General features: G+C 71.4%; 57 protein-coding genes, 2 pseudogenes and 1 riboswitch (2 of these 60 running past the window's edge). Of the genes and pseudogenes, 25 read left to right on the top strand and 34 right to left on the bottom strand.

The genetic code is table 11. The features are described from left to right. Nucleotides 1–1,163: the 5' portion of an MFS transporter gene (locus ACZ32T_RS29365; protein ID WP_467271252.1), read on the bottom strand. The gene continues 148 nt to the left of window position 1, outside the view; only the first 1,163 of its 1,311 coding nucleotides appear in the window; the start codon lies at nucleotides 1,161–1,163; the stop codon falls past the left edge of the window. A gap of 67 nt (nucleotides 1,164–1,230) precedes the next feature. After that, nucleotides 1,231–2,265 carry a DUF8017 domain-containing protein gene (locus tag ACZ32T_RS29360; RefSeq protein ID WP_467271250.1) on the bottom strand — a complete coding sequence of 345 codons (1,035 nt, stop codon included), beginning with the start codon at nucleotides 2,263–2,265 and terminating at the stop codon, nucleotides 1,231–1,233. A gap of 108 nt (nucleotides 2,266–2,373) precedes the next feature. Between ACZ32T_RS29360 and ACZ32T_RS29355 the strand changes: the two genes are divergently transcribed. Together ACZ32T_RS29355 and ACZ32T_RS29350 are read left to right on the top strand one after the other, a co-directional pair. Continuing rightward, complete coding sequence (locus ACZ32T_RS29355) at nucleotides 2,374–2,811, top strand: DUF4442 domain-containing protein (protein ID WP_356715122.1); 438 nt, start codon at nucleotides 2,374–2,376, stop codon at nucleotides 2,809–2,811. 131 nt (nucleotides 2,812–2,942) lie between these two features. Continuing rightward, a complete protein-coding gene (locus ACZ32T_RS29350) occupies nucleotides 2,943–3,590 on the top strand; it encodes a DedA family protein (protein ID WP_467271248.1) in 648 nt (215 codons plus the stop codon). A gap of 46 nt (nucleotides 3,591–3,636) precedes the next feature. Here ACZ32T_RS29350 and ACZ32T_RS29345 read toward each other — a convergent pair whose 3' ends face one another. Continuing rightward, entirely contained in the window at nucleotides 3,637–4,170 is a 534-nt protein-coding gene (locus tag ACZ32T_RS29345; protein ID WP_467271246.1) for a gamma carbonic anhydrase family protein, read from the bottom strand. A gap of 147 nt (nucleotides 4,171–4,317) precedes the next feature. On the opposite strand from ACZ32T_RS29345, the gene ACZ32T_RS29340 reads away from it, so the two are divergent. Then, complete coding sequence (locus ACZ32T_RS29340) at nucleotides 4,318–5,070, top strand: acyltransferase (protein ID WP_467271244.1); 753 nt, start codon at nucleotides 4,318–4,320, stop codon at nucleotides 5,068–5,070. A gap of 35 nt (nucleotides 5,071–5,105) precedes the next feature. Here ACZ32T_RS29340 and ACZ32T_RS29335 read toward each other — a convergent pair whose 3' ends face one another. After that, nucleotides 5,106–5,972, bottom strand: coding sequence for an EamA family transporter (locus tag ACZ32T_RS29335; RefSeq protein ID WP_467369953.1), 867 nt, complete (start codon nucleotides 5,970–5,972; stop codon nucleotides 5,106–5,108). Nucleotides 5,973–6,065: 93 nt separating this feature from the next. Here ACZ32T_RS29335 and ACZ32T_RS29330 point away from each other — a divergent pair, with 93 nt between their 5' ends. Together ACZ32T_RS29330 and ACZ32T_RS29325 are read left to right on the top strand one after the other, a co-directional pair. Continuing rightward, nucleotides 6,066–6,650 (top strand): helix-turn-helix domain-containing protein, encoded by a 585-nt coding sequence (locus ACZ32T_RS29330; RefSeq protein ID WP_467271240.1) that lies wholly within the window; start codon nucleotides 6,066–6,068, stop codon nucleotides 6,648–6,650. Between the two features lie 31 nt (nucleotides 6,651–6,681). Further along, on the top strand, nucleotides 6,682–7,236 hold the full coding sequence (locus tag ACZ32T_RS29325) for a YbaK/EbsC family protein (protein WP_467271238.1): 555 nt from the start codon (nucleotides 6,682–6,684) through the stop codon (nucleotides 7,234–7,236). Nucleotides 7,237–7,417: 181 nt separating this feature from the next. On the opposite strand, the gene ACZ32T_RS29320 is transcribed toward ACZ32T_RS29325, so the two are convergent. Then, nucleotides 7,418–8,227 carry an AAC(3) family N-acetyltransferase gene (locus ACZ32T_RS29320; RefSeq protein WP_467369951.1) on the bottom strand — a complete coding sequence of 270 codons (810 nt, stop codon included), beginning with the start codon at nucleotides 8,225–8,227 and terminating at the stop codon, nucleotides 7,418–7,420. A 105-nt stretch (nucleotides 8,228–8,332) separates the two neighbouring features. Continuing rightward, nucleotides 8,333–8,749 carry a CoA-binding protein gene (locus tag ACZ32T_RS29315; protein ID WP_467271234.1) on the bottom strand — a complete coding sequence of 139 codons (417 nt, stop codon included), beginning with the start codon at nucleotides 8,747–8,749 and terminating at the stop codon, nucleotides 8,333–8,335. Nucleotides 8,750–8,831: 82 nt separating this feature from the next. On the opposite strand from ACZ32T_RS29315, the gene ACZ32T_RS29310 reads away from it, so the two are divergent. From ACZ32T_RS29310 to ACZ32T_RS29300, 3 genes are all read left to right on the top strand, one after another. Beyond that, nucleotides 8,832–9,467, top strand: coding sequence for a YigZ family protein (locus ACZ32T_RS29310; RefSeq protein WP_467369949.1), 636 nt, complete (start codon nucleotides 8,832–8,834; stop codon nucleotides 9,465–9,467). A gap of 132 nt (nucleotides 9,468–9,599) precedes the next feature. Further along, nucleotides 9,600–10,766 carry an exonuclease SbcCD subunit D gene (locus ACZ32T_RS29305; RefSeq protein WP_467369947.1) on the top strand — a complete coding sequence of 389 codons (1,167 nt, stop codon included), beginning with the start codon at nucleotides 9,600–9,602 and terminating at the stop codon, nucleotides 10,764–10,766. Continuing rightward, nucleotides 10,763–13,816 (top strand): AAA family ATPase, encoded by a 3,054-nt coding sequence (locus ACZ32T_RS29300; RefSeq protein ID WP_467369945.1) that lies wholly within the window; start codon nucleotides 10,763–10,765, stop codon nucleotides 13,814–13,816. Before ACZ32T_RS29305 ends, ACZ32T_RS29300 begins: the two co-directional genes overlap by 4 nt. Here the strand turns inward: ACZ32T_RS29300 and ACZ32T_RS29295 are convergent. The 4 genes and pseudogenes from ACZ32T_RS29295 to ACZ32T_RS29280 all read right to left on the bottom strand — a co-directional run. Further along, nucleotides 13,806–13,928 (bottom strand): annotated as a pseudogene (locus ACZ32T_RS29295) (Lrp/AsnC family transcriptional regulator); the annotation flags it as partial. The gene ACZ32T_RS29300 and the pseudogene ACZ32T_RS29295 sit on opposite strands and share 11 nt — an antisense overlap. 67 nt (nucleotides 13,929–13,995) lie before the next feature. Further along, the gene (locus ACZ32T_RS29290) at nucleotides 13,996–14,865 is read right to left on the bottom strand and encodes an ATP-grasp domain-containing protein (RefSeq protein ID WP_467271224.1); all 870 of its coding nucleotides are present in this window, start codon (nucleotides 14,863–14,865) and stop codon (nucleotides 13,996–13,998) included. An 83-nt stretch (nucleotides 14,866–14,948) separates the two neighbouring features. After that, nucleotides 14,949–16,637: a DUF885 domain-containing protein gene (locus ACZ32T_RS29285; RefSeq protein WP_467369943.1), complete on the bottom strand. Its 1,689-nt coding sequence runs from the start codon at nucleotides 16,635–16,637 to the stop codon at nucleotides 14,949–14,951. 56 nt (nucleotides 16,638–16,693) lie between these two features. Beyond that, the gene (locus tag ACZ32T_RS29280; protein ID WP_467271220.1) at nucleotides 16,694–17,176 is read right to left on the bottom strand and encodes an Lrp/AsnC family transcriptional regulator; all 483 of its coding nucleotides are present in this window, start codon (nucleotides 17,174–17,176) and stop codon (nucleotides 16,694–16,696) included. A 59-nt stretch (nucleotides 17,177–17,235) separates the two neighbouring features. Between ACZ32T_RS29280 and ACZ32T_RS29275 the strand changes: the two genes are divergently transcribed. Further along, entirely contained in the window at nucleotides 17,236–18,456 is a 1,221-nt protein-coding gene (locus tag ACZ32T_RS29275; protein WP_467369940.1) for a trans-sulfuration enzyme family protein, read from the top strand. Here ACZ32T_RS29275 and ACZ32T_RS29270 read toward each other — a convergent pair. From ACZ32T_RS29270 to pdxR, 3 genes are all read right to left on the bottom strand, one after another. After that, a complete protein-coding gene (locus ACZ32T_RS29270) occupies nucleotides 18,386–19,789 on the bottom strand; it encodes a GNAT family N-acetyltransferase (protein ID WP_467271216.1) in 1,404 nt (467 codons plus the stop codon). The two genes, ACZ32T_RS29275 and ACZ32T_RS29270, sit on opposite strands and share 71 nt — an antisense overlap. Before the next feature lie 153 nt (nucleotides 19,790–19,942). Continuing rightward, nucleotides 19,943–21,523, bottom strand: coding sequence for an alkaline phosphatase D family protein (locus ACZ32T_RS29265; protein ID WP_467369938.1), 1,581 nt, complete (start codon nucleotides 21,521–21,523; stop codon nucleotides 19,943–19,945). A 116-nt stretch (nucleotides 21,524–21,639) separates the two neighbouring features. Further along, nucleotides 21,640–23,166, bottom strand: a complete 1,527-nt coding sequence (gene pdxR / locus ACZ32T_RS29260) for a MocR-like pyridoxine biosynthesis transcription factor PdxR (RefSeq protein WP_467369936.1) — start codon at nucleotides 23,164–23,166, stop codon at nucleotides 21,640–21,642. Between the two features lie 47 nt (nucleotides 23,167–23,213). On the opposite strand from pdxR, the pseudogene ACZ32T_RS29255 reads away from it, so the two are divergent. Next, nucleotides 23,214–24,014, top strand: a pseudogene (locus ACZ32T_RS29255) (DMT family transporter); the annotation flags it as partial. A gap of 63 nt (nucleotides 24,015–24,077) precedes the next feature. Here the strand turns inward: ACZ32T_RS29255 and ACZ32T_RS29250 are convergent. After that, nucleotides 24,078–24,941, bottom strand: coding sequence for an alpha/beta fold hydrolase (locus ACZ32T_RS29250; RefSeq protein WP_467369934.1), 864 nt, complete (start codon nucleotides 24,939–24,941; stop codon nucleotides 24,078–24,080). 171 nt (nucleotides 24,942–25,112) lie between these two features. Here ACZ32T_RS29250 and ACZ32T_RS29245 point away from each other — a divergent pair, with 171 nt between their 5' ends. Beyond that, the gene (locus tag ACZ32T_RS29245) at nucleotides 25,113–25,997 is read left to right on the top strand and encodes an RNA polymerase sigma-70 factor (protein WP_467369932.1); all 885 of its coding nucleotides are present in this window, start codon (nucleotides 25,113–25,115) and stop codon (nucleotides 25,995–25,997) included. Nucleotides 25,998–26,273: 276 nt separating this feature from the next. Then, nucleotides 26,274–27,041: a GntR family transcriptional regulator gene (locus ACZ32T_RS29240; protein WP_467271338.1), complete on the top strand. Its 768-nt coding sequence runs from the start codon at nucleotides 26,274–26,276 to the stop codon at nucleotides 27,039–27,041. A 171-nt stretch (nucleotides 27,042–27,212) separates the two neighbouring features. Here the strand turns inward: ACZ32T_RS29240 and ACZ32T_RS29235 are convergent, their stop codons facing one another. The 3 genes from ACZ32T_RS29235 to ACZ32T_RS29225 form a co-directional block, all read right to left on the bottom strand. Further along, nucleotides 27,213–28,370 (bottom strand): ROK family transcriptional regulator, encoded by a 1,158-nt coding sequence (locus ACZ32T_RS29235; RefSeq protein ID WP_467271206.1) that lies wholly within the window; start codon nucleotides 28,368–28,370, stop codon nucleotides 27,213–27,215. Nucleotides 28,371–28,542: 172 nt separating this feature from the next. After that, nucleotides 28,543–29,193 carry a response regulator transcription factor gene (locus tag ACZ32T_RS29230; protein ID WP_467369930.1) on the bottom strand — a complete coding sequence of 217 codons (651 nt, stop codon included), beginning with the start codon at nucleotides 29,191–29,193 and terminating at the stop codon, nucleotides 28,543–28,545. Nucleotides 29,194–29,197: 4 nt separating this feature from the next. Next, nucleotides 29,198–30,370 (bottom strand): sensor histidine kinase, encoded by a 1,173-nt coding sequence (locus ACZ32T_RS29225; protein WP_467369928.1) that lies wholly within the window; start codon nucleotides 30,368–30,370, stop codon nucleotides 29,198–29,200. Between the two features lie 108 nt (nucleotides 30,371–30,478). Between ACZ32T_RS29225 and ACZ32T_RS29220 the strand changes: the two genes are divergently transcribed. The 3 genes from ACZ32T_RS29220 (at nucleotide 30,479) to ACZ32T_RS29210 (ending at nucleotide 32,732) form a co-directional block, all read left to right on the top strand. Next, nucleotides 30,479–31,420 (top strand): ABC transporter ATP-binding protein, encoded by a 942-nt coding sequence (locus ACZ32T_RS29220; protein ID WP_467369926.1) that lies wholly within the window; start codon nucleotides 30,479–30,481, stop codon nucleotides 31,418–31,420. A gap of 5 nt (nucleotides 31,421–31,425) precedes the next feature. Further along, a complete protein-coding gene (locus ACZ32T_RS29215) occupies nucleotides 31,426–32,166 on the top strand; it encodes an ABC transporter permease (protein ID WP_467369924.1) in 741 nt (246 codons plus the stop codon). Between the two features lie 128 nt (nucleotides 32,167–32,294). Continuing rightward, nucleotides 32,295–32,732 (top strand): hypothetical protein, encoded by a 438-nt coding sequence (locus ACZ32T_RS29210; RefSeq protein WP_467271196.1) that lies wholly within the window; start codon nucleotides 32,295–32,297, stop codon nucleotides 32,730–32,732. A gap of 128 nt (nucleotides 32,733–32,860) precedes the next feature. On the opposite strand, the gene mug is transcribed toward ACZ32T_RS29210, so the two are convergent. The 6 genes from mug to ACZ32T_RS29180 form a co-directional block, all read right to left on the bottom strand. Further along, the gene (mug, locus tag ACZ32T_RS29205) at nucleotides 32,861–33,409 is read right to left on the bottom strand and encodes a G/U mismatch-specific DNA glycosylase (RefSeq protein WP_467369922.1); all 549 of its coding nucleotides are present in this window, start codon (nucleotides 33,407–33,409) and stop codon (nucleotides 32,861–32,863) included. An 18-nt stretch (nucleotides 33,410–33,427) separates the two neighbouring features. After that, on the bottom strand, nucleotides 33,428–34,870 hold the full coding sequence (gene purB / locus ACZ32T_RS29200) for an adenylosuccinate lyase (RefSeq protein WP_467271192.1): 1,443 nt from the start codon (nucleotides 34,868–34,870) through the stop codon (nucleotides 33,428–33,430). 151 nt (nucleotides 34,871–35,021) lie between these two features. Beyond that, nucleotides 35,022–35,858 carry an SGNH/GDSL hydrolase family protein gene (locus ACZ32T_RS29195; protein ID WP_467369920.1) on the bottom strand — a complete coding sequence of 279 codons (837 nt, stop codon included), beginning with the start codon at nucleotides 35,856–35,858 and terminating at the stop codon, nucleotides 35,022–35,024. A 124-nt stretch (nucleotides 35,859–35,982) separates the two neighbouring features. After that, complete coding sequence (locus ACZ32T_RS29190) at nucleotides 35,983–37,002, bottom strand: hemolysin family protein (RefSeq protein WP_467271187.1); 1,020 nt, start codon at nucleotides 37,000–37,002, stop codon at nucleotides 35,983–35,985. After that, nucleotides 36,999–38,336 (bottom strand): hemolysin family protein, encoded by a 1,338-nt coding sequence (locus ACZ32T_RS29185; protein ID WP_467271185.1) that lies wholly within the window; start codon nucleotides 38,334–38,336, stop codon nucleotides 36,999–37,001. The genes ACZ32T_RS29190 and ACZ32T_RS29185 overlap by 4 nt, the downstream gene beginning before the upstream one ends. Before the next feature lie 209 nt (nucleotides 38,337–38,545). Continuing rightward, the gene (locus tag ACZ32T_RS29180) at nucleotides 38,546–38,965 is read right to left on the bottom strand and encodes a GNAT family N-acetyltransferase (RefSeq protein ID WP_467369918.1); all 420 of its coding nucleotides are present in this window, start codon (nucleotides 38,963–38,965) and stop codon (nucleotides 38,546–38,548) included. A 121-nt stretch (nucleotides 38,966–39,086) separates the two neighbouring features. On the opposite strand from ACZ32T_RS29180, the gene ACZ32T_RS29175 reads away from it, so the two are divergent. Together ACZ32T_RS29175 and ACZ32T_RS29170 are read left to right on the top strand one after the other, a co-directional pair. Then, nucleotides 39,087–39,314, top strand: coding sequence for an antitoxin (locus tag ACZ32T_RS29175; RefSeq protein ID WP_356715004.1), 228 nt, complete (start codon nucleotides 39,087–39,089; stop codon nucleotides 39,312–39,314). Then, entirely contained in the window at nucleotides 39,311–39,682 is a 372-nt protein-coding gene (locus tag ACZ32T_RS29170; RefSeq protein ID WP_362927781.1) for a fic family toxin-antitoxin system, toxin component, read from the top strand. The genes ACZ32T_RS29175 and ACZ32T_RS29170 overlap by 4 nt, the downstream gene beginning before the upstream one ends. 59 nt (nucleotides 39,683–39,741) lie before the next feature. Here the strand turns inward: ACZ32T_RS29170 and ACZ32T_RS29165 are convergent, their stop codons facing one another. The 4 genes from ACZ32T_RS29165 to bioB form a co-directional block, all read right to left on the bottom strand. After that, nucleotides 39,742–40,422 carry a class I SAM-dependent methyltransferase gene (locus ACZ32T_RS29165; protein ID WP_467369916.1) on the bottom strand — a complete coding sequence of 227 codons (681 nt, stop codon included), beginning with the start codon at nucleotides 40,420–40,422 and terminating at the stop codon, nucleotides 39,742–39,744. A gap of 67 nt (nucleotides 40,423–40,489) precedes the next feature. Further along, nucleotides 40,490–41,179, bottom strand: a complete 690-nt coding sequence (bioD, locus tag ACZ32T_RS29160; RefSeq protein ID WP_467271177.1) for a dethiobiotin synthase — start codon at nucleotides 41,177–41,179, stop codon at nucleotides 40,490–40,492. Between the two features lies 1 nt (nucleotide 41,180). Beyond that, nucleotides 41,181–42,485 carry an adenosylmethionine--8-amino-7-oxononanoate transaminase gene (locus ACZ32T_RS29155; RefSeq protein ID WP_467369914.1) on the bottom strand — a complete coding sequence of 435 codons (1,305 nt, stop codon included), beginning with the start codon at nucleotides 42,483–42,485 and terminating at the stop codon, nucleotides 41,181–41,183. Next, nucleotides 42,478–43,641: a biotin synthase BioB gene (bioB, locus tag ACZ32T_RS29150; RefSeq protein ID WP_467370025.1), complete on the bottom strand. Its 1,164-nt coding sequence runs from the start codon at nucleotides 43,639–43,641 to the stop codon at nucleotides 42,478–42,480. The genes ACZ32T_RS29155 and bioB overlap by 8 nt, the downstream gene beginning before the upstream one ends. A 144-nt stretch (nucleotides 43,642–43,785) precedes the next feature. Here bioB and ACZ32T_RS29145 point away from each other — a divergent pair, with 144 nt between their 5' ends. Then, the gene (locus ACZ32T_RS29145; protein ID WP_467369912.1) at nucleotides 43,786–44,934 is read left to right on the top strand and encodes an 8-amino-7-oxononanoate synthase; all 1,149 of its coding nucleotides are present in this window, start codon (nucleotides 43,786–43,788) and stop codon (nucleotides 44,932–44,934) included. On the opposite strand, the gene ACZ32T_RS29140 is transcribed toward ACZ32T_RS29145, so the two are convergent. Both ACZ32T_RS29140 and ACZ32T_RS29135 read right to left on the bottom strand, forming a co-directional pair. Next, on the bottom strand, nucleotides 44,927–45,061 hold the full coding sequence (locus ACZ32T_RS29140; RefSeq protein WP_467369910.1) for a DUF397 domain-containing protein: 135 nt from the start codon (nucleotides 45,059–45,061) through the stop codon (nucleotides 44,927–44,929). The two genes, ACZ32T_RS29145 and ACZ32T_RS29140, sit on opposite strands and share 8 nt — an antisense overlap. Nucleotides 45,062–45,069: 8 nt before the next feature. Then, nucleotides 45,070–46,023 (bottom strand): helix-turn-helix domain-containing protein, encoded by a 954-nt coding sequence (locus tag ACZ32T_RS29135; protein ID WP_467369908.1) that lies wholly within the window; start codon nucleotides 46,021–46,023, stop codon nucleotides 45,070–45,072. Between the two features lie 232 nt (nucleotides 46,024–46,255). Here ACZ32T_RS29135 and ACZ32T_RS29130 point away from each other — a divergent pair, with 232 nt between their 5' ends. After that, the gene (locus ACZ32T_RS29130; protein ID WP_467369906.1) at nucleotides 46,256–46,687 is read left to right on the top strand and encodes an ATP-binding protein; all 432 of its coding nucleotides are present in this window, start codon (nucleotides 46,256–46,258) and stop codon (nucleotides 46,685–46,687) included. Nucleotides 46,688–46,791: 104 nt separating this feature from the next. On the opposite strand, the gene ACZ32T_RS29125 is transcribed toward ACZ32T_RS29130, so the two are convergent. Continuing rightward, nucleotides 46,792–47,706, bottom strand: coding sequence for a LysR family transcriptional regulator (locus ACZ32T_RS29125; protein ID WP_467369904.1), 915 nt, complete (start codon nucleotides 47,704–47,706; stop codon nucleotides 46,792–46,794). A gap of 72 nt (nucleotides 47,707–47,778) precedes the next feature. On the opposite strand from ACZ32T_RS29125, the gene ACZ32T_RS29120 reads away from it, so the two are divergent. Further along, nucleotides 47,779–48,420, top strand: coding sequence for a LysE family translocator (locus ACZ32T_RS29120; RefSeq protein WP_467271162.1), 642 nt, complete (start codon nucleotides 47,779–47,781; stop codon nucleotides 48,418–48,420). An 18-nt stretch (nucleotides 48,421–48,438) separates the two neighbouring features. On the opposite strand, the gene ACZ32T_RS29115 is transcribed toward ACZ32T_RS29120, so the two are convergent. From ACZ32T_RS29115 to ACZ32T_RS29105, 3 genes are all read right to left on the bottom strand, one after another. Beyond that, the gene (locus tag ACZ32T_RS29115) at nucleotides 48,439–48,909 is read right to left on the bottom strand and encodes a C40 family peptidase (RefSeq protein WP_467369902.1); all 471 of its coding nucleotides are present in this window, start codon (nucleotides 48,907–48,909) and stop codon (nucleotides 48,439–48,441) included. 3 nt (nucleotides 48,910–48,912) lie between these two features. Beyond that, a riboswitch (cyclic di-AMP (ydaO/yuaA leader) is annotated at nucleotides 48,913–49,085 on the bottom strand. 364 nt (nucleotides 49,086–49,449) lie between these two features. Next, complete coding sequence (locus ACZ32T_RS29110) at nucleotides 49,450–49,758, bottom strand: hypothetical protein (RefSeq protein ID WP_467271158.1); 309 nt, start codon at nucleotides 49,756–49,758, stop codon at nucleotides 49,450–49,452. Between the two features lie 7 nt (nucleotides 49,759–49,765). Next, nucleotides 49,766–50,401: an ATP-dependent Clp protease proteolytic subunit gene (locus ACZ32T_RS29105; protein ID WP_467369899.1), complete on the bottom strand. Its 636-nt coding sequence runs from the start codon at nucleotides 50,399–50,401 to the stop codon at nucleotides 49,766–49,768. Nucleotides 50,402–50,480: 79 nt separating this feature from the next. On the opposite strand from ACZ32T_RS29105, the gene ACZ32T_RS29100 reads away from it, so the two are divergent. Next, on the top strand, nucleotides 50,481–50,780 hold the full coding sequence (locus ACZ32T_RS29100) for a type II toxin-antitoxin system Phd/YefM family antitoxin (RefSeq protein ID WP_467271155.1): 300 nt from the start codon (nucleotides 50,481–50,483) through the stop codon (nucleotides 50,778–50,780). Between the two features lie 93 nt (nucleotides 50,781–50,873). Here ACZ32T_RS29100 and ACZ32T_RS29095 read toward each other — a convergent pair whose 3' ends face one another. Beyond that, a complete protein-coding gene (locus ACZ32T_RS29095; protein ID WP_467271153.1) occupies nucleotides 50,874–51,869 on the bottom strand; it encodes an ABC-2 transporter permease in 996 nt (331 codons plus the stop codon). 110 nt (nucleotides 51,870–51,979) lie between these two features. On the opposite strand from ACZ32T_RS29095, the gene ACZ32T_RS29090 reads away from it, so the two are divergent. From ACZ32T_RS29090 to ACZ32T_RS29075, 4 genes are all read left to right on the top strand, one after another. After that, on the top strand, nucleotides 51,980–52,600 hold the full coding sequence (locus ACZ32T_RS29090) for a TetR/AcrR family transcriptional regulator (RefSeq protein ID WP_467271151.1): 621 nt from the start codon (nucleotides 51,980–51,982) through the stop codon (nucleotides 52,598–52,600). Nucleotides 52,601–52,739: 139 nt separating this feature from the next. Continuing rightward, nucleotides 52,740–53,042, top strand: a complete 303-nt coding sequence (locus tag ACZ32T_RS29085) for an urease subunit gamma (RefSeq protein WP_467369897.1) — start codon at nucleotides 52,740–52,742, stop codon at nucleotides 53,040–53,042. Nucleotides 53,043–53,056: 14 nt separating this feature from the next. Next, entirely contained in the window at nucleotides 53,057–53,368 is a 312-nt protein-coding gene (locus ACZ32T_RS29080; RefSeq protein ID WP_467369896.1) for an urease subunit beta, read from the top strand. After that, on the top strand, nucleotides 53,361–53,546 hold the start of the coding sequence (locus ACZ32T_RS29075; protein ID WP_467369894.1) for an urease subunit alpha. 1,536 nt of this gene lie beyond the right edge of the window; 186 of the gene's 1,722 nt are visible here — the first part of the coding sequence; the start codon lies at nucleotides 53,361–53,363; its stop codon lies beyond the right edge, outside the window. The genes ACZ32T_RS29080 and ACZ32T_RS29075 overlap by 8 nt, the downstream gene beginning before the upstream one ends.

Genomic DNA, 53,546 nt, shown 5'->3' with positions numbered 1-53,546 from the left:
GCGCAGCCCCAGAGTGCCTCGCTGCGCCCGACGAGCGTCTCCACCGGGCCGGCCGCGGCGGTGGCCAGCGGCACCATCGCCACCGAGCCGAACCAGTCGTACGCGGCGACCCGGGACAGCTTCTCCTCCGGGATCTCCTGGTGCAGGGCCGTCATCCAGGAGACCCCGAACACCTCGATGGCGACCCCGGTCGCGAACATCACCGCGCAGAGGCCCGCCACCGGCAGCGGGATCGCGAGCGACGCGGACGGCAGGGCCAGCGGGAACACGCAGAGCGTCCCGGCCAGCAGCAGCCGCCTGGGTTTCCACCGCATCATCAGCAGGGCCCCGCCCAGCGTGCCGACCCCGAACGCCGCGAGGGCGAACCCCCAGGGGCGGGCACCGCCGAGCTCGTCCCGCGCCACGAGCGGTCCGTACACCGCCTCGGCGGCCCCGACGACGGCCACGACCACGGAGAACTGCAGCACGACCGCCCAGAGCCAGGGACGCCCGACGACCTCCCGCCAGCCGTCCCGGAGATCGGCGAGCAGCCCGCCGCCGGGTGCGCGCGCGGGGATGTGGCTCACATCCAGGAAGGCCCGCAGGACGCCGGCGAGGGCGAACGCGGCGGCGTCGACCGCCAGCACCCAGCCCGGGTCCATGGCAGCGATCATGGCCCCGCCGAGTGCCGCGCCACCGATGGCGGCGCCGTGCATCGACATCCGGAAGAAGGCGAAGGCGCGGGCCGCCCCTTCACCGCTGACGCTGGACATCAGCATGCCCTCGGCCGCCGGACCGAAGAAGGCCTGCCCGGTACCGCAGAGCGCCGTCAGCAGCATCATGTGCCACAGTTCGGCGCCGCCGGTCAGCACCAGCCAGGCGAAGACCGCCTGCGAGACACAGTTGAGCGTGTTCGCGGCCACCATCACCCGGTGACGCGGCAACCGGTCCGCCACCGCGCCGCCGATCAGCAGGAAGAGCACCAGTGGCGCCGTACGCGCGGCTGCGACCAGGCCGACGTCGCCCCCGTCGCCGCCCGACTCCAGAACCGCGAACGCCGCCGCGATCAGAGCGCCGTTGGTACCCAGGCTCGTGATGATCGCGGCGGCGGTCAGCAGACCGAAATTGCGGCCTTCCGGCAGGGAGCGGAGGGCGGGTGAGGGGGAGGGGGCGGCGGAAGTCACCAAGGGACTATCCCCGCCCAGGCCCCCTCCCGCCAAATGGACCGTCCCGGCGGTGGGCGCCGGAGACTCAGGACGCGGTCTCCGCGCCCTCCGCCAGACGCACCGTGCTGAGGATCTTCTGGATGGTGGTGTCGGGGAGTTCGTCGTCGATCCCCGCGTTCGCGTAGAGGATCCAGGACGAATACTCGTCCTTGGCGTTCTTGAAGGTGAACGCGATCGACTTGCCGTCGGTGTCGCACTTGTTCTTGTTGGCCAGACCCGTGGCCGTGGCCGTGACGACGCTGCCCGAGAGGCCGGACTTGGTCGTGTACGGCTTGGGCTCGGCGGTCTTCACCTTGTCCTTCGGGTCCTCCTGCGCATAGGCGGCCCAGACCCAGTTGGCGGCCTCGTTCGTGGCCGCCTCATCCGTGTTCTTGGCGCCCTGCCCGCCCTTGGTGCCGACACCGGCCAGGCTGGTGTCGTCCTTCGTGCCGTCCTTGTCCGGGTCGTCGGTGCACCACTTGGTCTTGTAGTGCGCGGGCGCGGAGAAGCCGACCGCCGGAGGACCCGTGGGGTTCTTCGCGTCCTCGAAGCCCGAGATCACACCGGTACCCGAGACCTCCCAGTCGCCCGGCACGTCGAACTGTGTGCCCCACTTGGGGTTGGTCACGACTTTCCAGCCCGGAACCGTGGGCGCCGCGTCCTCGCCGCCCCGCGGGTTGGCCGCGGGGGAGGACGACGCGGACTCGGACGCCTTCGCCGACGGCGACGAGGACGCCTTGCCTCCGGCCACGTCCGAGCCGCCCTTGTCGTCGTCCTTGTTCATCACGACGACACCGGTGACGACCGCCGCGACGACGACCGCGGTGGCCGCGACCACGGCGACGATCGTCGTCTTCTTCTTGTCGTCCGGCCGGGGCCCGCCCGGCCCGCCCGGTACGGCGTACTGCGGCACCGTGGGCTGCTGGTACGGGTTGGGCTGCGGATAGCCCGGCTGCCCCTGCTGTTGGTATCCCGGCTGCTGATAGGGATTCGGCTGTTGGTACCCCGGCTGCTGGTACGGGTTCTGATTCTGGTCCTGCGGGTTCTGCTCGCCCCCGGGCGGCTGCTGTCCTGGCCACATGGCCAGTAACCATAGAGGGGTGGGGGGCCCTCTGCCACGGGCGGCCCTGTGAGGGGATGGTCAAAGAGTGCTACCCGCTAGTAACATCACGTCATGAGCACAGAAGAGATGACGGTCGGCGACATTCTGTCCGCGAGCGTCCCGATGGTCCGGACCCTCGGCATCACGTACCTCGAGACGACCGCGGAGCGCGCTGTCCTCTCGCTCCCCGACCGGGCCGATTACCACAACCACCTCGGCGGACCCCACGCCGGAGCGATGTTCACGCTCGCCGAGTCGGCGAGCGGCGCGATCGTCGTCGCCGCGTTCGGCGACCAGATGGCCCGTGCCGTCCCGCTGCCCGTCACCACGGAGATGGCCTTCAAGAAGGTGGCCATGGGTGAACTCACCGCGACGGCGGTGCTGGGCCGCCCGGCGGCCGAGGTCGTCGCGGAACTCGATGAGGGGAAGCGCCCGGAGTTTCCCGTGAGCGTCGAGATACGTCGCGCCGACGGCGCCGTCACCAGTGAGATGAGCGTGGTCTGGACCCTGCGTCCGAACCGCTGACCGCCCCCCGGCCTCCCGCGCGTCCCGGCCGGGGGCGGTGGGGGCCGCTCCGGCCGTCCGGCCCGGTAGGCTGCCCGCCGTGCACCACCCGTGGTGCACGGCCGCAGATCTCTCACGGGAAGGACCCCGCGTTGCACGTCCAGGAGTGGCTCGAGACCGTCCCCGCGGTCAGCATTTACCTCCTGGTGGGGGTCGTCATCGGACTCGAGAGTCTGGGTATCCCACTGCCCGGCGAGATCATCCTCGTGAGCTCGGCGCTCCTCGCCTCCCAGCACGGCGACATCGACCCCGTGGTGCTCGGCGCCTGTGCGTCCGCCGGAGCGATCATCGGTGACTCCATCGGATATGCCATCGGCCGCAAGGGGGGCCGCCCCCTGCTCGCCTGGCTCGGCGGAAAGTTTCCCAAGCACTTCGGGGCGCCACAGATCGCCATGGCGGAGCGCTCGTTCGAGAAGTGGGGCATGTGGGCGGTCTTCTTCGGCCGCTTCGTCGCACTGCTGCGGATCTTCGCGGGGCCGCTGGCCGGTGTCCTGCACATGCCGTACTGGAAGTTCCTCCTCGCCAACGTGCTCGGCGGGATCGTCTGGGCCGGCGGCACCACCGCCGTCATCTACTCGGTGGGAGTCGTCGCGGAGGCGTGGCTCAAGCGCTTCTCGTGGCTGGGGCTGCTGGCCGCCGTGCTGATCGGCCTGGTCTCGATGCTGGTGCTGAAGAACCGTGCCAAGAAGGCCGCGGAGCAGGCCGGCCACCCGGTGCCGGACGCGGTCCCGGCCGACTGAGCCCGCGCGGCCCTCGCGGGGCCCGCCGTGGTGGGCCCCGCGGCCGTCAGTCCTCCTGGTGCGCCGCGCGGTGGGCCTTCGCCAGCTCCACGTAACCCGCCGCGTTGAAGGCGATGCCCTCGCGTTCCTCGGCGGTCAGCTCCCGCTTGACCTTCGCGGGCACGCCGGCGACGAGGGACCCCGGGGGCACCCGCATCCCCTGCGGCACGAGTGCCTGTGCGGCGATCAGGGAACCCGCCCCGATGTGCGCGCCGTTGAGCACGGTGGCGCCCATACCGACCAGGACGTCGTCCTCGATGACACAGCCGTGCAGTACGGCGTTGTGACCCACGGAGACCCTGGCGCCCACCGTCAGCGGGAAACCGGGGTCCGTGTGCACGCTGCAGTTGTCCTGGATGTTGCTGTCGGGGCCCAGGGAGACCGGGCCGGCGTCGGCGCGCAGCACCGCGTGGTACCAGACGCTGGACCCCGCGGCCATCGACACGTCGCCGATCACGACGGAGGTGGGGGCGAGGAAGGCGTCCGGATCGATGTCCGGGTCCTTGCCGCCGATACCGGTGACCAATGCCTGCACTGCCATCGCCTGCTCCTCCGGTGAGGTGTGGTGCGCTCGGGCCCCTTGTTCCGCACGAACCGTAATGGACGGCCCCGGCGCGCCGGACAGGTGGGGTGAACATCACAGCCCGTCGCGAGGGCCCGCTCCGCCCGGGCGGACTACCGTGAGCGCGTGCCGAAGAACCGGAACTCGCTCTCCTCCCTGGCCCTCCGGCGGCGTGGCCTGGCGTCCCGCGCCGTCCATCGCGTCTGGGCCTGGGTGCAGGAGACCGGAGCGGTCACCGCGCAGCACCCCGGGCGGCTCCGGTTCCGCCGTATCGGTACGGGAACCCGGCTCGCCTTCCCTCAGGGCACCGTCTTCGGGGAGCCATGGATCGAACTGGGCGACCACTGCATCATCGGTGAACAGGTGACGCTCACGGCCGGCCTGATGCCCGATCTGGATCTGGGGGCCGAGACCGTCCTGACCCTGGGCGACGGTGTGGTGCTCGGCCGCGGCAGTCATGTCATCGCCGACACCAGTGTCTCGATCGGCTCGGACACCTACTGCGGTCCGTACGTCTACATCACCTCCACCAACCACAGTTACGACGATCCCGACGAGCCGGTCGGCAAGCAGTGGCCGCGCATGGAGCCGGTCGATATCGGGCCGGGCTGCTGGATCGGCACCGGGGCGGTGATCCTCCCGGGGGCCAGGCTCGGCCGCAACGTGGTGGTCGCGGCAGGAGCCGTCGTACGCGGAGAGGTACCCGACAACGCGGTGGTGGCCGGGGCGCCCGCCCGGGTGGTGCGGAGCTGGGATCCGGAGAAGGGCTGGCAGCCGCCGCTGCGTACTCCCGCGCCGGTGCCGATCCCCGACGGGGTCACGCCCGAGCAACTGGCCGCTGTGGCGTTGCTGCTGGAGGACGCGACCGAGGGCGCCTGACGCCTGCGGGTCCACCCGTCCGTTCCCAGAAGCCGTCAGCCCGTCGCCAGCAGGAGTGTTCCGAGCAGGGCCAGGCCCGCACCCGCCGCCTGTACCCCGCGCAGTCGCTCGCCCAGCACGCCTCGCGCCGCCAGCGCCGTCACCACGGGATACAACGAGGCCAGGACGGCGGCGACGGTGACCGGACCGTGCTGCGCGGCGACCGAGTACGTACCGTTGGCCGCGACATCGGCGAGCCCGACGAAGGCCAGCGCGGGGAGCGCGGCCCGGACGGTGGCCGCCCCGCCGTCCTCGGGCAGTGCGCGGCCGCCCCGGCGCACGGAGACGTACAGCGCCGTTCCGCCGACCGCGATGTTCGTGAGCCGCTGGACGAAGAGGGCGAGGAAGAGGCCGGTCAGCGTGGTGGACGCCTCCGCGATCAGGGCCATCACCGCTCCGAAGCCGAAAGCGGCCACCAGGGTCAGTGCGACCGCCTGGCGCCGCACCGGCGCGCCGCGCAGCTGCGGCCCGCCGGCCATGACGATCCCCGCGACGGCGACCGCCACCCCGGCGTACTGCAGCAGTCCGGGCCGCTCGCCGACCAGCAGCCCCACTCCGACCGGGACCGCCACCCCCAGGGAGCCGAGCGGGGAGACCACGCCCATCGGGCCCAGCGCGAGGGCCTTGTAGAAGCTCAGCATCGCGACCGGACCGACGGCCCCCGCCGCGACAGCGAACCAGAGGCGGCCCCCGGCCTCGCTCCAGCCCCCGGTCGCGATCACGACGGCCCCGAGGACGACGGCGGCGATGCACTGGGACACGACCACCACGGTGAGGGCGGGTGTCCGCCGGGTCAGCAGGCCGCCGCCGAAATCGGCCAGCCCCCACAGCAGGCTCGTGGCCAGAGCGAACAGTGCTGTCATGAAGAGCCTCGCAGTACAGTCTGGTGGCCGGGTGGGGACACCACACGGTAGTGCAGTATCTTCGACTATGTCATCCAGAATATTGGACGGAATGTGTCTGACCTCGATCAGCTGACGCAGTCGCTCGCCCGTAACCTCAAGCGCTGGCGGGGCGAGCGCGGATTCACCCTGGACGCTCTCGCGGCACGGGCGGGGGTCAGCCGCGGCATGATCATCCAGATCGAGCAGGCCCGTACGAACCCGAGCGTCGGCACCACCGTCAAACTGGCCGACGCACTGGGCGTCAGCATCACGACCCTGCTCGACTACGAGCAGGGCTCCCAGGTGCGGCTGGTGCCGGAGGCCCAGGCGGTACGCATGTGGTCGACGGAGGCGGGCAGCTCGACCACGCTTCTGGTGGGCACGGAGGCCAGGGGGCCGATCGAGCTCTGGTCCTGGCATCTGATGCCCGGTGACAGCAGCGCCTCCGACCCGCACCCCGAGGGGACGGTGGAGCTCCTGCACGTCACGGCGGGTGAACTGACGCTGATCGTCGACGGCGAGGCCCACGTGGTGCCCGCCGGCACCTCCGCGACGTTCGAGGCGCACGTGCCGCACAGTTACCGCAACGACGGCTCCGAGCCCGCCGACCTGACCATGGCGGTCTCGATCCCGCCGGTCCGCCGAGAGGGCAAGTAAGCGGCTCGCAGGGGCTGTTAGCGTGAGCGGCATGCGCTCTCTCCTGGACATCTTCGGCGATGCCGCCCCCGCCGCCGACCGGCTGGACCTGCTCACCCCTCCCGTCGCGGCAGCGGTGGCGGCCGGCTGGGGCGGCATCCCCGCCGAGTCGGTCCTCCACGTCGACACCGACCCGGAGATCGCCGATACGGCCGTCTTCACCGAGCACTACGGCGCGGAGCTGCTCGACGCGTCCGCGAACTGCGTGGTGGTGGCGGGCAAGCGGGGTGGAGACACGACCCTCGCCGCGTGCGTGGTGTTGTCGCGCGCCCGGGTCGATGTGAACGGGGTGGTGCGCAAGCACCTCGGGGCCCGTAAGGCGTCCTTCGCTCCGATGGACGTGGCCGTCGGCGAGACCGGCATGGAGTACGGAGGGATCACCCCGATCGGCCTCCCGGTGGCCTGGCCCCTCCTGGTCGACCCCGCCGTGGCGGACGAGGAATGGGTGCTGATCGGCAGCGGCAGCCGCCGCGGCAAGCTGATCGTCCCGGGCAAGTCCCTGGCCGCACTGCCCGGAGCGGTTCTACTGGAGGGCCTCGGCGTCTGAGGGGGCGGCAGCCGACGGAGACTCTCGGCAGCCGGCGGGACTCCGGACAGCCGGTGGGACTCCCCGTAACCGGTGGGACTCCCGGCAACCGGTGGGACTCCCGGCAACCGGTGGGACTCCCGACAACCGACGGGACTCCCGACAGTCGGCAGGGACTGTCGACAGCAGCCGAAGGGAACGCTCAGCGACCGTCGCGCCGACGGTCCCCGAGCCATTCCGCAGCGAAGTCCACAGCCGCGCGCACGGGAAACAGGTGACTCCGCGCGGCCCCCACCCTGCCCTTGCGGACCACTCCGGCCCGTGCACGGACGAAGTCCGCACCGAGTGCGGCGAAGTCGCTGTCGTCCAGGGCGATGTCCTCGTACTCCCACCAGCGGCGTCCGCCCCCCGACGCCACCACACAGCGGTAGAGGCGGCGGGGCGGGGCGGGGCGGCGGTACTCCGCGAGGTGGAAGGCGGTGCAGCTGGCGAAGCCCGTCCCCAGCAGCAGGACCTGTGCGTCCGCCTCGTACAGCCGGGCGAGGGGGGAGTCCTCGCCCAGGTGGCAGTCCCGACGGTGGGCCGACAGCAGCTTCTCCGCCGCCGGGCCGAGCGCGGCGAACGAGGTCTGCGGGTGGGTGCTGCGCAGCGCGCCGGGAGCCAGCCGCACCCACTCGGCGAGCGCGCCCATGGCGGGTGCCGGAGATGTCGCCGGGTCGAACGCGGGCATCGACGCGCGCACCTCGGCGCGGGCCTCGTCGCTCAGGCCGCGGACCCGATCCAGGTAGGAGCGCGAGGTATCGGAATTCTCCGGCGTGAAGGCAGGAACGACCAGCGTCCCCTCCGGGCCCAGAGTCCGGCACAGCGCATCGGCCATCCCCCTCGCGTCACCGCCCGCGGAGCGCATCGAAGCGTGCACGAGCAGGACGCCGCCCCGCCGCACACCGAGCTCGTACAGCTGGGTGGCGACGCGTTCACCGCCGAGGAGGAGACGCTGTGTCACGGCACACATTCTCCCCGCCGGTGGCCTTCCCCGACACCACGCCTCCGGACGGCGGGCGTGCCGCGGGTGCCGGGGCCCGGGTGCTCTCGTGGTGGAGGCGGGCCCGGGCCGACGTCAGCGGCCGGCGTCCAGGCGGGGTATCTCGATGGCCGGGCAGCGGTCCATCACCATGGAGAGACCGGCGGCGCGCGTGCGCCCGTACGCCTCCTCGTCGATCACTCCGAGCTGGAACCAGACCGCCTTCGCCCCCACCGCCACCGCCTCGTCGGCGACACCGCCCGCCAGGTCGCTGTTCACGAAGACATCCACCACGTCGACCGGGAAAGGTATGTCCGCCAGCGAGGCGTACCCCTGTTCGCCGTGGACCGGCTCCGCCTTGGGGTGGACGGGCACCACCCTCTTGCCGAAGCGCTTGAGGACCTCGGCCACCCCGTACGCCGCGCGGGAGCGGTTGGTGGACAGACCGACCACCGCCCATGTGTCGCCCGTGTCCTGGAGAATCCTGCGAACCGTCTCATCGTCTGCGTACATGCCCTGACAACGGACGGTCCCGCCGGACCATTCCCCACGGGAGGGTGAAAGCGCGGGACGGTCCGGCGCATAGGGTGGACCGATGCAGGAGCAGTACCGGACAGTCGCCCGCGCGGGCGTGCACGAGACCGAGGTCAGCCGATCGCGCTTCCTCTGCGCGCTCGCCCCCGCCGCCACCGAGCAGGAGGCGCAGGAGTTCGTCGCGCGCGTCCGCAAGGAGCACCCCACCGCCAACCACAACTGCTTCGCCTACGTCATCGGCGCCGACGCCTCCGTGCAGAAGGCCGGTGACGACGGGGAGCCCGGCGGAACGGCGGGCGTCCCCATGCTGCAGATGCTCATGCGCCGTGAGGTGCGGTACGCCGTCGCGGTGGTCACCCGTTACTTCGGCGGCGTCAAGCTCGGAGCCGGCGGACTGATCCGGGCGTACGGAGGAGCCGTCGGCGAGGCGCTCGACGCGCTGGGCACGACCACCCGCCGCCGGTTCCGCCTCGCCACCGTCACCGTCGACCACCAGCGGGCGGGCAAGCTGGAGAACGATCTGCGGGCCACCGGAGTGGACGTCCGCGACGTGACCTACACGGAGGCCGTGACCATCGCCGTCGGGGTGCCGGACGCCGACGTCGACGGCTTCAGGGCCTGGCTGGCGGACGCCACGGCAGGCTCCGCGACGCTCGAACTGGGCGGCGAGGCGTACGGGGATGTCCCAGGCGGATGAGGGGTCCGGGGCCGCGCGGCATTAGCGTGGTCGGGCCGGCCGCGGAAAACCGCGGCGGGTGGCGTGCGGACCGGTCCGGTCCCGGGGGCGGAGGAAGTGGAACATGCGGGTCGGAGCAGCCGGAGTGAAGGCATGAGGATTCTGCACACCTCGGACTGGCATCTGGGGCGGTCCTTCCACCGCGTCTCCATGCTCGAGGCCCAGGCCGCCTACCTCGACCACCTCGTCGGGACGGTGCGCGAGCAGGCCGTCGACGTGGTCGTCGTGGCGGGCGACGTCTACGACAGGGCCGTGCCGCCGCTCCCGGCGGTCGAGCTCTTCGACGAGGCACTGCACCGGCTCGCCACCGCCGGCGTCCCGACCGTCATGATCTCCGGCAACCACGACTCGGCCCGCAGACTCGGCGTCGGTGCCGGGCTGATCGCACGGGCCGGGATCCATCTGCGCACCGACCCCGCCGACTGCGCCACCCCGGTCGTGCTGCGCGACACGAACGGCGACGTGGCGTTCTACGGCCTCCCCTATCTGGAACCGGCTCTTGTCAAGGACAGCCTCGGTGCCTCGAAGGCGGGGCACGAAGCAGTCCTGACCGCGGCCATGGACCGGGTGCGGGCCGATCTCGCCGCCCGGCCTGACGACACCCGGTCCGTCGTGCTGGCCCACGCCTTCGTGGCGGGCGGCGAACCCAGCGACAGCGAACGCGACATCACCGTCGGCGGTGTCGCCGCCGTCCCCGCAGGAGTCTTCGACGGCGTCGACTACGTCGCACTCGGCCACCTGCACGGCTGCCAGACGGTCACGGAACGCGTGCGCTACTCCGGATCACCCCTCGCGTACTCCTTCTCCGAGCACACACACCGCAAGACGATGTGGCTGATCGATCTGGGCCCCGGCGGGGACCTGACCGCCGAACGCGTCGACTGCCCGGAGCCGCGCCCCCTGGCCCGGCTCCGCGGACGCCTCGGCACACTGCTCGAGGACCCGGCCCTCGAACGGCACCAGGACTCCTGGGTGGAGGCCACGCTCACGGACCCGTCGCGGCCGGACGAGCCGATGGCCCGCCTGACGGAGCGCTTCCCGCACACCCTCAGCCTGGTCTTCGACCCCGAGCGTTCCCCGCAGGACCCCCACGCGTCGTACGCCCAGCGGCTGCGGGGACGTGACGACCAGCAGGTGGCGGAGGACTTCGTGGCACATGTACGCGGCGGAAGCGGACCCAGCGCACAGGAACGGAAGGTGCTGCGTGCCGTCTTCGACGACGTACGGGTGACCGACGGAGTGGACGAGGTGTCCCGTTGAGGCTGCACAGGCTCACCCTGACCGCGTTCGGACCCTTCGGCGCCCCTCAGGAAGTCGACTTCGACGCACTGTCCTCGGCCGGCATCTTCCTGCTGCACGGTCCCACCGGCGCGGGCAAGACGTCCGTCCTCGACGCCGTCTGCTACGGCCTGTACGGCGCGGTGCCCGGTGCCCGGCAGAGCCCCGGCACCTCGCTGCGCAGTGACCACGCGCCGGTGGACCTGACGACCGAGGTGTGCCTGGAGCTGACCGTCGGAGGGCGCCGCCTGGAGATCACCAGACGGCCCGCCCAGCCCCGCCCCAAGAAGAGGGGCGGCGGCTTCACGACCGAGAAGGCACAGAGCTGGCTGCGCGAGTACGACCCGGAACGCGGATGGAAGGCTCTCAGCCGCTCCCACCAGGAGATCGGCGAGGAGATCGGCGGCCTCGTCGGGATGAGCCGGGACCAGTTCTGTCAGGTGGTGCTCCTGCCGCAGGGCGACTTCGCCCGGTTCCTGCGGGCCGACGCCGAAGCCCGAGGAAAGCTGCTCGGCCGGCTCTTCGACACCCGCCGCTTCGCCGCCGTCGAGGAGCGCCTGGCCGAACTGCGACGCGCGGCCGAAGCCCGGGTCAAGGCGGGGGACGAGCAGATCCTCGCGCTGGCCCAGCGCATCGCCCAGGCGGCCGGCCCGGCGGGGGACGAGGCGGCGCCGCCGGACGCGCGGCCGGGCGAGCCCGGTCTCGCCGAAGGGGTCCTGCGATGGGCCGCCGTCGCGCGCGGCGGAGCCGCTGAGCGGGCCGATATCGCCAGGTGCGCCCTGGATGCGGCCGAGGGCAGGGCCGCAGCCGCGCGCAGCGCACTCGAATCCGAGCGTGAACTCGCCCGGCTCCAGCAGCGCTACGAGGAGACCCGGCGCCGTGCCGCGGGGCTGGAGGACCGCCGGGCGGAACGCGACCGCTGCCACGAACAGCTGGCCCGTGCACGCAAGGCCGACCTGGTCGCGCCGGCGCTCGACCTGCGCGACGAGGCGGAGCGGGCCCATCGCACGGCTGTCGAGGCCCGCGAGCGGTCCCGCGCGGGGCTGCCTCCCGCACTATCCGAAGCGGGCTTCGAGCAGCTGGCGGGCACGGAACGCGGACTGCGGGCCGAGCTGGGCGCACTCGACTCCGCACGCCGGGCCGAACGGCGCAGCCGGGAGATCGACACCGAACGCTCCCGCCTGGAGCGGCAGTCCCGCTCCGACGACGAACTGGTCCAGGAGGCGGCACAGTGGCTGGCAGGCTGGGACGCCACTCACCGGAGCCTCAGGGAACGCGTCGAGACGGCGCAGGAGGCCGCGACCCGCGCGGAACAGCTGGCCGGCCGCCTCGAACCCGCCCGCAGGAGGCTGGAGGCGGCACGCCGCCGTGACGCCCTCGGCCTCCGCGAGGAAACCGCGGCGGCGGCCCTGACCGCGGCCCGCGAACGTGCTGTTGACGCGCACGAGAAGTGGCTGACGCTGCGGGAGCAGCGGTTGCGGGGCATCGCCGCGGAACTGGCGGGTCAGCTCGTCGACGGCGTCGCCTGTACGGTGTGCGGCTCGGCGGAGCACCCCGAGCCGGCCCGTGCGGAGGCCGGCCACGTGGACCGTGCAACGGAGGAGGCGGCGCTCGCCGCCCACCAGCGGGCGGACCGGGACCGTGCCGAGGCGGAGAACGAGCTGGGGGTGGTGCGCGAACGACTGGCCGCTGCCCGGGCGGAGGCGGCGGACCCGGAGGACGTGGACGGGGTCACAGGGCCTGCCGTCCGATCAGAGGCCTCCGTGGCCGGACTGCGGGCCGTCGTCGACCGCCTGACCCAGGAGCACGCGGAGGCGCACCGCCTGGCCGCCGGGACGCACGCGGCCAGGGAAGCGCTCGCCGTCGCCGAGCGTGAGCAGCTCGGCCGCCTCGACGACCGGCAGCAGGCCGAGCGGCGTGGCGCGGCACGTACCTCGCAGCGGGAGGCCCTCGACCGTGAACAGTCCGCTCTGGAAGCCGAGTTGGTGAAAGCTCGGGGTGACTGCGGTTCCGTGGCCGAACATGCGGGGCTCCTGGAGCGCCGTGCCGGGCTGGTGGCCGACGCCGCCGAGGCGCTCCGTGCGGAGCAGGACGCGGCGGAGCGGCTCAAGGAGGCCGACGGCAGACTCGCCGACGCCGCCTTCAAGGCCGGCTTCGCCACCCCGGAGGCCGCCGCCGCGAAGATCCTGGGCGACACCGCCCAGCGGGAGTTGCAGCATCGCATCGACGCCTGGCAGACGGAGGCCGCCACGGTCGCCGACCGACTGGCGGAGGAGGACGCCCGGGCCGCCGCCGGCCGGCCGGCCGCAGACCCGGACGCGGCTCAGGAGGCGTACGACCGGTCCGCGAGGATGCTGCGGGACAGCGCCGCCGTGCACGCCGCCGCCGAGGAGCGCGGCGCGGAGCTCGCCCGGCTCTCCCGCCGCGCGGAGGAAGAGGTCCGCGCGGCGGGCCCACTGCGCCAGGAGCACGAGAGGGTGGCCCGCCTCGCCGGTCTGACCGCGGGCACCTCCGCGGACAACGAACGCAAGATGCGGCTGGAGGCGTACGTGCTGGCGGCCCGCCTCGAACAGGTGGCCGCCGCGGCGACGGCCCGCCTCCAGCGGATGTCGGCCGGCCGCTACACGCTGGTCCACTCCGACGAGCGCAGCGGGGGCCGCAGGGCGGGGCTCGGACTGCACGTCGTCGATTCCTGGACGGGCCGGGAGCGCGACACGGCCACGCTGTCCGGCGGGGAGACCTTCTTCGCCTCGCTCGCCCTGGCGCTCGGCCTCGCCGACGTGGTGACGGACGAGGCGGGCGGAGTGCGCCTGGACACGCTCTTCATCGACGAGGGCTTCGGCAGTCTGGACGACCAGACACTGGACGAGGTGCTCGACGTCCTGGACTCGCTGCGCGAACGCGACCGCAGTGTCGGCATCGTCAGCCATGTCGCCGACCTGCGCCGTCGCATCCCCGCCCAGCTCGAGGTGGTGAAGGAGCGGCACGGCTCGGCGGTGGTCCACCAGGCGGCCGGAGCGCTCAGCGGCTGATCGCCCGACGGGGGAGGGGCGAGGAGTGGACGACGCTGGTCGTCACGGAGCCGAGGGCGCCGATCCTCCCCGTGACCTCCTCCAGATGACGCATCGACCGCGCGGTCGCCTTGGGGCCGGAGCGGCGCACCGCCGACCCCCTCACCGCGCCTGCGGGTGCTGAGCGGGTCAGGGCGTTCTCACGTGCCGAGAAGTGCGGCGAACACGCCCGCACCGTCGTCCCCGGCGGGCAGGCCGCTGACCTGACCGTCACCGACCTCCACCACCCGCCACGCACCGTCCTCCCGCAGCGCCATGTCGGTGGTCACCCACCGGCAGCCGAGAACACGCACGGCCTCGCCGACGGCGTCGAGGGCGGGCGCGGGGAGCAGGCCCGGAGTGTCCGGATGAGCCGTCACCCGCACCGCCTCGCCGTCCACCCACCACACCCGCGCCTCCCCGCCCGGCACGAACCTTTCGTACGCACGCAGCACCACACCGCCGGCCAGGAAGTCCCCCTGCAGTTCGACGAACCGGCCGACGACGCGGGCCAGTCGTTCCTCGTCCCCCAGATCCGGGACGAAGCACGCCTCGTCCCACTCGTGCTTACGGGACTTCACGAAGTCCTTGACGATTCCCGGGCCGGAACCGAGACCCCGGGCGAGGCCCGCCCACACGGACGGCTCCGGCAGCGCCTCACCGGCGGCCAGGGCACGCCAGACGCTGAGCGGGGTGAGCTCGGTGAACACCTCGTACCAGCCGGGGAGTTCATGGGCGGCGCGGTAGGCGGAGGCGTCGGTGAGCAGCGAGCAGCCACGGGCGGCGAGCGCGTGCTCCAGCTCCGCGTAGCGGGCGGGCGGAATCATCCAGCCCCGGTACCAGTACGGACCCGAGTCCCGCGGCACCCGGCCGACGGCGCTCTCCGGGTCCCCGGCGAGCAGCGCGTCGTGGTCGACCAGGGTGGTCCGCGCACCGGCGCGGACCGCCGCGGCCGCCTCCTGGGCGAAAGTCGGATCGGAGTGCCGCGGCCGCAGAGGGTCGCGGCAGAACAGGAAACCGGGCGCAGACATGGGACATCGTCCTTCGGGCTGTCGGTGGGGAAAAGGGGCGTGCGGGGACCGGTGGCGCGCACCGGGCCCCCGCACCGCCGGGATCAGAGCCTGGACAGCTCCTCCACGAGGTCGTCCAGGCCGAGCGACCCCTGCGACAGGGCCGCCATGTGCCAGGCCTTGAGATCGAACGCGTCGCCGTGAGCCTTACGCGCGTTCTCCCGGCCCAGCAGCCAGGCGCGCTCGCCCAGCTTGTAGCCGATGGCCTGCCCCGGCATGGAGAGGTAGCGGGTCAGCTCGCTCTCCACGAAGTCGGCGGGCCGGCCGCTGTGGCTGCCGAAGAACTCCTCGGCCAGAGCCGGTGTCCACCGCTCACCGGGGTGGAACGGGGAGTCGCCGGGGATCTCCAGCTCCAGATGCATGCCGATGTCCACGATCACCCGGCAGGCGCGCATCATCTGCGCGTCCAGATAGCCGAGGCGGCGCTCTGCGTCGGGGAGGAAGCCCAGTTCGTCCATGAGCCGCTCGGCGTACAGTGCCCAGCCCTCGGCGTTGGCGCTGACCTGGCCGACCGACGCCTGGTAGCGGGACAGGCTGTCCGCGACATGCGTCCACTGCGCGATCTGCAGGTGGTGGCCCGGCACGCCCTCGTGGTACCAGGTGGACACCAGGTCGTACACGGGGAAACGGGTCTCACCCATGGTGGGGAGCCAGGTGCGGCCCGGCCGTGAGAAGTCCTCCGACGGCCCGGTGTAGTACGGGGCGGCGGCCCCGCCCGCGGGAGCGATCCGGGACTCCACCTTCCGGACCCGCTCGGCGAGCTCGAAGTGGGTGCCGTCGAGCGCCTCGATGGCCTCGTCCATCAGGCTCTGCAGCCAGGCCCGGACCTCTTCCACGCCCTCGATGTGCTTGCCGTGCACGTCGAGATGGGCGAGGGCCTCCCAGGGACCCGCGCCCGGGACGATCTTGTCCGCCTCGGTCTTCATCTCGGCCAGCAGCCGGTGGTATTCGGACCAGCCGTAGGCGTACGCCTCGTCGAGATCCAGGTCCGTGCCGTTGAACTGGCGTGCCCAGCGGGCGTAGCGCTCCCGGCCCACCGTGTCGGGGGCACCCTCGATCGCGGGGGCGTAGACGTCCCTCATCCAGTCCCGCAGGGAGACCAGGGCCCCGGTGGCCTGCCCGGCCGCCTCGTCCAGCTCCGGGCGCAGTGACGCGGGGCCCCCGGCCACGAAGTCCTGGAAGAATCCGCAGCCGCCGTCCTCCCCGGCCCAGGTTCCCAGCTGGCCGATGAACGTCGCGGCCGGACGCGGGCCGCCGTAGAGCTTGCGCTCCAGGCCGAGGGCGAGCGAGGCGCGGTACCCCTCGAGAGCCGCGGGCACAGCCCGCAGCCGGTCCGCGACCGCCGCCCAGTCCTCGTCCGTCGCCGTCGGCGTCGCCGAGAACACGTCGCGCAGGCTGTGCGCGGGGGAGTGGATGTTGGAAACGGCCCGCAGCCCCTCCTCGGCCTCATGGACGGCGAGTTCGGCCGTCAGGCGCTCCCGCAGCAGGCGCGCGCACCGCCTCTCCTCGTCGGTGTCCGCGCCCGGTACCTGCTCGGCGGCGTCGAGCTTCCCGAGGGTGCTGCGGATGAGCCCGGCCATGGCGGCCTGGCCTGCGGGCGAGAAATCGGGCAGCCGGTGGGAGCTTTCCGCGACACCGAGATAGGTACCTGTGATCGGGTCGAGTTCGATATACGCGTCGACGTAGGCGTCGGCGACCTGGCGCGGCAGTGCGCTGCTCGATGTGTCTGACATGTGGGACATCCTCGTACGGAGAAGGGCTCCGCGTCACGGGGAACAGGACTTCGGGATCACGCGCCGGTCGCCGGCGGCATCAGCGGACCGCACTCCCACTGCTGGAAGATCAGCCGGGTCTCCACGCGTGCCACCTCGCGGCGTGAGGTGAACTCGTCCAGCACCAGGCGCTGCAGGTCCGTGGGGTCGGCGACGGCCACATGCACCAGGTAGTCGTCGGGGCCGGTGAGGTGGAAGAACGCCCTGGACTCGGGCAACGCCCTGATCCGTTCGACGAAGGGGCCGATGAGCTCCCTGCGATGGGGCCGGACCTGGACCAGCAGGAGTGCCTCCAGGCCCCGGCCGAGCCGCGCCGGATCGAGCCGCAGCCGGTGCCCGAGGATCACACCGGACCGGCGCAGCCGTGCCACCCGGTCCAGACACGTGGACGGGGCCACTCCGACTTCCGCGGCCAGCTCCCGGTACGTCGTCCGCGCATCGTTCTGCAGCAGTCGCAGAATGTGCAGATCGACCGGATCGAGAGCGACGGATTCAGGCATCGGGCGAACGTAGCACGGCGATGTGGTGCCCCAGGCCGGTTCCTGTTCAGGCTGGTGACATGGACACCGAAGCCTCCTCGCTGACACCCCAGCCCTCCTTCCGGTCCAGGGCGCTCGCCACCGAAGCCGTGCACGCCGGACGCGACGACCTCGCCTCTCTCGGCCTGCACGCCGCGCCGATCGACCTGTCCACCACCTATCCCTCGTACGACTCCCGGGGCGAGGCCGCGCGCATCGACGCCTTCGCCACCACCGGGGCCAGGCCCGAAGGGCCGCCCGTCTACGCACGGCTCGACAACCCGACGACGGGGCGCTTCGAGACGGCACTGGCCCGGCTGGAAGGCGCGGCCGGCGCAGTCGCGTTCGCCAGCGGGATGGCGGCGCTCACCGCCGTCCTGCTGGCCCGCGCGAGCCTGGGACTGCGCCATGTGGTCGCGGTGCGGCCGCTCTACGGCTGCAGCGACCACCTGCTCAGCGCCGGACTGCTGGGCACCGAGGTGACCTGGACGGATCCGGCGGGCATCGCCGACGCGATCCGCCCGGACACCGGCCTCGTGATGGTGGAGACGCCCGCCAACCCGACGCTGGCCGAGATCGACATCAGGGCCGTTGCGCACTCCTGCGGCTCCGTGCCGCTCCTCGTCGACAACACCTTCGCCACGCCCGTGCTCCAGCGGCCCCTCGAACACGGGGCCCGGATCGTGTTGCACAGTGCCACCAAATACCTGGGCGGTCACGGCGATGTGATGGGCGGAGTCGTCGCCTGCGACGAGGAGTTCGCCGCGACGCTGCGCCAGGTACGGTTCGCCACCGGCGGCGTGCTGCACCCGATGGCCGGCTATCTGCTGCTGCGCGGACTGTCCACGCTGCCGGTGCGGATCCGGGCCGCGTCGGCCTCCGCCGCCGAACTGACCCGCAGGCTCTCGGCCGACCCCCGCGTCGCCCGCGTGCACTACCCGGAGGTGGGCGGCGCGATGGTGTCCTTCGAGGTGTTCGGAGATCCGCACCGGGTCATCGCGGGGGTCCGGCTGATCACGCCCGCCGTGAGTCTCGGCAGCGTGGACACCCTCATCCAGCATCCGGCCTCCATCAGCCACCGCATCGTGGGTGAGGGAGACCGGAGGGCCACCGGTGTCGGTGACCGTCTGCTGCGCATGTCCGTAGGGCTCGAGGACGTCGAGGACCTCTGGGCGGATCTGTGCCAGGCGCTCAGTGACCGAAACGCTGTTCCGCCGGCGGCGCGAACTGCTGGACAGGAGCCTCGGCCAGCCGCGCGGTGATCACCAGGGTGCCTTCCTCGATCTGGTAGTCGAGAGGCAGCGAGAGCGCCCGCATGGCGGCCACCATCCCGGTGTTGTGGGCCTGCGTCACGGCGTAGACGCTCTCGCAGCCCGCCTCGACGGCCAGGGCCACCAGCCGGCCGAGAAGCTCGGAGCCGATGCCGCGGCGCTGCCAGTCGTCCTCGACGAGGAGGGCGACCTCGGTCTCGTCCCCGTCCCAGAGCAGATGACCGAGCGCCACCAGCCGGCCGGAGGCCGTCTGTACGGCGAGTGTGCGGCCGAAACGAGGGCTGAGCAGGTGGTCCAGATACCTGTCGGCGTCACGGACCGGACCGTGGTACCGCAGGCCGAGGGTGTGCTCGGAGCAGCGGCCGTGCATGGCGAGGGCCGCGTCGAGGTCACCGTGGTCCGCGCGGCGCACGGTGATCTCGTTGCCCTCCGGCAGCGTGAGGACGTCCTCGCTGCGGGGGACGCGCGGGCCGAGCCGCGCGTCGAGCTCGACCAGCGCCCGGGCGCGGGCGAACTCCGTCGGGGTGAAGGGGAGGTAGGGACGCTCCACCGTGATGACACCGCCCGACGGATCGCGCAGCCTCATCACCGTCTCCTCCAGGACACCTTCCACCGGTGCGCTCTCCCCGGTGGGGCGGCCGGTGACGGACAGCGCGGGCAGCGAGTGGATGGTGCACCGTCCGAGGAGCTGGCGCAGGGCCAGCGGGAGTTCGGCCGCGTCCAGCGCGGTGCGGGTGGCGAGGCCGAGGACCCGGGTGGGCGTGTCCACCAGGTCGTGGGCGTCCGCGCGCTCGATCCAGGTGGCGGACCCGCCGGCGGCGGAGATCTCCCGGGTGAGCTGCTGGGCCGGCAGCGTCGCGGGCGCCCGCAGCAGGAACTCGTCGACGGTGCCCTCGGCCAGCGGGTGGGTCTGCAGCGTCAGGATGTCGATCCGGTGACGCGCCAGGACGATGCAGAGGGCGGCCAGGGCGCCCGGTGCGTCCCGCACGGTCGTCCGCATCCGCCAGAGCACCGTTTCGGCGGGCTCGTCGGTGTCCACGGCCTCCTCGGTGTCCGCGGACGAAAGCTCCGGGCCGGTGCCGGTATCGGTGTCCGGGGGTGGCGCGTGGCTGTGCCGCCGTGCCCACCATGTGTGGAAGGCGGCCGTGGCGATTAGAGCCACGGCCGACGCCATGAGCAGATAGGGGCCGTCGGGCTGGTGCCCGATCAGGTTGGCGATCGCGTCGGCCACGGCCACGGCTGTGAAGAGGGCGGCCAACTCGATCAGGTCCCGCCGCCAGTGGTGCGGACGGCGGGCACTCTTCGCGGATGTCACATCAGTCATGCCCTCACTGTGACCGAACGGTGTTGCCTGATCACGAACGCATTGTGACTGATGGGTTACGTGTGGATCTGGTCGTCTTCAGCACCTTTTTCATTTCCTCGTCCCGCACCGCGGAGGCCCCGTCCGGGACCGGTGTCCGCCGGGCCGTCGAGCTCACTGCCCGGTACGCCCCGGCTGCAGCACCTTGCTGAACAGCACCGAGCCGCCCTGGGCCCGGAGCCGCACGGTCAGTTCCCCGCTCCCGCCGTCGATGTCGACCTCTCCGAAGAACTGCGGCTGCTCCATGGGGGAGACGTTCTGCCGGTCGGGCGCCCGGACGAAGACCCGCTCCGGGCCGAACGTCCCGTCCAACGCGTTGGCGGGGAAGCTGCCCGCGGCCAGCGGGCCGGAGACGAACTCCCAGAACGGTGCGAAGTCCTTGAAGGCCGCACGCTCGGGGGCGTAGTGCTGGGCCGAGGTGTAGTGCACGTCGGCCGTCAGCCACACGGTGCCGGTGATGCGCCGGTGCTTGATGAAGCGCAGCAGCTCCGCGATCTGCAGTTCGCGCCCCAGCGGGGCGCCCGGGTCTCCCTGGGCGACCGCCTCGATGTCCGTGGCTCCGTCCGGGACCACCAGCCCCAGCGGCATGTCGGCGGCGATCACCTTCCACACCGCACGGGACCGCGACAGCTCGCGCTTCAGCCAGCGCAGCTGCTCGGCGCCGAGGATGCCCTGGGTGTCGTCGGACTGCCTGCCGGGGGAGTTGGCGTTGCGGAAGGACCGCATGTCCAGCACGAACAGGTCGAGCAGCGGACCGTGCCGTACGACGCGGTGCATGCGCCGCTCGTCCGGCGAACCCTGGAGCGTCGTCACGGGGAAGTACTCGCGGAACGCCCGCATCGAGCGCGTGGCGAGCAGGTCCACGTTCTTCTCCGTGTAGCGGACGTCGTCCAGGATCTGTCCCGGATACCAGTTGTTCCGCACCTCGTGGTCGTCCCACTGGATGACGGAGGGGACCTGCGCGTTGAACGCCCGCAGGTTGTCGTCGAGCAGGTTGTACCGGAAGTTCCCGCGGTACTCGTCCAGGGTCTCGGCGACCTTCGACTTCTCCGGGGTCGTGATGTTGCGCCAGATCCGCCCGTCGGGCAGCGTCACGCTGGGCTCGATCACCCCGTCGGCATAGATGTTGTCGCCGCTGCAGAGGAAGAAGTCCGGGTCCAGCCGGCGCATCTCGTCGTACACCCGGTAGCCGCCGATGTCGGGGTTGATGCCCCAGCCCTGCCCCGCTATGTCGCCGGACCAGAGGAAACGCACCCCCTCACGCCGGCGCGCCGGTGCCGTGCGGAAGGTCCCGTACACCGGCTTGCCCGTGCGACGCGGGTCGTGCGGGTCCGCGAGCGTGACGCGGTAGTGCACCTGCTCGCCGGCCGGCAGTCCGTACAGCGGGGTGGTGCCGGTGAAGTCCGTACGGGCGTCGAGCAGCGGGCCGTGCCATGTGCGGGCGCGGCGGAAGGACTCGGTCGCGGAGGTCTCCACCACCATCTGCGCGGGGCGGTCCGAGCGGACCCAGACCAGGGCGGACGACGCCGTGACGTCACCGACCTGCACGCCCCAGGAAGCGCTCGGCCGGCCCGACAGCGCGAACGCGGGGGCCGTGGTGACCGCGGCGGGCACGGCGACCGCCGCCGAGGCCAGGAGCGAGCCACGCAGCACGGCGCGGCGGCCGGGGGCCGGGGCGGGGGGACGGTTCGACATCGATGCGCCTCCATGGGCGAGAGGGCTGCCGGGACAGCGGGGGCCTACAGGCTGGTTGCAGCCCTATGCCTAGTGCCCGGTGGCGGCGTGCACGCCAACCACAGATGAACAACCGGTCAGGCACCGCACCCCGACGCCTCTGTGCCCCGACGCCCTTGTGCCCCGGCGGCCGGGGTCCGGGGCGCCCGGCCGTGCCCTGCCGCCTCGGCCAGGAGCCGGACACCGTCCTGGATGACAGCGGGCGCCAGATGCGCGTAACCGAGCACCAGACGGACCGTGCTGTCGCGTGTCCCGCCCGCCGTGCAGTCGCTCAGCGGACGCAGCGCGATGCCGGCGGCCGCCGCACGCCGCAGGAACTCGTCCTGCGGACCGAATCGTTCCGGCAGCCGGGCGATGATGTGCAGGCCTGCGGAGATGCCGCTCACCTCCGTACCGGGGAAGTGCGCGGACAGGGCCTCCGTCAGGACGTCGCGGCGCTCCCGGTACGCACGCTGACAGCGGCGCAGCTGCCGGTCGTAGCCGCCGCCGGCGACGAAGTCCGCAAGGACCGCCTGGTCGACCGACGGGTTGCCCAGATCCATGGTGCGCTTGCGGGCGACGATGGCGTCGGTCATCGAGGCCGGGGCGATGAGCCAGCCCAGCCTCAGGCCGGGCGCCAGGGACTTGCTGACCGAGCCGGTGTACACGACATGTTCCGGATCCAGGCCCTGCAGGGCCCCGACCGGCGCCCGGTCGTAGCGGAAGTCGCCGTCGTAGTCGTCCTCCATGATCACGCCCGAGGTGCGCCGGGCCCAGTCGAGGAGTTCGCCGCGCCGCCCGGAGGAGTACGCGATGCCGGTGGGGAACTGGTGAGCCGGAGTCGTGACCACGGCGCGCACACCGGAGCGCAGCAGCGGTTCCACCGCCAGTCCTTCGTCGTCCAGCGGCAGCGGAAGCGTCTTCAGGCCGGTGGAGGCGAACAACGAGGCGTGCTCGGGGCTGCCGGGATCCTCGACGCCGATTACTGCCTCGCCGCGCTCGCGCAGGACGAACCCCAGCAGAGTCGTCGCCTGGGCCACCCCCGAGCACACCACCAGCCGCTCCGGGTCGGCCACCACGCCCCGGCGCCTGGTGAGCAGCGAGGCCAGGGCCGCGCGGAGCTCCGGCAGGCCGCGGGGGTCCGGATAACCGAGGGAGCTGTGCGGCAGCCGGTCCAGGACCGTGCGATGGGCCGCAGTCCAGGCACTCCGCGGGAAGAGCGCGAGGTCCGGGGTGCCCGGACGGAAGTCCACCTCCGGCCCGGGCGCTCGCGGTGACAGATCCCGCGCCGCCTTCGCGGCGGGCCGCACCGATCCGCCGACCCAGGTGCCCGCACCCCGGCCGGCGCGGAGGTAACCCTCCGCCGCCAGCTGCTCGTACGCCTCGGTCACCAGGCCGCGCGACACCCCGAGATCGGCTGCTAGCTCACGGCTGGCGGGCAGCCGGGTGCCGGCCGGCAGACGGCCCGAACGCACGGCATCGCGCAGGGCCGACTGCAGCGCGCGTCCTCGTCGGCGGGCGGGGGCGGAGGCGGCGGGGAGCAGCAGTTCCCAGGCGGCTGAAGCGCCCCCGCCCTCTTCGGACGAGGCCGGGCCGCGCGGTGGATTGGTCCCCGAAGAAGTCATGGAAGTGGACCTTAAACGGGACCGTCACGGAACCTAGCGTCGCCCTCATGAACGCGACCCCCTTGCGCGGAGCCCTCCTCGCGGCCTTCGCCTGCACCCTCGTAGGCGCCTCCTTCACGGCGAACAGCGTCCTCGGTGACTACCCGTACGCGGGCGGCCAGGCAGTGCGGTACGGCCTGGCCGCCCTGCTGCTCCTGCCGTTGCTGCGCTCCGGCGCCGGACCACGGCCCGCCGTGGTCCTGAGGACGCTCACCCCGAGGCAGTGGGGCCGCCTGGGAGCCCTCGCCGCCATCGGGATGGTCGGCTTCAACCTCGCCGTCCTGGCCGCGGAACGCACGGCCGAACCGGCTGTGCCGGGAGTGCTCGTCGGGTGTGCGCCCATCATCGTCGGCGTCCTCGTACCCGCCCTGGAAGGGCGCCGCCCCACGCGGGCGGTCCTGTGCGCGGCGGGTCTCGTGGCCGGCGGCGCGTTCACCGTCCAGGGCTGGGGCCGGACCGACCTGGTCGGTGTCCTGTACTCGGTGGGCGCACTCGGTGGTGAGGTCGGCTTCGCGGTACTGGCCGTGCCGGTGCTGCGCCCCCTCGGACCGAAACTGCTGTCGGCGGTCGTGTGCGCCGTGGCTGCCGTGGAATCCGCGCTGCTCGGCGTCCTGCTCGACGGAGGGGACTTCCTGCGGGTGCCCACCGTGGGGGAGTCCCTGGCGCTGCTCTGGCAGGCGGCAGTGGTCACCGTCATCGGCTTCGTGTGCTGGTACAGCGGTATGCGGCGCATCGGCGCCGAGCGGGCCACGCTCTTCTCCGGCCTGATCCCCGTATCGGCCGCGCTGACCGCACCGCTGGTCGGTACGGGGACGTACGGCGTGGGTCAGGGCGTGGGAAGCCTCCTGGTGGGGCTGGGAGTGGCGCTGGGCTCAGGTGTCCTGGGACGGGGCGGCATCCGTACGTCGGCGGCTCGTGTCGAGGATGACCCGCGCGACGGCGGCAGGGTCGTCGTTCATCGGGACATGGCCGCAATCCGGAAGGCGGACGAGCCGCGCGCCCGGGATCACGCGCTTGGCCCTGACGCCCTGCCGGCGCAGGAGCAGACGGTCCTTGTCGCCCCAGGCGATGCTGACGGGGACGTCCGGTATGTCGTCGGTGAACGCGACGGTCAGACCGGCCTCCAGAGTCTGCCGGAAACCGGTCGCCTCGCGGAGGGCGACGGTCTCCGACACGACCGCGTCCGGTGAACGACGGCCGGGGCGCGCGTAGATGGTGCTGGTCAAGGCGGCCCGGCCGGGTGAGCTCTGCGAAAGCCGCTCGATCAGCGGCATCGGCATCGCGAGGGCCGCCCCGCGCATCGCCCGCAGCACTCCGAAGGCATAGCGACGCTCGCTCCGGGTCCAGAAACCCGCGGGGGACAGGGCCGTCACCGAGCGGACGAGCTGTTCACGGCCCAACTCCAGAGCCAGCAGCCCTCCCAGGGAGTTGCCGGCCACATGCGGCCGTGCCAGGCCGAGCGCGTCGAAGAACGAGCCGAGCACCGGAACCATGGTCCGCAGGTCATGGCTGAGCCCTTGTGGCAGCGCCGGTGAGGCACCGAACCCGGGCAGGTCCACCGCTATGACGTCCCGCTCGGCGGCCAGGACGTGTACGACCGGATCCCACGCCTGACGGTGATGACCGATGCCGTGCAGCAGCACCAACGGAGCGCCCGAACCGCACCGTTCGTACGACACGCCGACCGTGCGGCGGCCGACGGGGGAGCCCACTGCGAACGAGATCGTGGCGGCCATGCTGCTCCTCGGGACGAGCTCGGCGGGGCGGGGCGGGGTGGTACGGCTCGGCTGGGTGCGGGGCGGAATGAGACGCCTCGTCAACAATGATTACCGTCGGGTAGCTCGTAGTTCAAGGGGCGAGTGCGATTCCCGCTGGACACCCTCCGACGCGTCGGCTGGGATGGATGAGTGACTGCCGACACCGTGACCGATCTGTTCGAAGAACACCGGCCCTTCCTCACGGGGGTCGCCTACCGCATGCTCGGCCGCGTCGCCGACGCCGAGGACGTGGTGCAGGAGGCATGGCTGCGCTGGTCGTCGGCGGAGCGTGAGGACGTACGGGAGCCTCGGGCCTTTCTCGTCAGGATCACCACGCGTCTGGCCATCGACCGGCTGCGCCATCTGAAGTCCCGACGCGAGTCGTACGTGGGGCCGTGGCTGCCCGAACCCGTGGTCACCGCATTCGGTCCGGCGGTCCCCGATTCGGCTGAGCGCGCGGTGCTCGCCGACTCCGTCTCCCTCGCCGTGCTCGTGGTCCTGGAAACCCTCTCCCCGCTGGAGCGTGCCGTCTTCGTCCTGCGCGAGGCCTTCGGCTTCCCGTACGCGGAGATCGGCGCCGCTCTCGACCGGTCCGAGGCGGCGGTACGGCAGCTGGCCGGCCGGGCCAAGCGCCATGTGGAGGAGCGCAAACCGAGGTACGACGTGGACCCGGCCGTGCGGCGCGATCTCACCGAGCGCTTCCTCGCCGCAGCTTCGGGCGGGGACCTGGATCAACTGCTCTCCCTGTTGGCTCCCGATGTGCGCCTCGTCAGCGACAGCGGAGGCAAGGCGAAGGCGCCGCGGCGGATCATCGAGACCGCGGACAAGGTCGGCCGCTTCCTCGTCGCGGTGGGCCAGGACCTGCCTGCCGCGACGGAGGTCCGCATCCTGGAACTCAACGGCGGCCCCGCCCTGGTGTTCAGTGTGAAGGGGGAGGTGGACGCGGTGTTCCAGGCCGAGGTCGACGGCGGAGTCATCAGGTGCGTCTACGTCATCCGCAACCCGGACAAACTGGCTGCGTTGCACGCGGGTTAGCGGCACAGGCGGCTACCCCGGCGCCGACGTCCTGAGCCCCGACCCGCCCCACGGCCCTCACCGACGGAGTCGGCCGTGGGGCTTCGTGTTGCCTGCGCCCGTCGCCACACGAACGCCCCGTGAACGCTCTGCGGCAGGGGGCCGTTTCGCTGCGTTACCGGGCGAGGATTGGTCTTGACCAAGGTGGTTCGCCGTCCTAAGGTCAGAACGTTAAGGCAGGAACCTTTAATAAAGAACGTCGCGGAATACAAGCCACCGGCGGATGCGGAGGACAGGGTGGGGACCACGCAGCTGGAATCGGTGCAGGAGCCGAAGTACTGGCACCTGAGGACCGTGCTCAGTGAGGCGCTCGACTCGGACTTCTCGGTGGGAGAGGTCCTGCCCAACGAGCGGGACCTCGCGGCGCGCTTCGGCGTGGCCAGGGCCACCCTCCGCCAGGCGCTGGAGCAGCTCGAACTCGAAGGCAGGCTGCAGCGGCGCCGCGGAGTGGGCACCACCGTCGCCCCGCCCCGGGTCGGGGTGGCCGTGGCCACCGCGCAGCAGGGCTGGGCCGGCGGCGGCACGGACGAGGCGTGGCAGCCCATCGAGTGCGCCACGGACACCGCTCCCGCCGCGGTCGCCGCGCTGCTCGGCACGGACGCCCGGGAAACCGTGCATGTGGTGCGCCGCATCCGGGTCGCTCAGGGTCAGGCCGTGGCGGCCGAACTCCTCTACGTGCCGACGTCGTCCGTCCCCGAGCTGTCCGCCATCGAAGCGCCGTCAGGGCCTGTCCGCGCGCGCGCGGTCCTGCGGGAACTCCACCGCCTCGACCTCGACGGCCAGGACCGCTCGGTCGAGCTCGGTTCGGCCCGTGCGGACGACGCGAAGGAGCTCGACCGGCTCCCCGGCGCCCCGGTCCTCGTGGTCACCACCCGGCATTTCGCCGCCGCAGGCACGGCAGCGGTCTCTGTGGCCACTTACAGGGCCGACACCTGCCGGCTCACCTTCGGTGATTCCGGCGCGCTGGAGATCAGCCACGACGAGCAGGAGCGCAAAGCCTCCTGACGTCTCAGGAAGCCTCCCGACGTCTCAGGGAACCTGTCCCGCGACGTCCCTGTCCCTCGACATCTCTGGGCCTCGACGTCTTCGGTAGGCATGCTGCCCGGACTTCCTGGCCGCTCCGGACTTCCTGTCCGGAGGCTGTGGCCCGGCCCGTTTCTCCACGGCCCGTCGCTGTCAGCGGCGGGCCGTCACTGTGCCTTCCACCGCGAAGAGCTGTTCCTCCACGTGGTCCAGTGCCAGCCGCAACGCGCCGGTGGCGACAGCCGCCTCCCCTAGGAGGGAGAGGGCCACCCGGGGCGGCCGCAGGCAGTAGCGGGCGAGCTCGTCGCGGAGCGGGTCGAGAACACCGTCCAGTCCGGCAGCCCAGCCCCCGATGACCACGAGCTCCGGATCCAGCGCCAGCACCAGAGCTGCGACATCGTGCACCAGACGCTGGATGAACCGCGCGACCGCGGCCTGGGCCCCCGCATCGCCGCGCTTGGCCTTGGCGAAGACCGCGGCGACCGCGTGCTCGTCCAGAGGGTCCAGTGGAGTGTCCGTGGTGGACAGCAGATGTTCCGGCGTGACATCACGGCCGAGGAGATGCAGCGCGCCGATCTCTCCGGCCGCACCACCGAACCCACGGTGCAGCCGTCCGCCGATCAGCGACCCTGCGCCCGGACTCAGGCCTGCCAGGACGAAGACGATGTCGTCCGACCCGGTCGCCACACCCTTCCAGTGTTCGGCCACCGCGGCCGCGTTGGCGTCGTTCTCCACCAGGACGGGGCACCGGAAGGAACGCCGTAGCCTTTCGCCGAGCGCGAGACCGGTCCAGTCCGGAAGGGCGGTGCCCAGCCGGACGGTGCCGTCCGCCTCCACGATGCCGGGGCTGCCCACGCCGACCGCGCGCAAGCTGCTCCGCTGCACCCCGGTACGGCGCAGCACGTCGGCGATCATTCCTCTGACCTGGTCGAGCCTGTCATCCGCGCAGGCCGTCTCGGACACGTCCCGTGAGCCTGCGCCGACGATCCGTCCGTCCAGCCCCGACAGGAGGGTGGAGACCCGGTGCGGGCCTATCTCTATGCCCAGCAGGTACCCGGCCTCAGCGCGGAACCTGAACCGCCTGGCAGGCCGGCCCTGGCGCCTGGCTCCGCTCTCGTCCGGCAGGGCCTCCACCACCAGGCCTGCCGCGAAGAGCCCCTCGACTACACCTTCGACCGTGGGACGCGACAGACCGGTGATTCGGGTCAGGTCCGTGAGCGTGGGCGAATCCGCCCCTCGCAGGGCATGCAGCACCACTGCGGAATTGATTCTCCGCAGCAGAGACGGGTCCCCACCGGTCAGCCTGCCCACCGTGTGTCCTCCCAGGTCGTGCCCATGTCTGCCGGATCGTACTCGCTGACTCCGGCCTCGGCGACCAGCACCCGGAGAGAGACAACCGGAACCGGTCCCGGCCCGGGAGCAGCAGAAGCCGCGAGGGTCGGCTTGCTTCCGGCCCCGGAAGAGCGCAGCAGCAGCGGGAGGGTCAGCGGGGAGCTACGAAGCCCGACTCATAGGCTGCGATCACTGCCTGAGTGCGGTCCCTGGCACCCAACTTCGCGAGCACGGCGCTGACATGTGACTTCACGGTCTCCACGCCCACGACGAGCTCGGTGGCGATCTCCGCGTTGGACCGGCCCCGTGCCATCAGGCGGAGCACCGCCGACTCGCGGTCGGTGAGCGCCGCCCGGACCATCGCGTCCCGCGCCTTGCTCGTACCGTAGTCCGCGGCGAGCTGCCGGACCGCGGCAGGGAACAGCAGCGACTCACCCTCGGCAACCAGCCTCACCGCGTGCACGATCTCCGCGGGCCGGGCCCGCTTGAGCAGAAACCCGTCCGCCCCTGCCCGCAGCGCTTCGTAGACGTACTCGTCGTTCTCGAACGTGGTCACCACCAAGATCTTCGGCGGATCGGCGACGGTGCGCAGCACCAGCCGGGTCGCCTCGATGCCGTCCATCAGAGGCATGCGCACATCCATGGCCACGACGTCGGGGCGGAGGCTGCTGACGAGAGGGATCACGGCCGCACCGTCGGCGGCCTCACCTACCACCTCGATGTCGTCCTGCGCTTCCAGGACCGCGCGGAGCCCTGTGCGCACCAGAGGTTCGTCGTCGACGAGAAGTACGGTGACCGGCATCCGGTCAGCGTATGCGGTCCAGCGGAAGGCTCGCGTGCACGATCCATTCTCCATCGTGCGGGCCGGTCCTGGCCTGACCGCCCAGCAGGGCGGCCCTCTCCCGCATACCCCGCAGTCCGCCGCCGCTGCTCGGTGCACGTGCCGATGCCGCGAACGGGTTGGTGACCTCCAGCTCCAGCCTCTCCTTCGCCACGGCGATCCTCACCCGTACGGGAACGCCGGCGGCGTGGCGCAGCACGTTGGTGAGCGACTCCTGCAGGATCCGGTAGCCCTCGCGGGACACCGGTCCGGGGACCAGATCCAGCGGGCCGGTCATTTCCACGTCCATCTCCATGCCGGAGCCGCGGGCCGAATCCAGCAGCCGGTCGGCTTCGACCAGGGTCGGGCGAGCCCCGGCGGGAGGGTCCGACTCCCTCAACACGCGCAGAACACGCTCCAGATCGTCCATAGCCTGGCGCCCCGTCTCCTCGATGGCGGCCAGTGCCCGTGCGGTGAACTCCGGATCACCCGCCGCCCTGGCAGCCCCCGCTTGCACGACCGCGACCGTCAGCGCGTGTCCGATCGAATCGTGAAGCTCGCGAGCGATGCGGTTACGCTCCAGCAATTGCTCCGTGCGTTCCTCCAGGGTGGTCATCCGCTCGGTCGGAGACGGTCCCAGCAGCCCTCGTGCCGCTGCCGTCACCACCTCGCCGCACAGGACGACCAGCCCGAGCAGTATCAGGACCGGTACGGGGGCGAGCAGGGCGCACCACCAGCCGGGTCCGACGTCGCGGGCCAGCCATACGTCGCTCGGCTCCGTCCCGAACACACCTCTAAGGAGGTCGACCGCCGTGGCCGACAGCCAGACCGTCCCGAAGCACGTCACTGCCGCGAGCGCGAGTCGCAACTCCAGCCAGGCAACGGTTCGCCAGCGGGCCGGCCACGTCGTGGCACGCCCGACGGAGATTGCAGCGTCAGGGTGGCCCCGCTGCTCGGGTGCGAGGAGCAACTGCGCCTGAAGCCCTTCGGCCAGACGCATCGCCGGAATCAGCCCGACAGGTATCGCGAAAAGGAACGGCATCCACGGTTTGCTCGGCGAGATGAACAACCACAGGCTGCCGAAGGCGGCCGGAATGAGCAGGTGCAGCCAACGACTGTACGTGGCCGGTCTTGCCAGAATTGCGAAGAAGCGGCGCATGCCTGCCATCGTGTCAGGACAGGCCGGAGCGCGACTCCCCCGAGCGAGGGAGACGAACCACCCTGGCGGGGGAGGCCGCAGGCGGCGACAGACAGCCAGGCTTGGCACATGACCAGCATCGACGTCCACGGACTCATCAAGGACTACGGGCCCACCCGCGCCGTGGACCAGCTCACGTTCAGCGTGAGACCCGGCCGCGTGACAGGCTTCCTCGGGCCCAACGGTGCGGGCAAATCCACCACCATGCGACTCGTCCTCGGCCTGGACCGGCCCACAGCCGGCACCGCCACCATCGGTGGGCTGCCGTACGCCTCGCTGGGAAGCCCGCTGCGCCAGGTGGGCGCCCTGCTGGACGCCCAGGCCGCTCATGGCTCGCGCACCGCGCGTGACCACTTGCTCGCTCTCGCGGTGAGCAACGGCATAGCCGGGGCCAGGGCTGACGAGGTCCTGGAGGGAACGGGCCTCGCGGCGGTCGCGAGACGGAGGATCAAGACGTTCTCGCTCGGTATGCGACAACGCCTGGGGATCGCGGGAGCGCTGCTCGGTGACCCGGACGTGGTGATGCTCGACGAGCCGTCGAACGGGCTGGACCCGGAAGGCATCATCTGGATCCGCGAGCTGATGCGCGGCATGGCCCGCGAGGGCCGCACCGTCCTGGTCTCCAGCCACTTGATGAACGAGACCTCCTCGTTCGCGGACCACCTGATCGTCCTCGGTCGCGGACGGCTCCTCGCGGACCTGCCGATGCAGAAATTTCTCGACTCCCGCAGCCGGCCCGGTACCCGGTTCCGCACCACCGATTCCGCTCGGCTCTGCGAGGTCCTGCTCCGCCTGGGACACACGCCGGTGCAGGAGGACGACGGGCGCTGGACCGTCTACGGGGCCAAGGCGGAGGAGGTCGGCGCCGTGGCCGCGGTCCAAGGAATCCCCTTGCTCGAACTCCTCGACCTGCAGCCCACCCTGGAAGAGGCCTACCTCGATCTCACCACGGAGCAATCGGAGTTCACGGCGGCCGCATCGCCCACCCCACGTCCCCGCCAGGAGGCCTGAGTACCGTGAACACTTCCACGACGGCGGTACTGCGCTCCGAATGGATCAAGATCAGATCGGTGCGGTCCGTGCTGTTCTCGCTGACAGCGGTATTCGCTGCCACGCTTGCCGTCACGGTGCTCGCGTCTGCCACCGTGGGGCAGGCGGAGGCTGACGACGGCCACGATCTGCTGCTCTCGGCCTTCTACGCACTGAACTTCGGCCAGATCGCGGCCATAAGCTTCGGGGCCACGGCTCTGTCCTCCGAATTCCTGAACGGGGCTCTGCGCATATCCCTCTCGGCCGTTCCGCGACGGGGCCTTCTCTACGTCGCGAAGATGTCGGTGGTCGGCGGCCTCGCCTTGGCCATGGGGATGGTCACCAGCTTCGCCACGTTTCTGGTGGGACAGATGTTCATGGGGGAGTACGCGATCGGCCTGGGAGATCCCGGGGCGCTCCGCGCGTCGTTCGGAGGTGGGGTCTATCTCGCGCTGATCGCCCTGTTCGCCGCAGGACTGACTGCACTGCTGCGCAGTGCTGTTGCCGTGCTCAGCGCGCTCATACCCTTCCTGCTGATCGTCTCCTTCGTCGTCGGAGACGTCGCGGGGGGCGTCGCTCGATATCTGCCCGATCGGGCAGGGCAATCGGTGCTCCGCCAGATTCCGGACGGAAGTCTCGGGCCGTGGGCGGGTCTGGCGGTGACCGCGGTATGGGCCGGTGCCGCCCTGCTTGCCGGCTGGTGGAGACTGCGGACGCGAGACGCCTGAGGATGCGGTGAGCCGGGGTGCGACAGCTCGGCCGCCGAGGTGCCGAGTAGCCGTCTTCCTGTATCCGGAGAAGGCGGGGGAGGGCTGGTGCGACGCCATGTGTCAGTGCATAGCGGTTTACTGACGGTATGACCACCGCACATCATCTCCGCCTCATCGACGGGATGCGCACGAGGGGCTTCCCCTCGGAGCGCGTCCCGACGGGCTCGGGAATCAGCGGACCTGGCTACCACACAGCCCTCCTCCTCGGCGAGGACGACCACGGGGACGGGGACGGGGCGGACCGCCTCGAACTCCGCGCGCAATGTGTGGCGGAACACGACGCGCTGCTCGCGCTGCTCACCTTGCGCTGGGGAGAACCGCAGATCGTCAGCCTGTGGAGCGCACAGGAACGGATGATGGCAGGGGAGGTGATAGCCGAGCCCTGGGCCGACCCCGTCGCCAGTTGTGAGCATCTCCAACTGTGGCGCGCGGAGGACCGGTGGGTCGCTGTCGTGCTCCACCTGGAGGATGACGGGCCAGGCTGTGAGTTGGGCGTACTGGTCACGGTGGTCGACCCGCCCTGACTCACCTGCGAGTCGTCAGCGCGCTGTCCGTGCGCGTCCACATGTCGCCGCCGTGTCCGTCCCGTTTCTCGGTATGCCTGCCGCCGGCGCACGAGCCCTGCCGCATGGCCCGACAGGGGTGTGGCCTGTTACGAACCGTCCTGCTCAGCGGCCGCCGCTGAGAGGCGGGCGTACTCCTCCGCCATGGTGCGCACGGTCCAGTGCGCGTTCAGACCGCTCGGGTTGGGCAGTGCCCAGACACGGGCGCCTCCGACGGTCCGCTCCTGCGGGCCGATCCGCGCACGGCGGTCGCCGAAGGCCGAGCGGTAAGCGGTCACCCCGACCACGGCCAGCCACAACGGGCCCAGCGCTTCGACCTTGGCCGACAGGACTTCTCCGCCCGCGCGGAATTCTTCCGGCCTCAGCTCGTCCGCTCGTGCGGTGGCTCTGGGCACCACATTGGTGATGCCCAGGCCGTAACCCAGAAGCTGATCCTGTTCGGACGGTTTCAGCTGCCTGGGTGTGAAGCCCGACAGATGCAGCACCGGCCAGAACCGATTGCCGGGATGAGCGAAATGGTGCCCCGTAGCCGCGGTCATCAGACTCGGATTGATTCCGCAGAACAGCACACGCAGGCCGCCCGCGACCACGTCGGGTACGACGCGGTCGCGGGCGGCCGACAGTTCATCGGGAGTCATACGGCCGGGAGCAGGCCGTCAGAGAATGGAGCCGGGGGTGTACGCCGCGGCCTCCGGGTGCTGCTTGGCGATCTCCTCGATCCTGGCCACCAGAACGGCGACCTGATCGCCCGCCGCGCCGGTGAACGAGAGCTTGTCCGCCATGAGGGCATCGAGCTCAGCGCGGTCGAGCGGGATGCGCTCGTCGGCGGCCAGCTTGTCCAGCAGCTCGTTGCGCTCCGCACCCTGCTCACGCATGGCGAGAGCCGAGGCGACCGCGTTCTCCTTGATGGCCTCGTGAGCGACCTCGCGGCCGACCCCTGCCCGCACCGCACCCATCAGCACCTTGGTCGTCGCGAGGAAGGGAAGGTAGCGGTCCAGCTCACGCGCGACGACCGCGGGGAACGCGCCGAACTCGTCGAGGACGGTGAGGAACGTCTCCAGGAGGCCGTCGAAGGCGAAGAACGCGTCAGGCAGCGCGACCCGGCGGACCACGGAGCAGGACACGTCGCCCTCGTTCCACTGGTCGCCCGCCAGCTCGCCCGTCATCGACGCGTAGCCGCGCAGGATCACCATCAGCCCGTTGACCCGCTCGCAGGAGCGCGTGTTCATCTTGTGCGGCATCGCCGACGAGCCGACCTGGCCCGGCTTGAAGCCTTCCGTCACCAGCTCGTGCCCGGCCATCAGCCGGATGGTCTTGGCGACCGACGACGGTGCGGCGGCCAACTGCACCAGCGCGGTGACCACGTCGTAGTCGAGGGAGCGGGGATAGACCTGGCCCACGGAGGTGAAGGCGTGCCCGAAACCGAGGTGGCCGGCGACGCGCTGCTCCAGGTCCGCGAGCTTGCTCGCGTCCCCGCCCAGCAGGTCCAGCATGTCCTGCGCGGTGCCGACGGGGCCCTTGATGCCCCGCAGCGGGTAGCGGCCCAGCAGGTCCTCCAAGCGCCCGTAAGCCACCAGCAGCTCGTCCGCTGCGGTGGCGAATCGCTTGCCGAGCGTGGTCGCCTGCGCGGCGACGTTGTGCGAGCGGCCCGCGATGACCAGCTCGCTGTACTCCGCCGCCAGCTTGCCCAGCCGCGCCAGAACCGCCACCGTGCGGTCGCGCATCAGCTCCAGCGAGAGCCGGATCTGCAGCTGCTCGACGTTCTCGGTGAGGTCCCGGGAGGTCATGCCCTTGTGGACCTGCTCATGGCCGGCGAGAGCGTTGAACTCCTCGATCCGCGCCTTCACGTCATGCCGGGTGACCTTCTCGCGCTCGGCGATCGAGGCGAGGTCGACCTGGTCGATCACGCGCTCGTAGTCGGCCACGGCCGCGTCGGGTACCTCGATCCCGAGGTCCTTCTGAGCGCGCAGCACCGCCAGCCACAGCTGACGTTCCAGCTTCACCTTCTGCTCGGGGGACCAGAGGACGGCCAGCTCCGTAGAGGCATAGCGGCCGGCCAGGACATTGGGGATGCGAGGCTTCGCAGACACAGCAGTCACGTGTCCGGATTCTACTGGCGGTTTCTGCAGGTCCGTCCCACGGTCCGGTATGTGGCTTCCTACGAGCCGCCCGCCCCCGGCTGCCCGGGCGCAGGTGGCCGGGTTGTGGGTGGTCCGACTGCCCGGCGGCCGGTCCGTGCACAGAGGCGGGTCAGCCGTCCAGCCGGCGCCAGCCGGTCACCGGCCCCGGGTTCGCCGTGTCCACGGGAGTGATCCAGTACGCCTTGCCCAGCTCCGAGTCGTACTGCGCGCCTGCCCGGCCGTCGCCGGACGAGCGCCCGGTCAGGCGCCGCCCGATCCAGGGCATCAGATGGTGTCGGGCGAACCGTACGTCGTCGATCCGCCGCTGCGCCCACCGGGCGGGCGCGGACACCGGCATCGGGCTCTGCCAGTCGCTCTCCGCGGGCAGCCCCAGCGTCTGCCACACCGCCTCCGCGACCCTGCGGTGTCCCTCGGCCGTCAGATGCAGCCGGTCCACGTCCCACATCCGCGGATCTCCCAGCGACGCCGCACCGTACAGGTCGGTCACCACCGCGCCATGGCGTTCGGCCAAGTCGCCGACCAGCGAGAACAGCTCCTCCATGCGCGGACGGAAACGTTCCATCACCGGACCGTTCCGGCCCGGGCTGCGCATCAGAACCAAGGTCTTGCACGCCGGCGCGAGCCGCTCCACCGCCTCCTCCAGGCGGTCGCGGACCATGCCCATGTCGCACTTCGGCCGCAGGGTGTCGTTGAGCCCGCCGACGAGTGTGATCACATCCGGCTGGAGCGCCGCGGCGACGGCGACCTGCTCGTCCACGATCTGGCCGACGAGCTTTCCGCGTACGGCGAGGTTGGCGTAACGAAATCCGGGCGCGCGTAGAGCGAGACGGGCGGCGAGGACATCGGCCCAGCCCCGGTAGGAACCGTCGGGCAGCAGATCCGACATGCCCTCGGTGAACGAGTCGCCGACCGCGACAAAACTGGTGTAGGAGGCATTCAATTCCATGGCGCTGCCGATCGTACCGCGCCCGCGGTCCCTCACCCGGGGCTGCGGAAGCACGGAGCGCGAAGGAGGGGCGCGGCCGAAGCCACGCCCCTCCGCCTGCCGTCACGCGACGCCGACGCGGGCGTCAGCGGGGCTGGGGCCTGCCCACCAGCTCACGCAGGACGTCCTCCATCGTGATCATGCCCGCCAGCCGGCCGTCCTCGTCGAGGACGGCCGCCAGATGCGTGCGACTGCGCCGCAGCGCGGTCAGCACGTCGTCCAGAGGCGTCGCCGCACGCACCCTGGCGATCGGCCGCAGAGCCGTCACCGGGAAGGGCACGTCGCGCGGCGTGGCGTCCAGGGCGTCTTTCACATGGAGGTACCCGATGATGCGCCGCTCGCTGTCCATCACCGGGAAGCGCGAGAAGCCGGACTCGTGGGAGAGCCGCTCCAGCTCCTCCGGGGTCGTGCCGACCCTGGTGGAGAGCACCCGGTCAACCGGGAGGAGCACGTCCCGGACCGGGCGCCGGCCCAGTTCCAGCGCGTGGCGAAGACGGTCGGCCGAGCGGTCGTCGACGAGCCCGGAGTCCTCGGCGTCCTTGACGAGGCGCGCCAGCTCGTCGTCGGAGAAGGTCGCGGAGACCTCGTCCTTGGTCTCCACCCGAAGCAGCTTGAGCAGGGTGTTCGCGAAGGCGTTGATCGCGAAGATCACCGGCTTCAGCGCCCTCGCGAGCGTGACCAGCGGCGGTCCGAGCAGCAGCGCCGTGCGGGCCGGCTCGGCCAGCGCGATGTTCTTCGGCACCATCTCGCCGAGCAGCATGTGCAGATACGTCGCCACGGTGAGGGCGATGACGAACGAGATCGGGTGCACCAGTCCGTGCGGCACACCCACCCCGTCGAAGACGGGCTCCAGCAGATGGGCGATGGCCGGCTCGGCGACGATGCCCAGCACCAGGGTGCAGAGCGTGATGCCCAGCTGTGCCGCCGCGAGGAGCGCCGACACGTGCTCGAGCCCCCAGATGACACTGCGGGCCCGCCGGTTCCCGGCCTCGGCCTCGGGCTCGATCTGACTGCGGCGTACGGAGATGAGCGCGAACTCCGCGCCGACGAAGAAGGCGTTGACGACCAGGGTCAGCAGGCCGATGAAGAGCTGGACGGCGATCATCGTTCGTCCTCCGACGGCTCGTCGCTGCCGGGCAGCGGGGCGTGCAGCAGCGCACGCGCGGCGCGATGCCCCGACGCGTCGACCACGTCGATGCGCCACCCGGTGAGCTCGACGGAATCGCCGACCACCGGGATGCGGCCGACCTCAGTGGCGATCAGACCGGCCAGGGTCTCGTACGGTCCGTCCGGTACCCGCAGCCCGACGGTGCGGAGCTGGTCGGTACGGGCCGCACCGTCGGCGGACCACAAGGTGCGTCCGTCCGCGTCCTCGCCCGCGGCCGCCAGGTCGGGGGTCTCGTGCGGGTCGTGCTCGTCCCGCACCTCGCCGACCACTTCCTCCACGATGTCCTCCAGCGTCACGACTCCCGCCGTACCGCCGTACTCGTCGATGACGACGGCCATGGCCAGCTTTCCGGAGAGCCGGTCCAGCAGGCGGTCGACGGTGAGCGTCTCCGGCACGAGCAGCGGTTCGCGCAGCATGTCGGACACCCGCTTACGGGGCCGCTGGTCCGCGGGAACGGCCAGCACGTCCTTGATGTGGGCGACGCCCACGACCGTGTCCAGGCTGCCCCGGTAGACGGGGAACCGGGACAGGCCGGTCGCCCGGGTGGCGTTCGCGACGTCCTCGGCGGTCGCCTGGATCTCCAGGGCGGTGACCTGGACGCGGGGCGTCATCACGTTCTCCGCCGTCAGTTCGGACAGGTTGAGAGTGCGTACGAAGAGTTCCGCGGTGTCCGCCTCGAGCGCACCCTCCTTCGCGGAGTGGCGTGCCAGGGCCACCAGCTCCTGCGGGCTGCGAGCCGATGCCAGTTCCTCGGCCGGCTCGAGGCCGAAGCGCCGTACGATCCGGTTGGCGGTGTTGTTGAGGTGACTGATGAAAGGCCGGAAGACCGCGGTGAACGCGCGCTGCGGAGCGGCGACCGTCCGGGCGACGGCGAGCGGGGAGGAGATCGCCCAGTTCTTCGGGACGAGCTCACCGACCACCATCAGGACGACGGTGGACAGCGCCGTGCCGATCACGAGCGCCAGCGAGGAGGACACCCCGGGCGACAGACCCGTCGCTTCCACCGGCCCCCGGATCAGCTTGGAGATGGACGGCTCGGAGAGCATGCCCACGATCAGGTTGGTGACGGTGATGCCGAGCTGTGCGCCGGACAGCTGATAGGTGAGGCTGCGTACGGCTTTGAGCGCTCCCGCCGCGCCCCGGTCCCCTCGCTCGACGGACCGTTCGAGATCGCCGCGCTCCACGGTGGTCAGGGAGAACTCCGCCGCCACGAATGCTCCGCAGGCGAGGGAGAGCAGTAGCGCCACGAGGAGCAGAAGCACTTCGGTCATCGGTTCACCTCCGTCCCATGATCGGGCAGGGGCAGAAGGTTCGCGCGATGTCGGCGGTGTCGACTACTGGGGGGCTCGCCCATGGGCGGACGCTCACACCTTTCGAAAGGGTCGGACGGTCGAGGATCCATAGTAAAGGCTCGGCAAAATTGCCTGTACGGGGAGACGGCTCGCCGCTGGTCGGGGGAGTTCGGCGGTGCCGGGCGTGGTCACAGGGACTTGACCCAGCGCCGCCAGTGGTCCTCGCGATGGTAGCCAGCCGCGCCCCAGGCGTGATGTGCCCGGTCGTTGGACTCCAGCACCATGGCGTCGACCCGGCGGCCGCCCAGGGCCAGGAACCGGTCCTCCGCGGCTCCCAGCAGCGCGGTGGCGACGCCCTGCCGACGGCAGGCGGGGTGCACGGCGAGCCGGTACGCGGAGCATCGCCATCCGTCGAAGCCGGCTATGACGGTCCCGGCGATCCGGCCGTCGCGTTCCGCCAGGAGCAGGGCCTCGGGGTCCCGGGTGATCAGCCGGGCGACCCCCTCGTGGTCGTCGGTGATGCTGGTTCCCTCCGCGGCCTCGCGCCAAAACCGGAGCACGGCGTCGATGTCGGAGAGGGCGGCGCAGCGGATATCGAGATCGGTCATGGTCCGAGCCAATCAGAGCGCTCGCGGGAAGGGCGAACTGTTTCGCCCCGGCCCCGCCGGTGATGTCGTCCCGGCCTGCTTCCTCTTGCGGGTGCTAGCGGACACGCGCTAGCGTGATGGCGTGCCCAAGACGCAGCTGAACGTTCGAGTGGACGAGGCCACCGCCGAGGCGGCGCGACAACGCGCCCTCCAGCGGGGGATCAGCGTGAACCGTTACATAGAGGAGCTCGTCAAACAGGATGCGGGCGAGGTGGGACACACCTTCGTCGAGGCCGCGGCCGACTTCATGAAGCAGTACGAGTCGGTGTTCGCCGAGGAGTTCGGCCCGGAGCGCGAAGGCACCCGTTGAACCTGCAGATCGACCTTTCCTGGCTGCTCATGGTCGCCGAGCACAAGACGCCCGGTGATCCGCAGGTCGTCGACTGGGGTGCGCTCGTCGCCGCGGTCAGCCGGCACGAGGCGGAGATCTTCGGCAGCCCCGTCTACAGCGACCCGCACTCCCGGGCGGCCGCCCTGCTCCAACTGCTCCTGCACGTGCCCGCGCTGGAGCACTCCAACGCCATGTTCGCCTCCGCCGTGGCCTACGGCTATCTCGTCGCCTCAGGGCTGAAGGTCATCACCTCTCCGGAGCAGGTGCGCGATCTCGCGCGGCTGGTGAAGGAGGGCAAGGCCGACGTCCGGACCATCGCCGAAGAGCTCCGACGGTGGAGCCTGTGACCGGCGTTCCTCAGCCTGCTTCCGCCTCGCCACAGTCTGTCCGACAACAACGAGAGTCCCTAGCGGTCCACCACGGCCGACCGGCGGGCCACGCCGAGCACACACGGCGAGCTCGGCAGCTGCACGCCCTTCGCCGGGATGCGGAACCTGCGCCACACCCCCAGCTCGAAGCCGGCCTCCTCGATGGCCGCCACCGTGTCCCGCGCCGTGTGGCAGCCGCCGAAGAGCACCGGCCACAGGGTGCGGTCCGCCGCCCGCTGCGCGGTCGCCAGGGTCCGGCCGGGGGCCAGCATGTGCTCGAAGAAGCGCAGCTCACCGCCGGGCCTCAGCACCCGCTTGATCTCCGCCAGCGCCCGGGGCAGGTCCCGGACGGTGCACAGGACCAGCGAGGCCACCGCCGCGTCGAAGGCCTCGCTCCTGACCGGCAGTGCCTCGGCCGTGCCCGGCACCACGTCGACCGGCACCTCCGCGCGCAGCGCCGCAGCGGCCGCCAGCTGCCGCAGGCCGCGCTCGGGCTCGATCGCGACGACTTCGGACACGGCCCCCGGGTAGTGCGCGAAGTTGAGGCCGTTGCCCGCGCCGATCTCGACGACACGGCCGGAAAGACCCGCGAGAAGCTCGTCGCGACGGTCCGCCACGCCCCCCTTGAGGTCGGCCGCCACGCTCAGCCTGGCGTAGAAGCGGGCGAAGACCGGGTGGTGCACCGCGTCCCGGGGGACAGGTGTGCTGCGCCGACGCATGATCGGGCCTCCTCGGAGGGCACGTGCTGATACGGCTCTCATCGGATTCTCCCCCGTACGGCCCCGCTCAGCCGCTCGGACGGTGACCGCCGAGTGCCGGTGCCAGCCAACTCGCCGCCCGCGCCCGGAAGTCGGCCGGTTCCAGCGCCCCGGAACCGGCCGGCACCGCGCCGAGCAGCGGTGCGCCCGCGGCGACCGGCAGGTCGTCGATGTTGCACCGCGAGGCCAGGTCCGGATCGCCCGGCATGCTCCCCACCACCACCCCGGGACATGTGAGGCCCCGCGTCCGCAGCGCCTCCGTCGTCAGCGCGGTGGCGTTGAGCGTGCCCAGGCCCGCCGGGGCCACCACCAGCACGGGTGCCGCCATCAGTCTCGCGGCGTCCGCGAGCGTGGCCCCCTGCTCGTCGTACCGGACGAGCAGCCCGCCCGCGCCCTCGACCAGCACCAGGTCGTGCTCCGTCGCCAGCTTCTGGGCGGCCTCGGCGATCTCGTACGGGCGTACGGGGGCGAGGCCTGCCCGGCGTGCGGCTGTCTCCGGTGCCAACGGCTCCGGGAACCGGGCCAGCTCGACGGCAGTCACATGAGCGCCGGCCAGCCGTGCCACCTCGGCGGCGTCCCCGGGCTCGCCCGGTGCGAGCCCTGTCTGGGCGGGCTTGAGGACCGCGACCCGGCGGTCCCGGTGAGCGGCCGCGACCGCCGCGGTCACGATCGTCTTGCCGATCTCGGTGCCCGTCCCGGTCACCACGAGGATCGTCATCTCAGCCCTCCCTCGCCGCCGCGCACACGGCCCGGCAGATCCTTGCCACATCGTCGTCGCCGGTCACGTACGGAGGCATCGTGTACACGAGATCGCGGAACGGGCGCAGCCAGACGCCCTCGCGCACCGCGGCCCGTGTGGCGGCCTCCATGTCGATCTCGTGGTCGAGCTGCACCACGCCGATCGCCCCCAGCACCCGGACGTCCCGTACGCCCGGAGTGCCGGCGGCCTCCGCCAGCCCCTGGCGCAGTCCGGTGCCGATCCGTTTCACCTCCAGCTCCCAGTCCTGGCCCAGCAGGAGATCGACGGAGGCACAGGCCACCGCCGAGGCGAGTGGATTGCCCATGAACGTCGGTCCGTGCGCGAGCACCGGAACATCCCCGGTCGAGATGCCCTCCGCCACCCGGGAGGTGCACAGCGTCGCGGCGAGCGTCAGATAGCCCCCGGTCAGCGCCTTGCCGACGCACATGACGTCAGGGGAGACCCCGGCGTGCCCCGCCGCGAACAGCTGCCCGGTACGGCCGAAACCCGTGGCGATCTCGTCGAACACCAGCAGCACGTCATTCGCGTCGCACGCCTCGCGGAGCACCCGCAGATACGCGGGGGAGTGGAAGCGCATCCCACCCGCCCCCTGCACCACGGGCTCCACGATCACCGCCGCCGTCTCGTCGGCGTGCGCGGTCACCAGCTCGCGCAGATGCCTCACGTAGGTCTCGTCGGGCTCGGCGTCGAAGCCGTCCGGAGGGGCGTCCGCGAAGATCTGCCGGGGGAGGGACCCCGACCACAGCTCGTGCATCCCGCCCTCGGGGTCGCACACCGACATCGGCTGCCAGGTGTCCCCGTGATAGCCGCCGCGCCACGTCAGCAGCCGTTGTTTGGCGGGCCGCCCCGCCGAACGCCAGTACTGCAGGCACATCTTCACCGCGACCTCGACGGAGACCGACCCGGAGTCGGCGAGGAAGACGTGCTGCAGCGGCTCAGGAGTGATCTCCACCAGCCGGGTCGCCAGGCGGACGGCGGGCTCGTGGGTGAGCCCGCCGAACATCACATGGCTCATCCGGTCCAGCTGACCGCGGGCGGCCTCGTTGAGCACCGGATGGTTGTAGCCATGGACCGCGGACCACCAGGACGACATGCCGTCCACCAACTCGTGCTGCCCGTGGGAGGGTTCGGCGAGCCGCAGGCGCACCCCGGACGCGGACTCCACGACCAGCGGCTCCTGCCGGCCCGGCATCGGGCCGTAGGGATGCCAGACATGGGCCCGGTCCAGGGCGCGGAGTTCGGCGGGGCGGAGCGGATCAGGCATTGGGCGCGAGGTCCGTCCCGGTACCACGACGGCGGACCGTCACCAGATCCGTACGCGCCGCCAGGGCCTCGGACGGCTCCGGAGCGGCCTCGGCGGGGTCGCCGCACGGAGCGCAGCCGCCCTCATGCGAACCGCAGCCGCCGCCGGCCGGGGCGCGGTGCCCGGGAAGCGTCGTGGTGTCCGCCCCCTCCACCTCGAAACCGGCGTCCGCGATCATGTCGAGGTCGGACTGGCCCGACTGGCCCTCGGTGGTCAGGTAGTCACCCAGGAAGATCGAGTTGACCAGGTTCAGCGCCAGCGGCTGCATCGAACGCAGATGGACCTCACGGCCGCCCGCGAGCCGCACCTCGACGTCCGGGCAGACGAACCGGACCATCGCCAGGATGCGGAGGCACCGCTGAGGAGTGAGGTGCCACTCCTTGGCGAGCGGGGTGCCCTCGATCGGGATCAGGAAGTTGACCGGCACCGAGTCGGGGTCCAGGTCGCGCAGCGCGAACACGACATCCACCAGATCGGCGTCGCTCTCCCCCATCCCGGCGATCAGCCCCGAGCACGCCGAGAGGCCGGCGGCCTGGGCCTGCTGCACGGTGTCCACCCGGTCGGCGTACGTGTGGGTCGTCGTGATCTGCCCGTACGTCCCCTCCGAGGTGTTGAGGTTGTGGTTGTACGCGTCCGCGCCCGCGGACCTCAGCCGGTCGGCCTGGCCCTGCGAGAGCAGACCGAGGCACGCACACACCTCGACGTCCTCGTGCTGCTCCTTGATCGCCTCGATCGTCCGAGACACCCGGTCGACGTCCCGGTCCGTCGGCCCCCGGCCGCTCGCCACCAGGCAGACCCGCTTGGCGCCGCCGGCCACCCCCGCGGCGGCGGCCTTCGTGGCCTCGTCCGGTTTCAGCCAGGTGTACTTGAGGATGCCGGCCTCGGAACCGAGCCGCTGCGAACAGTACGAGCAGTCCTCGGGGCAGAGCCCGGACTTCAGGTTCACCAGATAGTTGAGCTTCACGCGCCGCCCGAACCACTGACGGCGTACCTTCCCGGCCGCGGCCACCACGTCGAGCAGTTCGTCGTCGGACGTCGCCAGCACGGCGAGCGCTTCGTCACGGGTCGGCAGTTCGCGCCGCAGCCCCTTGTCCACCAGCGTCTTCAGCAGGTCCATGGCCTTGATCCTGACGTACGGCACCGTCATCGGCCAAGGAGGAACCGGACAGCAGAGCCGGTCGAAGCTGTGTGTATTGCCACACCCTGGCCTGTTGCGCACCCGGTTAGGGTCTGTGAGCTGCCTACAAAAAGGGACCCGCTCATGTCCTACGCCCCGTTCGACTGGACCGACGACGAGGCCCGGCGCCGTGCCGACGCCGGACTCGTCCGGACGCTGCGCCCCCGGCCCGCCCGGACGGAGATGCTGGACCTCGCGAGCAACGACTACCTGGGACTGAGCCGGCACCCCGAGGTCACCTCGGCCGCCGCCGAGGCGGCACGCACATGGGGCGGGGGCGCCACCGGCTCACGCCTCGTCACGGGCTCCACCGCGCTGCACGCCGAACTCGAACGCGAACTCGCCGACTTCTGCGGATTCGAAGACGCCCTGGTGTTCTCGTCCGGTTACGCGGCCAACCTGGCCGCCCTCACGGCGCTCACCGGACACGACTCGTTGATCGTGTCCGACGCGGGCAACCACGCCTCGATCGTGGACGGCTGCCGCCTCGCCCGGGCCGCCACCGCCGTCGTGCCGCACGCGGTCCCGGAGGCGGCGCGAAAGGCGCTCCACGACCACGACGGGCGGACGCTGGCCGTGACCGACTCCGTCTTCTCGGTGGACGGGGACGCCGCCCCGCTGACAGCACTCGCCGGCGTCTGCCGCGACACCGGCGCGGCCCTCCTCGTGGACGACGCGCACGGACTGGGTGTCCTGGGCGAGGGCGGGCGCGGCGCGCTCGCGGCCGCCGGACTGGCGGGCGGCGAGGGGGTCGTCGCCACCCTCACCCTCTCCAAGTCGCTCGGCAGCCAGGGCGGAGCGGTGCTCGGCCCGGCCCGGGTCATCCGCCATCTGGTCAACACGGCCCGCACGTTCATCTTCGACACCGGTCTCGCCCCGGCATCCGTCGGCGCGGCCCTGGGCGCTCTGCGGCTGCTGCGCCGCGAACCCGGACGTGCGGCGAGGGCCGGGGAGGTCGCCCTCGAGCTGTACGGCCGGCTCACGGCGGCCGGACTGACCGCCGTGCGCCCCGAAGCCGCCGTCGTCTCGGTCCGCGCGCCCTCGGCGGAGTCCGCGGTGAGGTGGGCGGCCGACTGCCGCACGGCGGGTCTCGCGGTGGGATGCTTCCGGCCGCCGTCGGTGCCTGACGGGATCTCCCGGCTGAGGCTGACAGCCCGGGCGGACCTGACGCGAGATCAGGTCAGGGCCGCGGTGGGCACCATCCTCTCCGCCGCGCCGGGGCCCGTCAGCTGACCTGGCGGCCGTCCAGTCCGGCGACGAAGGACGTCCACGCCGTCTCGGAGAAGCGAAGCGGCGGAATGGACGTGTCCTTGGAGTCCCGTACGGCCAGCTCTTCGTCGCCGGCCGGCGCTGTCTCCACGCAGTTGTTCATTCCGGTACTGCGGCTGCTGCGCCGCCACCTGGTCGCGGGCTGTGCGAGACGGTCGGACATCGTGGTCCCCTCGGGCAGTCTGAAGCTTCGGCCTGATCACCGCGGCCTATTGCGGTGATCAGGTCCAGCGAACACTCCGGCGACAGCGCGTGAGCCTGCATCGTGCGGAAGGCCGAGCTGTACGCCTCAAGGTCTTCTTTCCGCTCCAGATAGAGACTACTCGTCAAATGGTCAAGAACGACCACGTCTAGATCAGAAGTGGTCGGAAATGAAAAAATTACAAAGGGGCCTGTCAGGCCGACATAGCTCCCGGCTTCGAACGGCAGTAATTGGAGCGTCACGTGCGGGAGTCGGGCGACCTGCGAGAGATGGAGCAGCTGCTCCGCCATGACCCGTGGGCCGCCGACCCCTCGCCGTAACACGGCCTCGTCGAGTACGGCGCTGAGCCGCAGTGGCCTGGATGCGTGAAGGACACTCTGGCGGGCGAGTCTGACCTCCACCAGGGAATCGAGCTGTGCGGGCGGCAGTCCGTCCAGCGAGGACCGGGTCACCGCCCGGGCGTAGTCGGCGGTCTGCAGCAGGCCCGGGACCACGGAGGTCTCCAGCGTGCGGGCGGCGTCGGCCTGGGACTCCAGGCTGATGAAGTCGCGGTACTGGGGCGGGATGAGACCGCGATACGCGTGCCACCACCCGCTCCCGCCACCGCCCGCCGAGCCGGCGAGCGTCCGGAGCAGGGAGCGCAACTGACGGTCGTCCACGCCGTAGGCGTCCAGGAGGCGGGTCACGTCACCGGGCGTCACGCCGCTCGCCCCCGTCTCGATCCGGCTCACCTTCGACTGGTGCCAGCCCAGCATCGCGGCGGCGTCCCGGCTCGTCAGTCCCGACGTGTGACGCAGGCCGCGCAGCTCCTCCCCGAGCTTGCGACGGCGTACCGCAGGGCCGTTCCGCATGACGGCCTCCTCCCGTTGTACGGAGAGCCGCCCCCGGGCGGGTCCGGCTCGGAAAGGAGCCAGTGTTACGCCCGGACACGGCCCAGGGGGCGGAGTTCACCGTAATGAGCGATAGATATATGCATATCTTGGTGGATCGCCGTCATGGCGGGCCGTATCGGTGACAGTCTGGCGCGAAGCACAATCCAGGCCGGGCACGGGCCGGTCAGGGCGGGAAAGGGACGGCGTCGCCATGGCAGACCATCAGGAAGCAACCGTCACTCTGCCGAGCGATCCGGCCTCGGTCTCCACGGCCCGGAGACATGTGGCCCGGGTACTCGCCGAATGGGGCCTGGCCGAGGACGACGACACCGCCGAGACCATCCGGCTGATCGTCTCGGAGCTCGCCACCAACGCCGTCCAGCACACCTTCGGGCAGTCACCGACCTTCACGGTGGACCTCCGCCTCGACCGGGACGTGGAGTTCTGTCTCGGCGTGACGGACAGCCACCCCCGCTGGCCCCAGCGGCTGCCCGCCGCGGTCCGGCAGGACAACGGCCGCGGCATGGTGATCATCCGCGCCCTGACGAAGGAGCACGGCGGGCGGCTCAGCGTCAGCCCCACCCCGGACGGGGGCAAGACCGTGTCGGTCGCCATGCCATGGCCGGCTACCGCCCGGGCCTGACACCGTCGGGCAGGCCGCCCGAGCGGGGGGCGGGCGGGTCGTGCGGTGCGCGGGCAGTGCGGGGCGGGCGGGCGGGCCGTGCGGGCTGTGTGGCCCAAAGCCCCTCACACGGCGGAAGCCCGGCCGAACCCGCTGCGCAGCAGGGCCATCAGCGTCGTCGCCGCCGCGGTGTTCTGGTCGCCCCGGTGTGCCACTGAGATCGTCCGCCGGAAGGCGGCTGGTTCCAGGCGCCGGACGGCGAGCGGCGCAGGAGACATCGCGGCCACCATCTCCGGCACCACCGCCACGCCGATCCCCGCGCTGACCAGCGCGCACACCAGTGCGTAACCGGGCGACTCGCACACCACGGCGGGGGTGGCCCCCGCCTCCGCCAGCGCACGCTCCACCCCGCGTCGCGGTGGATGGCCGGGCGCGCTGCTGATCAGCGGGCGGCCCGCGAGTTCGGCCACGGGCAGCGGGCCGCTGCCTTCGGACAGCTTCTGCCCGAGCGCGGTGACCAGCACCAACTCCTCGACGAGCAGTGGCTCGGCGCGGACCCCCGCCGGGAGCGGGTCGGCGACCGCGGGTTCGTAGGCGTGGGTCAGCGCCAGGTCCACGTCGCCGGCCGCCACGGCGGCGACACCGGCGGGCGGCTCGTAGTCCGTGACGGCCAGTTCCACATCGGGGTGGGCGCGCCGGAACGCGGTGAGCACCGGTGGCAGCAGATGGATCCCGGCCGTCACGAACGTGCCGACTCGCAGCCGGCCGCCCGACAGCCCTGCGAGCCCGGCCAGCTCGTGCCGCGCCTGGTCCATCTCGTCCAGGACGCGTCTCGCCCGCGCCGCCAGCAGCTCACCGGCGGCCGTCAGCCGCGCGCCGCGGTGGTGGCGGACGAGGAGCGTGGCTCCGGTCTCCTTCTCCAGCTTGGCCAGCTGCTGAGAGAGGGCGGGCGCGGTGTATCCCAGCCGCGCCGCCGCCCGCGTGATCGATCCGGCCTCGGACACCGCCACCAGCGCGGCCAGTCGCGTCGGGTCATACATTAAGCATTCCTTTTGGCAGACCCAGAAGATTGCAAGTACATGCTAAGGGCCGCCATCGGTCAGGGTGGACCCATGGACGCACAACTGCTCGCCTTCGTCGCCGTGGCCGCGGGGATGGTGGCCCTTCCCGGCGCCGACTTCACCGTGGTCGTACGCAACGCGCTCGCATCCCGGCGGTCCGGGCTCGCCACGGCCCTGGGAGTCGCCGGAGGGCTTGTGGTGCACACCGCGCTGGCCGCGGCCGGGCTCGCCGCCGTGCTCGTGACGGTGCCCGCCCTGTTCCGCACCGTCCAGCTGCTCGGCGGCGCGTACGTCCTCTACCTCGGGCTCAGCGGCCTGTACGCGATGCGCCGACGGGCCACCGTCACCACCGCTGCCGAGGACGAGAGCGAGGGCAGGACGTCGCCGGGGGCCGGAAGGTCACTGCGCCAGGGGTTTCTGACCAACGCCCTCAACCCGAAGGCGCCCGTACTCTTCCTCAGCCTGCTGCCCCAGTTCGTCCCCGAAGGGCAGCCGCCCCTGCCCAGGACCCTGCTGCTGGCCTCGGTGGTCGTCCTGCTCGCGCTCGTCTGGTTCCCGGCCGTCGCCCTGCTGGTGGACCGCCTGGGCCGGTGGCTGCGCCGGCCGCGTGCCACCCGGGTGATCGAGGGTGGCAGCGGCACGGCGCTCACCGCGTTGGGACTCGTGCTGGTGACGGGTCCTCTGCTGCACTGAACGGAGGAGGGAGGGACCTCAGCGGACCCTCCCGTACAGGACGTTGCCGGACCAGATCTTCTCCAGCCGGACCACCGCACCGGTCTTCGGCGAGTGCCAGATCTTCCCGCTGCCGGCGTAGATGCCCACGTGGTACACACTGCGGCCCGCGTGGAAAAAGACCAGGTCGCCGCGTTGCCGCTGCGACCTGGAGATATGGCGGGTCTTGTTGTACTGCTGCTGAGCCGTGCGGGGTAGTTTCTTGCCGGCCTTCTTGAACGAGTAGAGCGTGAGCCCGGAACAGTCGAACCTGTGCGGGCCCGTGGCGCCCCATCTGTACGGGGCCCCCTTCTTCGAGGCCGCGATCTTGAGCGCCGTCGTCGAGTGGGCGGCGGCCTCGGCGTCGTTCACGAGACCTGGGGCCATCATGGTGGTGCCTACGGCGAATGTCAGAACCGAGGCCGTACCGACCCGGGCGAACAGAGACGAGACATGAACCTGCGCAGTCATGCGCAACCCTTCGTCAGCCGCCTGTGAAGGATGACCTGTCGGGTTCGGGCTGGCGAAGTTGCCCGGCCGCGCGAAGCGGCTTCACCCCGAGGGCCGTCCGGAACTCCGGTCGGCCCGTTGTGCTCGGGTCCTCCACTCCTGCCGATCCACTCCTGTCGACCAGGCATCCGGACGGCGGCAGGACTCGGCGTCCGCCCGGACCGCCCCGCCGCGGTGGCGGGGGCTTGTCGTCCCAGGGATCTTTACGCACGCGCCGCCGGATTTCCTCGCTGAAGTGGCGATATGTGAGAGTCGTCACGACTGATCCGATCGGGTGGACGGGGTCGGTCCCGAGTCGGAACGGCCGCACCGGACCAGCCGCGCACCAGCGACGGAACAACAGATTCCGCTCAGTGTCCGCGCTTGTCGCGCAAGTTGGGCTGTCCCTCGCGCGGGGGACCTTCTACGCCGATCGAGGGAGGGAAACTCGTCAGGCCGCCGGGCGTGTCGGAAAGTGGCGCCGAAAAGCGTGTGCGGCGGCCGAGTCGGGCGCCGGAGCGCTCAACTCGGTGACGCGGGAGGCACGGCGACCCGCCCGGCGCGACGCTCACCGTCCAGGAGCCGCAGTGCCCTGGCCAGAGTGTCCGCGTGGATCTGTGACTCACCCCGCTCGTGCATCAGGACGAGTGCGTCACGGAGGGCGGTGGCCCGGGACGCGAGAGCCTGAGCCGCCCGGAGCGCCCCGTACGTGTCGCTGCCGCGGGCGGGGTTGATGCGGCCCAGCTGGTCGAGCACCTCCAGGTAGCAGTCGATGAACTCGGCCTCCGCGCGGGTCAGGGCGGGGAGCGGCGGGAACTGGGGTGAGAGCATCGGGCGTTCACCTCGCGGGATGCGGCGGCTGGGACGGCGTGCGGTTCTCCACGACGTGGTCCACCAGCCCGAACGCCAGGGCGGCCGGTGCGTCGAGGATGGTGTCCCGTTCGATGGCTGCGCTGATCTCTTGTGTGGAACGGCCGGTGTGACGGGCGAGCATGACCGTGAGCATCTCGCGCTCCCGCTCCAACTCGCGGGCTTGGATCGCGAGATCGGAGGGCTGGCCCTGCACCGGCTCGTCCAGGACGGGTTGCTGAATGACTACCCGGGCGCCCGGCAGGGCATGTCGGTGTCCGGGCGTGCCGGCCGCGAGCAGGACCGCGGCGCTCGAACCCGCCTGGCCGAGGCAGAAGGTCTCCACCCCGCAGGCGAGGAAGTGCATGGTGTCGTAGATCGCGGTCATGGCGTTGAAGGAGCCGCCGGGCGAGTTGATGTAGAGGGAGAGCGGCCGGTCAGGATCCGCGTGCTCCAGATACATGAACTGCGCGATCAGGTCGGTCGCCGCGGTGTCGTCGACCGGGGTGCCGAGGAAGACGATCCGCTCGGACAGCAGCTTCGAGTACGGATCCATGCTCCGGGAGCCGTAGGCGGTGCGCTCGGTGAACTCGGGCAGGACGTAGCGGGCGGCGGGACGGAACATGGCGATGCCTCTCCTCGGACCACAGCGACTCGAAGTGCGTCAAAAATGTACAGGACGTACAGGAGGTTAAGATGGGGGTATGGCCTACGAGATTCCGGTGACGCAAGCCCGGGCGGAGCTCGCCGAACTGATCAACCGCGTCGTCTACGGGGGGGAACGAGTCGTGGTGACACGGCACGGGAAGCCCCTGGTGGCCCTGGTTTCGGCTGCTGACCTGCAACGACTGGAGAGCGACGAGGCGGCGGCGCGGGAGGTGGCCGCCGGTGAGCAGGTGATCAGTTCGGTCTCCTCGTTCCGTTCCGTGTCGTCCGCTCAAGGCGAACAGCACCGCTTCGGACTCGCGGCGGAGCACCGCGGTCACGAGGACCGGAACCGCTGACGCCGTCCGCGGGGGACCGCGCTGCCGTGGAACCGCGAAAAGGCCGAGCCCCCGCCTGTCCTGGCGGGGGCTCGGCTCGTCCGGGAGCGTCCTTCAGTCCGTGAGGACCGGTTCGCGGCGCCGGGCGGGGAGGCCGGCCGCGCTGTCCGCGTCCGGCTGCCTGCGGCCGCCGATCAGCACGGCCGCAAGGCCCAGAACGGCCCAGACCGTCAGGGTCAGTGCGGCCCCGCCCGCCGCGGCGCCGTCGAAGAAGGCCACCGACCTCAGCAGCGATCCGCCCGCGCCCGGCGGGAGCCACTGGCCGATAGCGCCGACCGGTTCGGGGAGCAGCTCCGGCGCGCTCGTGACGCCCGAGAAGGAATTGCCGAGCAGCACCATCAGCAGCGCGCCCACGCCGATGCCCTTCGAGCCGAACAGGGCCGCCAGACCTCCGACGCCGGAGGAGATGGCGAGCACGGTGAGTCCGACGACGCCGGCCTCCGACCACCAGTCGCCTGCCACCACGCCCAGCCAGCTGTGGGTGACGGCCGTGGCGGCGATGCCCACCAGTCCCGCCGCGCCGACAAGGGCCACTGCCGCCCCGGTGCCGCGCAGCCGCAGGACGGTCACCAGCGCCCCGGCGGCGACACCGGCGAGTGCCAGCGGGAGGATGCTCGCGCCGAGCGCCGCGCCGCGCGGATCCGCCTCGGGCGCGGCGACGACATCCGTGACCGGTACGGCCGTTCCCGGCGGAGCCGCCCCCTTGGCCGCCTCGGTCAGCAACTGGGAGACGACGGGGCTCGCCGCCGAGGCGGTGAGCAGCCGGGGGCCCTCTTCGGTGACGACGACGGCGCCGTATACGACCCGGTCCTCGATCGCGCCGCGGGCCGCGGCCTCGTCGTCGTAACGGTGGATCTCGAAGGCTCCCGCGCGCTGTTCGAACTGCTGTTGTAGCTGGTCGACCGCCGCTGCGGGGCCCGCGACACCCACGGGCAGCTCGCGCGGGGCGATCCGGGCTGCCGGCCAGGAGAACGCCCAGAGGCTGATTGTCACGATCAGGGGGACGAGGAGGACGACGGCGATCGCGCGGCGGTTCGGCGCAGCAGGCATGACGGCTGCCTCAATTCAAAGAGAAGGATCGTTCGTTTTAGGATGTACGGCCACTGTCTCCCCGGCTCGGACACTTGTCAAGAAGGAACGTTCGTTTTAGGTTTGGGCGCATGGCACGTGTATCCCAGGAGCACCTCGACGCCCGCCGTCGGCAGATCCTCGCCGGCGCCGCGCGCTGCTTCGCCGGCAACGGCTTCCACGGCACATCGATGCAGGACGTGCTGAAGGAGGTCGGGCTGTCGGCCGGAGCCGTCTACCGCTACTTCGCGGGCAAGGAGGACCTGATCGCGGCCATCGCCGACGAGGCGTTCCGCTCCATCCGGAGCGCCTTCGAGGAGGCTGCGGAGCTCACCCCGCCCCCCACTCCCGACGTGCTGCTCGGCAGGGTGCTGCGGGGGGTCTTCGAGGGGCAGATCTACGGGATGGAGCGCCGCGCGTGCGCCGCGCTCATCGTCCAGGTGTGGGCCGAGACCCTGCGCAACGACCAGTTGGCGAGGACGCTCGGGGAGGGCTACGCCGGCATGCGTGCGGCCTGGGCGAAGCTGGTGGACGCCTACCGGGCGGCGGGCCTCATGCGCTCCGACGTTCCCGCCGACGACGTCGCCCGCACCATGATCGCCACCGCTCAGGGATTCATGGCCCAGGAGGCTCTGTTCGGTGGCGTCGAACCCGCCGTCCTGGAGAACGGGTTGCGCGGGCTGATGTCCATGGACCGGTCAAAGATCAGTTAACGCGCCGGAAAAACTTCCGCCCTAACGTGCAATACCTGGTCGCGGAATCCTCTTCATCGTTCAACAGAGTGTTGAAGGCGGGATAGGGTCCCGCTGCGTCCGGGGCAGGTACCGGGCGGGAGACGAAGAGGGTGGAAGCGTGCAACTGACTCCGCACGAACAAGAACGCCTGCTCATCCACGTGGCGGCCGATGTCGCCGAGAAGCGCAGGGTGCGCGGCCTGCGGCTGAATCACCCCGAGGCGATCGCGCTGATCACGTCGCACCTTCTGGAAGGCGCCCGCGACGGCCGGACCGTGGCCGAACTGATGGCCTCGGGAAGGAAGGTCCTCACCCGCGACGACGTCATGGACGGCATCCCCGAGATGATCCACGACGTCCAGGTCGAGGCCACCTTCCCGGACGGCACCAAGCTCGTCACCGTCCACGAACCGATCGTCTGACGGGGGGACGGCCGATGATTCCCGGAGAGATCCTGTTCGCTCAGGGGCGGATCGCGCTCAACGAGGGGCGCCCCACCACCCGTCTCACCGTCCTCAACGCCGCTGACCGCCCCGTCCAGGTCGGCTCGCACTACCACTTCGCCGAGGCCAACCCCGGCCTGGAATTCGACCGCCGCGCCGCCCGCGGTCTGCGGCTGAACATCGCCGCCGGAACCGCTGTGCGCTTCGAACCCGGCATTCCCGTCGATGTCGAACTCGTCCCGCTCGCAGGTCTGCGCACCGTCCCCGGACTGCGCGGCGACACCGGAGGTTCCCTCGATGCCTGAGCTCAGCCGCCCCGTGTACGCCGACCTGTTCGGGCCCACCACCGGTGACCGCGTCCGGCTCGCCGACACCGACCTCGTCGTCGAGATCGAGGAGGACCGCTCCGGCGGCCCCGGACTGGCCGGTGACGAGGCGGTGTTCGGCGGCGGCAAGGTGATCCGCGAATCGATGGGGCAGGCG

It is taken from the genome of Streptomyces sp. NPDC023573 (assembly GCF_055559735.1).
This window is presented reverse-complemented; position numbering and strand designations above follow the sequence as displayed.

Coding starts and splice junctions, on each gene's coding strand:
- ACZ32T_RS29250 (WP_467369934.1), bottom strand. CDS start 24,941: ATGGCCGCCACGATCTCGTTCGCAGTGGGCTCCCCCGTCGGCCGCCGC.
- bioB (WP_467370025.1), bottom strand. CDS start 43,641: ATGGACCTGCTGAAGACGCTGGTGGACAAGGGGCTGCGGCGCGAACTG.
- ACZ32T_RS29265 (WP_467369938.1), bottom strand. CDS start 21,523: ATGTCGAACCGTCCCCCCGCCCCGGCCCCCGGCCGCCGCGCCGTGCTG.
- bioD (WP_467271177.1), bottom strand. CDS start 41,179: ATGACGATCCTCGTGGTGACCGGGACGGGCACCGAGATCGGCAAGACG.
- ACZ32T_RS29130 (WP_467369906.1), top strand. CDS start 46,256: ATGGCAGACCATCAGGAAGCAACCGTCACTCTGCCGAGCGATCCGGCC.
- ACZ32T_RS29335 (WP_467369953.1), bottom strand. CDS start 5,972: ATGACAGCACTGTTCGCTCTGGCCACGAGCCTGCTGTGGGGGCTGGCC.
- ACZ32T_RS29290 (WP_467271224.1), bottom strand. CDS start 14,865: ATGTCTGCGCCCGGTTTCCTGTTCTGCCGCGACCCTCTGCGGCCGCGG.
- ACZ32T_RS29355 (WP_356715122.1), top strand. CDS start 2,374: ATGACGGTCGGCGACATTCTGTCCGCGAGCGTCCCGATGGTCCGGACC.
- ACZ32T_RS29190 (WP_467271187.1), bottom strand. CDS start 37,002: ATGATCGCCGTCCAGCTCTTCATCGGCCTGCTGACCCTGGTCGTCAAC.
- ACZ32T_RS29095 (WP_467271153.1), bottom strand. CDS start 51,869: ATGCCTGCTGCGCCGAACCGCCGCGCGATCGCCGTCGTCCTCCTCGTC.
- ACZ32T_RS29120 (WP_467271162.1), top strand. CDS start 47,779: ATGGACGCACAACTGCTCGCCTTCGTCGCCGTGGCCGCGGGGATGGTG.
- ACZ32T_RS29195 (WP_467369920.1), bottom strand. CDS start 35,858: ATGGAATTGAATGCCTCCTACACCAGTTTTGTCGCGGTCGGCGACTCG.
- ACZ32T_RS29080 (WP_467369896.1), top strand. CDS start 53,057: ATGATTCCCGGAGAGATCCTGTTCGCTCAGGGGCGGATCGCGCTCAAC.
- ACZ32T_RS29165 (WP_467369916.1), bottom strand. CDS start 40,422: ATGCGTCGGCGCAGCACACCTGTCCCCCGGGACGCGGTGCACCACCCG.
- ACZ32T_RS29345 (WP_467271246.1), bottom strand. CDS start 4,170: ATGGCAGTGCAGGCATTGGTCACCGGTATCGGCGGCAAGGACCCGGAC.
- mug (WP_467369922.1), bottom strand. CDS start 33,409: ATGACTCCCGATGAACTGTCGGCCGCCCGCGACCGCGTCGTACCCGAC.
- ACZ32T_RS29125 (WP_467369904.1), bottom strand. CDS start 47,706: ATGTATGACCCGACGCGACTGGCCGCGCTGGTGGCGGTGTCCGAGGCC.
- ACZ32T_RS29180 (WP_467369918.1), bottom strand. CDS start 38,965: ATGACCGATCTCGATATCCGCTGCGCCGCCCTCTCCGACATCGACGCC.
- ACZ32T_RS29360 (WP_467271250.1), bottom strand. CDS start 2,265: ATGTGGCCAGGACAGCAGCCGCCCGGGGGCGAGCAGAACCCGCAGGAC.
- ACZ32T_RS29185 (WP_467271185.1), bottom strand. CDS start 38,336: ATGACCGAAGTGCTTCTGCTCCTCGTGGCGCTACTGCTCTCCCTCGCC.
- ACZ32T_RS29155 (WP_467369914.1), bottom strand. CDS start 42,485: ATGCCTGATCCGCTCCGCCCCGCCGAACTCCGCGCCCTGGACCGGGCC.
- pdxR (WP_467369936.1), bottom strand. CDS start 23,166: ATGACTTCTTCGGGGACCAATCCACCGCGCGGCCCGGCCTCGTCCGAA.
- ACZ32T_RS29145 (WP_467369912.1), top strand. CDS start 43,786: ATGTCCTACGCCCCGTTCGACTGGACCGACGACGAGGCCCGGCGCCGT.
- ACZ32T_RS29320 (WP_467369951.1), bottom strand. CDS start 8,227: ATGTGTGCCGTGACACAGCGTCTCCTCCTCGGCGGTGAACGCGTCGCC.
- ACZ32T_RS29225 (WP_467369928.1), bottom strand. CDS start 30,370: ATGCGCCGCTTCTTCGCAATTCTGGCAAGACCGGCCACGTACAGTCGT.
- ACZ32T_RS29310 (WP_467369949.1), top strand. CDS start 8,832: ATGCAGGAGCAGTACCGGACAGTCGCCCGCGCGGGCGTGCACGAGACC.
- ACZ32T_RS29105 (WP_467369899.1), bottom strand. CDS start 50,401: ATGTTCCGTCCCGCCGCCCGCTACGTCCTGCCCGAGTTCACCGAGCGC.
- ACZ32T_RS29090 (WP_467271151.1), top strand. CDS start 51,980: ATGGCACGTGTATCCCAGGAGCACCTCGACGCCCGCCGTCGGCAGATC.
- ACZ32T_RS29230 (WP_467369930.1), bottom strand. CDS start 29,193: ATGCCGGTCACCGTACTTCTCGTCGACGACGAACCTCTGGTGCGCACA.
- ACZ32T_RS29135 (WP_467369908.1), bottom strand. CDS start 46,023: ATGCGGAACGGCCCTGCGGTACGCCGTCGCAAGCTCGGGGAGGAGCTG.
- ACZ32T_RS29325 (WP_467271238.1), top strand. CDS start 6,682: ATGCGCTCTCTCCTGGACATCTTCGGCGATGCCGCCCCCGCCGCCGAC.
- ACZ32T_RS29315 (WP_467271234.1), bottom strand. CDS start 8,749: ATGTACGCAGACGATGAGACGGTTCGCAGGATTCTCCAGGACACGGGC.
- ACZ32T_RS29115 (WP_467369902.1), bottom strand. CDS start 48,909: ATGACTGCGCAGGTTCATGTCTCGTCTCTGTTCGCCCGGGTCGGTACG.
- ACZ32T_RS29305 (WP_467369947.1), top strand. CDS start 9,600: ATGAGGATTCTGCACACCTCGGACTGGCATCTGGGGCGGTCCTTCCAC.
- ACZ32T_RS29280 (WP_467271220.1), bottom strand. CDS start 17,176: ATGCCTGAATCCGTCGCTCTCGATCCGGTCGATCTGCACATTCTGCGA.
- ACZ32T_RS29270 (WP_467271216.1), bottom strand. CDS start 19,789: ATGACTGATGTGACATCCGCGAAGAGTGCCCGCCGTCCGCACCACTGG.
- ACZ32T_RS29210 (WP_467271196.1), top strand. CDS start 32,295: ATGACCACCGCACATCATCTCCGCCTCATCGACGGGATGCGCACGAGG.
- ACZ32T_RS29110 (WP_467271158.1), bottom strand. CDS start 49,758: ATGCTCTCACCCCAGTTCCCGCCGCTCCCCGCCCTGACCCGCGCGGAG.
- ACZ32T_RS29220 (WP_467369926.1), top strand. CDS start 30,479: ATGACCAGCATCGACGTCCACGGACTCATCAAGGACTACGGGCCCACC.
- ACZ32T_RS29100 (WP_467271155.1), top strand. CDS start 50,481: ATGGCCTACGAGATTCCGGTGACGCAAGCCCGGGCGGAGCTCGCCGAA.
- ACZ32T_RS29285 (WP_467369943.1), bottom strand. CDS start 16,637: ATGTCAGACACATCGAGCAGCGCACTGCCGCGCCAGGTCGCCGACGCC.
- ACZ32T_RS29275 (WP_467369940.1), top strand. CDS start 17,236: ATGGACACCGAAGCCTCCTCGCTGACACCCCAGCCCTCCTTCCGGTCC.